The following is a 54,127-nucleotide window of genomic DNA, read 5'->3' as shown; positions in this document are numbered from 1 at the left end:
TGCTGGACGCCAGCGCCACGGTGTAGCCGCCCGTGTCCCGCTGCACGCCCTTGGGCTTGCCGGTGGTGCCGCTGGTGTACAGGGTGTAGCTGGGCTGCGTGGCGTCCACCCAGATGCAGGGCACCTGTGCATCCATGTGCCGCGCGCGCAGTGCCGCCCAGTCGTGGTCGCGGCCCGCGCGCATGGCGGCGGGCGCGAGGCCCCGGTCCACCAACAGCACGGCCGCGGGCTTGTGGGCCGACAGTTCGATGGCCTCGTCCAGCAGCGGCTTGTAGGGCACCACCTTGCCGCCGCGCGAGCCCGCATCGGCGCTCACGATCACCGTGGGCTCGGCGTCCTCGATGCGCGAAGCCAGCGACGACGACGCGAACCCGCCGAACACCACCGAATGGATGGCCCCGATGCGCGCGCACGCCAGCATGGCGAACGCCGCCTCGGCAATCATGGGCATGTAGATCAGCACGCGGTCGCCCTGGCGCACGCCCAGCGTCTGCAGGCTGGCGGCCATGCGCTGCACTTCCTGGTGCAGCTCGGCGTAGGTGTAGGCGCGCTCGGTATTGGTTTCGGTGGAGATGGCCACGAGCGCGTTTTGCAGCGGGCGCTCGGCCAGGTGGCGGTCCACCGCGTTGTGGCACAGGTTGGTGGTGCCGCCCACGAACCACTTGGCGAACGGCGGGTTGCTCCAGTCGCAGATCTGCTGCGGCGGCTGCTGCCAGTCGATCAGGCGAGCCTGCTCGGCCCAGAAGGCGTCGCGCTCGTCGATGGAGCGGCGGTAGAAGTCGGCATAGTCGGCGGCCATGGTGCTGTCTCCTTGGAATCCTCCGCGCCGACGTGGCGCGGGTCGGTGGTTATCCAAAATTCATAATTATTCATGCCGCGCTTGCGGGAAGCTGACGCGGTCGCAGACGCGGTCCTTGACGCGGCGCTCGCCGCACCCTCTACGCCCCACCTTTGCGCTTCACTATTCATAGCTGTTTGCGCTTGGTGGGTGTGCCTGAGAGGCCTATTTGACCAAGGCCAGCATCTCCTTGAATGCCGGGTGCTCGCAGCTGCGCAGCCACTCGAAGGCCACCATCTCGGTGGTTACCAGCTCGGCGCCGGCGCCGGCCAGTCGGTCGAAGGCGGCGTCGCGGTTGCGCTCCGTGCGCGAGCTGCAGGCGTCCGTCACCACCCATACCTCGAACTCATCCTCCAGCAGATCGAGCGCCGTCTGTAGCAGGCAGACATGGGCCTCGCAGCCGGCCACCACGATGCTGGCGCGCTCCGGCGCCTGGGGCTCGCGGCCCTTTTGCAGATGCTTGGGCAGGCTGCGCGCATTGCCGCCCTGGGGCTTGGCGGGCGGGCGCAGCCACTCGCCCAGGCCCTCCTCGGTGGCGCTGAAGTGCATCTTGGACAAGGTGCGCTGGCACAGCGCGCGCAACGCGGCGTCGTTGGGTCCCAGGCGCGAAGGATTCTGCTCCGTGCCCCACACCGGCACGTCCATCAGCCTGGCAATCTGCGCCAGCCTGCGCGCGTTGGCCAGTACGGCTTCTGCCTCGAAGATGGCGGGCATCAGGCGTTCCTGGTAATCCACGAGAACGAGTTGGGATTCGGAGGCGTCAAGCAGCATGGCGGTCATCGTTGTTCAGTCGGGCGGTCATTGTCGCAGGCGCTACGGGTAGCAGCGGGGCAACAGCGCGCAAGTTCCTCGTGCGCCGCGTGTCCCGATTCGGGCACAGGGGACGCCCCCTCGCAGCCGGTCCCGCACTGTGGCGCGTCCTCGCGCAGGCGTGTTCAACGTTGCCTCAGGCGCAGCAACTGCCCGTCCGGGCTGTCGGTGAGCAAGTACAACCAACCGTCCGGCCCCTGGCGCACGTCGCGGATGCGCGCGCCCAGGCCATCCAGCAGGTACTCGTCGCGCACCACCTGCGCGCCCTGCAGCTCCAGCCGGTGCAGCCGTGCGAACCTGAGAGAACCCACGAACAGGCTCCCCTTCCAAGCCGTGCCGTACCGGTCGCTGGTGAGAAAGGCCATCCCCGACGGCGCGATCGACGGCACCCAGTAATGCAGCGGCTGCTCCATGCCGGCCTTGGCCGTGCCCTCGCCGATCTTGCCGCCGCCATAGTTTTCGCCATAGGTGATCACCGGCCAGCCGTAGTTGCGGCCTGCTTCGGGGCGGTTGATCTCGTCGCCCCCTTGCGCGCCGTGCTCATGGATCCACAGCCGGCCGTCTGGCCCCCAGGCCGCTCCCTGGGGGTTGCGGTGGCCCCAGCTCCAGATCTCCGGCAGCGCGCCCGCGCGGCCCGCCAGCGGGTTGCCGGGCGCCGCGCCGCCCGTGGGCGCTATGCGCACGACCTTGCCCAGGTGGTTGTCCAGGCGCTGGGCGTCCTCCTTGCGGCCGTAGCGCTCGCCCAGCGTGAGAAACAGATGGCCGTCCGGCGCCTGCACGATGCGGCAGCCGAAGTGCAACTGGCTCGCCACCTTGGGACGTTGGCTGAAGAGCACTTTCACGTCCTGCAGCGCCGCCGCGTCCGGCGCCAGCGTGGCGCTGGCCAGGGCCGTGCTGTTGCCGCCGCCCTTCGGCGCGGGTTCGGTGTAGCAAAAGAAGATGCGCCGGTTGCGCGCGAAGTCCGCATCGGTGATCACATCCAGCAGGCCGCCCTGCCCGCCCGCTGCCACTTGCGGCAACCCGGCCAGCGGCGGCCCCAGGCGCCCGTCGGCCTCTACCACGCGCAGGCGGCCGGGCCGCTCGGTGACGAGGAAGCGCCCGCCCGGCAAGAAGGCCAGGCCCCACGGATGGCTCAGGCCCGAAGCCACTACCTCCGCCGACGCCTCACCGCGCGCGGGCACGGGGGGGACGGGTGCGACCTCCTGGGAAAGCGCCTCGCCGCCCGCCAGCATGGCGGCGCCGGTTAATGCTATGTTAATAATAGCTGTTAGCGCTCTTCCAGTATGGCTTGCAGGCACTTTTGGCACAGAGTTCATGGGAAAGATTCCTGGGATCAACCGTGGGTGCTGTCATGGTGCTGCGCCAGCGGGGCTGTATGCGGCACGCGGGGCTACGCGGAGGGCCATGGCGCCGCGTTGACACCGTGGCATGTGCATTGTGCGCGGCCGGGCCGCACAGGCAACCCCATCATTCAGCGAACCCGCACGCGGCGGCCCGCGCAGCCGGCAGCGAAGCGCCGGCCACTGTCCAGGCAAGAGCGGGGCCTTGGCCTACAGCCCGCTCGGCATGCTGCCTGACCACGCCATGCGCCGCCTGCCTAGCTGCGTGCGCCCCCAGCGCCCGCACGATGAGGCCACGCGATGCCCGCGTTGCCAACGAAAGGAAAAACCATGTCGATTTCCCTCCTGCTGCTCATCATCCTGGTGCTGATCCTGATCGGCGTGCTGCCGACCTGGGGGTACAGCCGTTCCTGGGGCTACGGTCCGGGCGGTGGTGTCGGGCTGGTGGTGGTGATCGTGCTCATCCTGCTGCTGATGGGGCGCATATAAAAAACGGGGCCTGCGCCCCGCTGTGGCGAGGGCCGCCGTGGGCGCGGCCGTTGTCACGAGGTCTGGCCGCCGCCTGCGGCGCCGCTGGCGGCCGATTGGCTGCGCCGGTCGGGCTCCGAAGGACTGGAGATGTCGCGGATCGCCGTGCCGGACTGGCGCTCGTCCACGTTGGTGGCCACGTCGCCCAGCGACACGATACCCACCAGCCGCTGGTCACGGTCCACCACGGGCAGCCGGCGCACCTGCATGTCGCGCATGGAAGCGATGGCTTCGTCCACGGGCTGGTCCTCGTAGCAGTAGTACACCTCGCGGGACATGACCTCGTTCAGGCGCGAGTGGGTGCGCTCTTCGGCCAGGCCGCGCAGCACCATGTCGCGGTCCGTCACCATGCCCACCAGGCGCTCGCCATCGCACACCGGCAAGGCTCCCACATTCAATTCGCGCATGGCCTGCGCGGCGGTGGTCAGGGTGTCGTCGGGTGCCATGGTGCGGATCCCGCGGGTCATCACATCAGAAACGTTCTGCATAGCTCACTCCATTCATGAAAGACAAGGGTCAGGCGCGATCGCGCAGGACTTGGACACCCGTGGCCTCGGCGCAGTGGTTGCAGCAGAAGATGCGCTCTCCCGCCTGCACGCCGTGGCCGATGATGGGCACCTCGCAGTGCCCGCACCGCGGTGCCAGGCGCGAAATAGCGCACTCAAAGCTGTCGAAGGTGTGCGGCTTGCCGTCCAGAATCACATCGAACGTGCGGTCGTAGGTATTGCCGCAGGTTTCGCACTGCTTGGCCATGGGAAGTCCTTTCTTGCAACGGGTTGGCCTTCAGTGTGGAAAACGCGCAGGCGCCGGGCTGTAGGACCAGCCGCCGTACCGGGGAAGGCGCGCCTGCGCAATGCGTGGCTGGGCGGTACTGCCGACCTGGGCGGGATGCGGCGCCCAAGCGATGAGGGTCCCGGCCCATTACTGCCCTTGTCCTACAGCCGGGCATTTTTCCCAGGCGCAGAGTGGATCGATGCGAATTCCCGAGGATGGCGCCCCTGCCGGGCAGCCCTTGCTCCTGCTGAATACACCGCGGCGGCGCCGTCCACCGCGGAGTCCGCGTGCCGGGGCGGGCCGTCCGCGCCCGCCGTCACACACCATGATCCCTGGATGAGGAGCCCCGTATGAGCAGTCCTCCCATCTTCGAACAACTGCAAGCCAAAGCCTCGCAATGGTGCTCGGAATATGGGCGCTACAAGGAGGAATGCCGCGTGTTCGCGGAGCACATGCGCGTGGAGTACATCGAATACCTGGGTGCGCGGTCGGCGGACATTGAGTTCCACGTGCTGAATGAAAACCTGGAGCGCATGAAGGACGAGGGAACCACCCTCTCGCCCCGCTTGCAGCCGGGAGACGATGGCTTCATCTACTTCGGTCTCACGATCGTCTTCAAGATGAACCACGGATGCCTGGATGAGCATGTGCGTATCGGTGTGCAGCGCGTGCGCAACCAATGGCGCGTGCGCTGGAACCAGACGGAGATGGCGTATGGAGACCCGCCGCACCTCGCCTTCTTTCAGAAGGTGACCGCGCTCATCGAAGCCAAGTTCTCCACACCCTTTCACAAGCAGCGGGGTGCGCTGGGGTTCATTCCCGTGGTCAGCAACGACCACCTGGCCCTGCTGCCGCCCGCAGAGCTGCGCATTGCAGCGGAGGCCGACGCGCCCACCGCAGAAAGTGGCGGCCAGCCCGCCAAGGGGTAAGCGCCACCACGGCCTCAGCGCAACCGATTCCGACCTCTCCGTCGGAATCTTCTTACCTGTGCATGCAAATCCAGCGGCCTAGAGTGAATTGGCAGCGATTCACTGTCGCCGCTTGTTCATTTCCCCCTTCACGCAGGAGCTTACGCATGCCCAGCCCTACCTCCCAACGTCCCGCCAGCCGAGATCAGCGCGCCGGCACCCCGCCCCAGGCCAGCAGCCAGGATGGACGGGAATTTACCTGCATGGACCTCGAGCGCCGGCGCGAGACGGCCTCGCAAGGCGGGCGCGCGGCCCATGCCTCGGGCAATGCACACGAATTCACCTCCGCCGAGGCACGCGCAGCAGGCGCCAAGAGCCATGGGGGCACCCACGCTTCCCGCGGCGCCGGCCAGAGCAGCCCTCGCCGCAGCAGCGACCGCTGACGCGCACTGGCCAGCAGGGCCGGGCCCGCCATCGCGCGTGCCCGGCCCTGTGGTTTTTAGCCCGTCATTTCAGCTACTTTTTATGCAGGAGCCAACGCCATGGAAACCGCCGCCCGTCACTGCCACATCGCGCCGCTTTGCCCCGATCCCGAGCTTCCCCACTGGAAATCACTGGGCTGAGCAGCAGTCCTCTCTCTTTCTGAACCGTCCACGGAGCCTTCTCATGAATACACCGGCCAGCCAGACACCCTCCTCGCCCACCGCCGACGAGACCCAGCAACAACAGCGGGACATACAGCAGCAGCAAGACCAAAAAGACGCCGCCAAGTCCTCAGGCGACCCCCAGCAATCACAGAAGGCGGCACCCGGCCCGGGCCGCGAGGAGCCCGCTCCACCCATGCCGGACCAGCATCTGCAAAAGCCCGGGCATGAACATGCCATGGAGCTCCAGCCCCGTTTCGACGCGCCCCACTACAAGGGCAGCGGCAAACTGCAGGGCATGGCGGCCCTGATCACGGGGGGCGACTCCGGCATTGGCCGCGCGGTCGCGCTGCTGTTTGCCCGCGAGGGTGCCGACGTCGCCATCGTCTACCTGAGCGCCGACCAGGACGCACAGGAGACCGCCCGCCTGGTGCAGGCGGAAGGCCGTCAATGTGTGGTCATTCGGGGTGACGTGAAAGACGCGGCGTTTTGCCGCGACGCGGTGAAGCAGGCCGTGGCCCAGCTCGGCAAGCTGAACATCCTGGTGAACAACGCCGCATTCCAGGAACACGCGGAATCGCTGACGGACATCACCGAGGAACGGCTGGACGAAACCTTCCGCACGAATATCTACGGCTACTTCCACATGGCCACGGCCGCGCTGCCGCACTTGTCGCGCGGCGACGCGATCATTAACACCGGCTCCGTCACCGGCCTGCGGGGCAGCAAGAAGCTGCTGGACTATTCGGCCACCAAGGGGGCCATCCATGCCTTCACCAAAGCCCTGGCACACAACCTGGCGGAAAAGGGCATCCGCGTGAATGCGGTGGCCCCGGGGCCGGTATGGACGCCGCTGAACCCGGCGGACCAATCGTCCAAGGACATCGTTCACTTCGGCGAGAAGACGCACCTGGGCCGGCCGGCACAGCCCGAGGAGATTTCTCCGGCCTACGTGTTCCTGGCAGCGCCATGCTGCTCCAGCTACATCACCGGGATCGTGCTGCCCATTACCGGCAACGCGGGGGACGGCGCCTGATGCGTCTGATGCGCATGCGCTGTGTCCCCAGTCATCGCAGGGCACCTACCCGCCGATAGGACCGGTCCTACCGACCCGCATGCACCGCAACCGAAGAATGAATCACGCACATCAGGTTTTGTGCGCCCTTCACACCACCACTTCAGGAGAAATCGATGCCCAACAACAACCCGCAAGGCCACAACCAGTACACGGAGAACGCGAACCAGCGCAAGAGCCAGAGCCGCCAGGGTGGCGCCACGGCCAGCGGTCAGAACTCCACGCGATCGCAAGGCGATTCGAATGTGAAAAGCGGTTCATCCAACCGCAGTTCAAAGCAGCGCTGAGCGTTTTCAGCCCCCTCTTCCACCCCCCTTTTTTTCAGGAGTACGCAATGGCATACCGAGACAACGACGAACGCAATTACCGCCAAGACCGCAGCCGTGACGATCATGACAATCGCATGGGCCGCGGCGGGCGCGAATCCCAGCAAGGCGGCGGCTACCGCAGCGGGGACGACCGGGAGCGCTATTCCTCCTATGGCCAGGAAGGCGGCGGCTCCCAGCGCTCCCAGCGCGAGTGGGCCGGCGACTACCAGGGCATGCAACAGCAGCGCCCTTATGAGGAAAACTACCGCGACCGCTACGAGGCGGGTTATGACAGCGACTTCCGCGCAGGGTCGCGATCAGGCCAGGGCTACCAGGGCGGTGCCGGCTATGGCGGCGACTTTGGCGCAGGCGGGCAGCAGCAGGGTATGTACGGGGGCAACAACCCGATGCAGGGCTCGTACGGCCGCGGCTACCGCGGCGCTCAAGGCTATGGCGCCCAGGGGGGTATGGGCCAGAGCGGCTACGGTGGGTACGGTTCGCAGGGGTACGGCTCCCAAGGCCAGGGTTATGAAGGCCATCGCGACGCGGACTTTGGTTCGCAGTACTCCGGCACCGGCGGAGAGCAGCGCGGGCGCTTTCAGAACGACCCCGACTACCACCAGTGGCGCCAGGACCAATTGCGCCAGTTGGATGACGACTACGACTCCTGGCGCAAGGAGCGCTATGAGAAGTTTGCCGATGACTTCAACACCTGGCGCACCTCGCGCGGCGGCGCCGGGCAAAAGAGCAGCGGAAGCAACAGCGCTACCTCATCCAGCCAGGGCACGTCGGGCAAGAACAAAGAACAGGGTTGATCCTCGCTGATCCCCTGGTCCGCAAGGCCCCCGCATGCGGGGGCCTTTTTCTGTATGCCGCAGCGTGCCCTAGCCTGCCGCTGGTTTCCGTGGGACCAGCGATGCCGCCTCGCGCTGGCCCACGTCTTTCAGGAAGGCCCACACCGCCTGCATGCGCGCCAAGTGCTTGGACTCGGCCGGCATGCTCATCCAGAAGGTGCGTGTGAACTCGGCCTCGTGGGGCAGCACGCGCGCAAGTACGGGGTCACGGTCGGCCAGGAATGCGGGCAGCACGGCCAGGCCCGCGCCGGCGCGCACGGCCTCGTACTGCGCGGTGATGCTGGTGCTGCGCAGCGCAAAACGCTCGGGCGGGTAGAGTTGGTCGATGAACTGCAGCTCTTTTGTGAACAGCAGATCGTCCACGTAGCTGATGAAGGCGTGGTGGCGCAGGTCTTCACGCTTGGCCACCAGCGGTCTGCGCGCCAGGTACTCGCGCTGGCCGTAGAGACGCAGGGTGTAGTCGGCGAGTTTGGTGACGATCACCGAGCCGCGCTTGGGCCGCTCCAGGGAGATCACGATGTCCGCCTCGCGCCGGCTCAGGTGCAGCATGCGCGGCAGGGCCAGCAGGTCGATGGACAAGTGCGGGTGCTTCTGTGTGAGCCGCGCCAGATGCGGCGCCAGCACCACCGTGCCAAAACCCTCGGTGGCACCCACGCGCACCAGTCCCGAGGGGCCCGCGCCCGGGGAGTTGGCGGGCGATGCGCGCTCCACCCCCAGCACGGCGGCCTCCATGGCCTCGACGGCGGGCAGCAGGTGGCGGCCGGTTTCCGTCAGCCGATGTCCCGCTGCCTCGCGGGCGAACAGCGGCGCACCCATCTGTTTTTCCAGCGCCTGGATGCGCCGCGCCACTGTCGTGTGTTCCACGCCCGTGCGGCGCGCGGCCCCTGCCAGCGTGCCGGTGCGCGCCAGCTCCAGGAAGTAGCGCAAATTGTCCCAATCCATACGGCTCCTCTGCGGTGATGTGCAAATTTGCAAAGCCAAGGTGCGTGATTGTCTATTGCCTACGCAATTTCGCACAACTACGATGCAGCCATGCCAAGTCGGCACCTTGCCGTGCCGGCTTCATTGCAGACCACCCCAGGACCCCAGGAGACAACCATGGACGCATCCACCTCCCAGGCCGTGAAGGCCCCCACAGTCAAGCTGCTGATCGGCGGCCAGTTCGTCGAATCCAAGACCACCCAGTGGCGCGACGTGGTCAATCCCGCCACGCAGCAAGTGCTGGCGCGCGTGCCCTTCGCCACGCCCGACGAGATCAACGCCGCCGTGGCCTCCGCCAAGGAAGCCTTCAAGACCTGGAAGAAGACCCCCATCGGCACGCGCGCACGCATCTTCCTGAAGCTGCAGCAGCTCATTCGCGAGAACATGAAGGAACTGGCCGCCCTGCTGACGGCCGAGCAAGGCAAGACCTTGCCCGACGCCGAAGGCGACGTGTTCCGCGGCCTGGAAGTGGTGGAGCACGCGGCCAACATCGGCACGCTACAGCTGGGCGAGCTGGCCAACAACGTGGCCAACGGCGTGGACACCTATTCCATCATGCAGCCGCTGGGCGTGTGCGCCGGCATCACGCCCTTCAACTTCCCCGCCATGATCCCGCTGTGGATGTTCCCCATGGCCATCGCCACGGGCAACACCTTCGTGCTCAAGCCCTCCGAGCAAGACCCCATGGTCACCATGCGCCTGTGCGAACTGGCGCTGGAGGCCGGCATCCCCGCCGGCGTGCTGAACGTGGTGCATGGCGGTGAAGACGCCGTGAACGCCATCTGCGACCACCCCGACATCAAGGCCATCAGCTTCGTGGGCTCCACCAAGGTGGGCACCCATGTGTACAACCGCGCCAGCCTCAACGGCAAGCGTGTGCAATGCATGATGGGTGCGAAGAACCACGCCATCGTCATGCCTGACGCCAACAAGGAGCAGACGCTGAACGCCCTGGCCGGCGCCGCCTTCGGTGCGGCCGGCCAGCGCTGCATGGCCCTGTCGGTCGCCGTGCTGGTGGGCGAGGCGCGCAACTGGATCCCCGATCTGGTCGAGAAGGCCAAGACGCTGAAGGTGTCCGCCGGCACCGAGCCCGGCACCGACGTGGGCCCGCTGGTGAGCTGCGCCGCGCTGTCGCGCGTCGAGGGCCTGATCGAGCGCGGCATTGCCGACGGTGCCACGCTGGAACTGGACGGCCGCAAGCCCCAGGTGGCGGGCTACGACAAGGGCAACTTCGTCGGCCCCACGATCTTCAGCGGCGTGAAGCCCGGCATGAGCGTGTACGACCAGGAAATCTTCGGCCCCGTGCTGTGCCTGGCCGGCGCCGAGGACATCGACGAGGCCATCGAGTTCATCAACGCCAACCCCAACGGCAACGGCACGGCCATCTTCACGCAGTCCGGCGCTGCCGCGCGCAAGTTCCAGGAAGACATCGACGTGGGCCAGGTGGGCATCAACGTGCCGATCCCCGTGCCCGTGCCGCTGTTCTCGTTCACCGGCAGCCGCGCCTCCAAGCTGGGCGACCTGGGCCCCTACGGCAAGCAGGTGGTGCTGTTCTACACGCAGACCAAGACCGTCACGGCGCGCTGGTTTGACGACAGCACCACCAGCCACGGCGTGAACACCACCATCAGCCTGAAGTAAGCGGCGCCGCGCGGTGCGCGCATGGTGAAATCACAGGCATGACCCGATGCGTGAAACCCCATGCCGCCCGCCTGCGCACCCTGGCCGCTGCGTGCGCCCTGTTGGCTGCCACCCAGGCACAGGCGCAGGCCGGCGCTGCCTGCCGCCCCGGCGGCACGGTGGATGAGACCAACGCCTGCGCCGTGCAGCGCTACCAGGAGGCGGACACCGCCACTCAGATTCTGTATGGCGATGTGATGCGTGCCCTGTCGGCCCATGAACGCCCTACCCTGCGCCAGGACCAGGCCGCCTGGCAGCGCACGCGCGCCGCGCAGTGCAAGCAGGCGCAGCGCGCGGCGGAGTCCCGCCCCGAATGGCCGCGCCTGTACCACGACTGCCTGACGGTCCATACCCAGGCGCGGCGCGACGCCCTGATGCACTGGCTGCACCATGGCGAGGCGCCGCAGCCCACGACGAACAAGCCATAAGACACATAAGAGAAGGAGACACCGCCATGGACTTTGAACTCAGCGAAGACCAGCGCGCTTTTGCCGACACCGCGCGCCAGTTCGCCCAGGCGGAGCTGGCGCCCCACGCCGCCGAGTGGGATGCGCAGGGCATCTTCCCCCGCGAGGCTATTTGCCGTGCGGGCGAGCTGGGTTTTTGCGGCCTGTACGCGCCCGAGAGCGCCGGTGGCCTGGCCCTGCCGCGCCTGGACGCCACGCTGGTGTTCGAGGAACTGGCGGCCGTGGACCCCAGCACCACCGCCTTCATCACCATCCACAACATGGCCACCTGGATGCTGGGCACCTGGGCCACGGATGCCGTGCGCGCCGAATGGGGCGAGGCACTCACCAGCGGGCAAAAGCTCGCCAGCTACTGCCTGACCGAGCCCGGCGCGGGGTCCGACGCCGCCTCCATCAAGACGCGCGCGGAACTGGTCGGCAACGAGTACGTCATCAACGGCAGCAAGGCCTTCATCAGCGGTGCGGGCAGCACCGACGTGCTGGTGCTCATGGCACGCACCGGCGACGCGCAATCCGGCGCGGGCGGCATCAGCGCCTTTGCCGTGCCCGCGAACCTGCCCGGCATCCACTACGGCAAGAAGGAAGAAAAGATGGGCTGGAACAGCCAGCCCACGCGCCAGATCAGCTTTGACAACGTGCGCATCCCCGCCAACCACCTGCTGGGCCAGGAGGGCGAAGGCTTCAAGATCGCCATGAAGGGGCTGGACGGCGGGCGCATCAACATCGCCACCTGCTCGGTCGGCGCCGCGCAAGGCGCACTGCAGCACGCCCAGCGCTACATGCAAGACCGCAAGCAGTTCGGCAAGCCGATCGCCAGCTTCCAGGCGCTGCAGTTCAAGCTGGCCGACATGGCCACCGAGCTGGTGGCTGCGCGCCAGATGGTGCGGCTGGCCGCCAGCAAACTCGACGCAGGCGCGCGCGATGCCTCCACCTACTGCGCCATGGCCAAACGCTTTGCCACCGACGTGGGCTTTACCGTGGTGAACGAGGCGCTGCAGCTGCACGGCGGCTACGGCTACATCCGCGAATACCCGCTGGAGCGCCTGCTGCGCGACGCGCGCGTGCACCAGATCCTGGAAGGCACCAACGAGATCATGCGCGTCATCATCGGCCGGCGCATGCTGGACGGCGACGCGCCGGAGGTGATCCGTTGAAATTCAAAAACCATAGCTGCTCGCGCTGTATGGATAAGCGCTAGAGGCCTATTTGACTCCAAAACCACCATGCCTGCTCGCCCCCTGTCCGACGAAGCGCTGCACCTGATCGCCGCCGTGCGCGACGCGCTGGGCGAGCGGCTGAACGCGCAGGTGGAGGTAGAGGAGCGCACGCTCTTTGGCTGCCACGCCTTCATGGTGGACGGCAAGCTCTGCCTGGGCGTGAAGGGCGAAGAGCTGTTGGTGCGCCTGCCGCCGCAGCAGCACGACGCAACCGCTGAAACCCCCGGCGTGCGCGAACTGGACCCGCGCGGCGGCATGGCCGGCTACTTCTGGCTGGAGCCCGCTGCCTACGCCACGCGCGCCCAGTGGGAGCACTGGATCGACACCGCCCTCGCCTTCAACCCGCTTGCCAAGGCCTCGCCTCGGCGGGCGAAGGCGGCCACAAGCCGCAGCAAGGGCACGCGATCATGATTGAAGGCATTTTGGCCTGTAGCGCCCGTCCATAAAGCGCTAGTTGCTATCAAAATAATAGTTCCCATCACACACCACAGGAGACAACCACCATGCAAATCGCATTCATCGGGCTGGGCAACATGGGCGCCCCCATGGCCATCAACCTGCACAAGGCCGGCCACAGCGTGAAGGCCTTCGACCTGAGCGCTGACGCGCTTGCCAAGGTCCGGGCCGAGGGCCTGCAGGTCGCCACCAGCGCGCAAGACGCCGTGCAGGGCGCTGAGGCCGTCGTTACCATGCTGCCCGCCAGCCAGCACGTGGAAGGCCTGTTCCTGGGCAACGGCAACCTGCTGGCCAGCATCGCCAAGGGCACGCTGGTGATCGACAGCTCCACCATCGCCGCCGCCACCAGCCAGAAGGTGGCCAAGGCGGCCGAGGCCGCCGGCATCGACTTCATCGACGCCCCCGTCTCCGGTGGCACCGGCGGCGCCATCGCCGGCACCCTCACCTTCATGGTGGGCGGCACCGACGCGCAACTGCAGCGCGCACGCCCCCTGCTGGAAAAAATGGGCGCCAACATCTTCCACGCCGGCGCCGTGGGCGCGGGCCAGACGGCCAAGATCTGCAACAACATGCTGCTGGGCATCCTGATGGTGGGCACCAGCGAAGCCATCGCGCTGGGCGTCGCCAACGGCCTGGACCCCAAGGTGCTGAGCGAAATCATGCGCCGCAGCTCCGGCGGCAACTGGGCACTGGAAAAGTACAACCCCTTCCCCGGCGTGCACGAGAACGCCCCCGCCAGCAAGGGCTACGCGGGAGGCTTCGGCACCGACCTGATGCTGAAAGATTTGGGCCTGGCCCAGGAAAACGCCATCGCCACCAAGGCCAGCACCCCGCTGGGCGGCATGGCGCGCGCAATCTACGCGGCGCACAGCATTGCGGGGCACGGGGGGGAGGATTTCTCCAGCGTGATCAAGATGGTGCAGAAGAAGGGCTGAAGCAGGCTTTCCGGCATGCCTTCTGCAAAAAGGCGCTGTGACTTGCGTTGCAGCGCCTTTTTTTATTCTGAGCAGAATGCCTTGCTATGGCCTCTTTCGACCCTAAGCAGTCTTCACGGGTGGGCGCTGCTGTGACTGCTTTGTGTCGTTGCCAGATGGTCAATCGCGACGCTTCGGATGCTGGTGGCGATGATGGATGTCTGGGTAATGCGTGTGGCTGTGGGTCATAGCCACATGCTGGTGTGGGTGGGAATGAGGCTCGACACCATCCCAGGCGAAATCGTGGCTGTGTTGATGGTGCTCGTCATGCCGATGACGGTGGCTGTGCTCTAAAGGCTCATGCGTGTGCACATGCTCATGGCGCTCACGAATGTGCAACCATGTGCCAATCGCCATCAAGGCAGCAGCCAACCAGAACAGCAGCCCCGGCATGCTGGGCCAGATAGCGAAGGAAATGGCGACACCAAAGAGCGGGGCGATCGAGAAGTACGCGCCAGTTCGTGCGGTGCCCAACCCTCTCAGGGCCACGACAAACAGGGTCAGGCTGAGGCCGTAGCCCAGGAAGCCGACAGCCATGCAGGCACCCAAGGTGCTTACCCCAGGCAAGCTGTCACCACTGAGCAGGGCAAAGCTTGTGTTGCTGATGCCGGCAATCAAGCCTTTGATGGCTGCCACCAGCATCGCGTCGTTGGTGGACACTTTGCGTGTGAGGTTGTTGTCGATCGCCCAGCACAGGCAGGCTGCCACGATAAGCAGCGCTCCCATCGAAAAACTGGCGGCCCCTGGCGCCCAAGACAGCAGCAAGCCACCGCCCATGATCGTGAGCATGCCCAGCACGATTTGCCGGTCTGCGTTTTCCTTGAAGACAAACCAAGCAATCACTGCGGTAAACACGCCCTCGATGTTCAGTAAAAGCGAGGCGGCTGCGCCACTGGTCTGGGTCAGCCCGAGCAGCAAGAACACGGGGCCAAGCACACCGCCAAAAGCCACAGCGCCTAGCAGCCATGGCCATTCCGCCTTTGGAATGCGCAGGGAAGCGCGCTCATCTGCGGCGCTGGGACGCATGCGACGCAGTCCGAGCAGCAAGCTCAAGCCAACACCGCTGCCCAGGTACAGCAACCCAGCCAGCAGCAGTGGGCCCACATCGCCGACCAAGAGCTTGGCAAATGGGGTGCTCGCGCCAAAGAGCGCAGCGGCAGCCAGTGCGGGGGCAGCATTACGGATGGACATGCTTCAGCAGATTGATTGTTCGGACATGAAGTGCGCGGGTGGTGGCGGGATTGCGAGCAGATCAGAGGTATCTGGTGATTTCTTTGAACTCAGAGAAATCGTGTCCTTGCCCGTGCTGGTGGTCGCCACGCATCGCATGCTCCAGGCAGTGGTCAATGTGGTCTTGAATCAGCGTTTTTTTGGCCTGTTGGATAGCTTTTTCAACTGCTTGCAACTGCTGGGCGACATCTACGCAAGAACGACCGTCCTCCAGCATGGCGATCACGCTGCCCAGGTGACCATTCGCTCGCTTGAGTCGGTTGATCAACGCAGGATGACTGGCGTGAATGTGGGGTTCTGACATGCAATGCCCTTTAGGTTTATCCCCCTGGGGGGGATGCTAGAATTTCCAAATTATGCGCCAGTCAAAGGGCAGGCGCTGGCCCTCGAGCCTGCTTTGCCTGCTTCGGCGTGGCTTTGGTCAAAACCGTGCACTTGTTCAAACAAAAGTTGCTGCATCTGTGTGTGCTGTCCTTGATGACCGCATGCTTGCTGCTGTCCAGCTTGGGCATGTTTCAGTCGCACGGCATCGCATTGCTGGATGCCGCAGGGCATGAACCTCATGGGGAAATCCATGCCTCGCACGGCCACGCGCATGACGAGGATGCTCCAGAGGAAATCGCAGTGCTACAAGAGGCTGATGTGGTGCACTCACATGCAGCAGACAACGGCCAGCATGGACACAACCCGCTGGATCACAGCCACGAGACCGCCAACCTTCCGCCTCTGGTTGCCCAGCCGACAGGACACTTGCGCCACAGACTGGCACTCATGCCCCCCGAGGGGTTCTTCAGCCACGAACCCCAGCGTCTTGAGCGGCCTCCAATGCCCAACTTTTACCTCTAAAAGGTAGCCCGCATTCCACATGCGGGTTGGTTAGGTCTATTTGGAGTTTTCATGCTTCGTGAATATTCGTTTTTGCAGACGAGAGGGCTGAGCGTGCCTTTGCGTCTTTGCTTGCTGCTGCTTGCCATGTTGGCCGTGATGCCGATGGATGTACTGGCACATGCTGTCACCGAGGGTGACAAGGGCTATATCCAAGAGATTTCGGGCGTCAACCTGATTCCCTACACATACCTGGGTGCCAAGCACATGGTGACCGGTTATGACCACATCTTGTTCTTGTTCGGGGTGATCTTCTACCTCTACCGGCTCAAGGACATTGGCCTGTATGTGAGCCTGTTTGCCATCGGGCACTCCACCACGATGCTCATCGGGGTGTACTTTGACATCGGCATCAGCAGCTACGCGATTGACGCCATCATTGGTCTGTCTGTTGTCTACAAGGCTCTCGACAACATGGGCGCCTTCGAGCGCTGGCTGGGGTTTCAGCCCAATCCCCGCATCGCGACATTCGTCTTTGGCCTGTGCCATGGCTTTGGCCTGGCCACCAAGATCCAGGAATATGAAATGAGCCGTGACGGGCTTGTTCCCAATCTGTTGGCATTCAACGTCGGTGTGGAGCTGGGCCAGTTGCTGGCCCTTGGCGCCATTCTGATTGCCATGGGCTACTGGCGCCGCAGTGCCAGCTTTGGCCGGTATGCCTATACCGCCAACGTCGCCATGATGACCGCAGGTTTTGTGCTGTTTGGCATGCAACTGACCGGTCTGTTTGTCTCCACCGCCAGCTGAGTTGAATGCCATGAATACACGTCATATCCCCACTTCCGTCGAACTGCCCAGCAGCCAACAACTGCTCAAATCCACTTTCACAGCGATTGCCACTGCGGCCGTGCTGCTGGTGACCGTGGTGTTGCCCTCCGAGTATGCGATTGATCCCACCGGGATTGGGCGCGCACTGGGCCTGACTGAAATGGGTGAAATCAAGACCCAGTTGGCTGCGGAAGCAGAAGCAGACCGTGCAGCAACGCCTGCCGCGCCTGCCGTGCCTGCTGCCAGTGCTGCGCAGGCGAATGGCAAGTCTGCTGCCACGACCGCAGTGGCTGGCCTTGTAGGCGCCACGTCAGCACAAGCATCGGCACCCGCACAACCTGCCCCTGCACAGGTCGCGGCACCGCAATGGAAGGATGAGGTCACCTTTGTCCTCAAACCCGGCGAAGGGGTCGAGTACAAGCTGCGCATGAAAGGCGATGCCAAGGCCCAGTTTGCCTGGGCTGTCCAGGGCGGTGTGGTCAATTACGACACCCATGGCGATGCTTTTGGCAAAAGCATCAGCTATGAGAAAGGGCGTGCGGTTCCTGCTCAGACGGGAGAGCTGACAGCGGCGTTCACAGGCAACCACGGCTGGTTCTGGCGCAACCGTGGCCAGGCGGACGTCACGATGACCTTGAAGGTCGCAGGCGACTACGAAAAGTTGTCGCGCCAGTAATCAGGCACTAAAGCTGAACCATGTACCGCGTTCTGCGCCATGCAGAGCGCGGTCTTTGTGAATTGGTAAAACCATGTTGATTCAAATCGTCGCGGGCACTTTGCTGGCCGGTGTGGCTAGTGTGTGGCTGGCTTGGGTGCTGAGCAAAAGCTTTCTGTCCCGGTATCCGCAACACATGCTGAGCCTGGCCGCCGGAGCGCTGCTGGCCACAGCGTTCATCAATTTGATGCCTGAGGCCTTCGAGAGCGAATACTCTGTCCACTCCCTGTTCTTGATCTTCTTCGCGGGATTGCTGGTTGTCATCGTGCTGGACAAAGCCGAAGTCTGGCACCACGCGCACGAGCACGGCCAAGCTGGAGAACAGTGCGGGCATCAGCATGCTCACCATGCGCACGGCCCAACCGGAAGCTGGTCTGTGCTCTTTGGTGATGGCGTGCATGCATTTGCCGACGGCATTTTGATTGCCTCCGCATTCTTGGCTGACTGGAAGCTGGGTGTGGCCGCGACATTTGCAGTGCTGCTGCACGAAGTGCCACACCACATGGGAGATTTGGCCGTGGTGGGCAGTGGCAGCAACCAGCCAAGGAAAGCCGTGCTGAAGGTGTCTTTGGCTGGCTCTATGACCGTGGTCGGGGGGCTGGTGGGCTATCTCATCGTGGGTCAGTTGGGCGAATGGCTGCCATTGTTCCTCGTGTTTGCCGCCAGCAGTTTTGCCTATGTGGCGCTGGCAGACTTGATCCCGCAACTCAATAAACCCATGGGATTGCGCCAAACCATTGTCCAGATGGTGTGGCTGTTAGTTGGATCCTTGCTGGTCACTGCGGCTGTGGCAGTTGTTGGGGGGCACGCACACTGATTGATTTCCCGATGGATTGCTTCGCAGGTCGTTAGCCGTGCGTGACCAACGGGTGCACGACCAGGCCGATAGCAGCTGCTGCAACCACGATGACAGGTTCCGGGAGTTTTTTGAAGCGCCACAGGATAGCTGCGGTGGCAATGGCCAGCGCAGCAGTGATCCAGTCGGAAATGGAGCGCTGGCCGATGACGATCACCGCCCCTGCGATGGAGCCGATCGCGGCGGCCGTGACGCCGTCCACGAAGGCGACAACGTCAGGGCGCTTGCCGTATTTCTTGAAGTACGGCGCAGGGATCACCGTGAACAGGTAGCAAGGTACGAAGGTAGCTGCTGCCGCAGCTACAGCACCCCAGAAGCCAGTGACCAGGTAGCCGATGAAGCCGGTAGTGATCACTACCGGGCCCGGGGTGATCATGGCAACGGCCACTGCATCCACGAACTGCTGCTCTGTCAGCCAGCCGTATTCCTTGACGACGCCGCCGTAGAGGAAGGGAACGATCGCTAGGCCACTGCCGAAGACAAAGCTGCCTGCATACGCAAAATAAAGGCTGATCTGCTTGAGCTTGGTCCAGTCGATGGTGCTGAGTGCGAACATCCCGGCCAGAGGCAATCCAACGCTGTTGAGGCCACTTTTATGCGCCAGCCAGGAGGGCGGCGCCCGCCAGAGCCAGACCAACACACCTGCACCGAAGAAGAGCCATACCACTTCCGACTTGGTGATCACTGTGACGGCTGCGCTGACCAGAAAGATAGGCCACAGCAGTTTGTCCCTGCCGACGCTCTTGCTCGTCAACTTGTAGGCGCTCATGGCGATGATGCCGATCACCGCGGCGCCCACACCATAAAACACTGATTGCATCCAGCCGATACCGCCGTATGCCACGTAGGCAGCACCAAGCGCCACGACCATCACGAAGGATGGCAGGACAAAAGCGATCCCTACGAGGGAAGCACCCAGGAATCGATAATGGACATAGCCCAGGTAGATAGCGAGCTGGGCTGCCAGTGGCCCAGGCATGAGTTGGGCAAGTGCTAGGCCTTCTTTGTAGTCACCGTCGGTAATCCACCGGCGTCTTTCCACCAAATCGCGGTACATGTAGCCTGCCAAAGCCACCGGACCGCCAAAACCCCAAGTTCCCAAAGCCAGCATGTAGCGCACGAGCTGCCAGAGTGTGTAGCCAGGAGTGATTGTCGTGCTGATGCCGGCCACTGCCTTTGCGTTGAGGTCGTTCATGTGGATCTCCGTGGTGCTGGAGGCGTTAGGGCTTGCGTGGGCCGGAAAAGTGCGCATGCAGCGAATCCAAAACCCCGCTGATGTCCGCAAGTAGTGAGTCGTCGTCGGACCAACGCTTGCGCGCTCCGGCCAGTACAGCTTCAAAGCCAGCAGCTTCGGCGGTGGATGTGCCGCCCACATCGAGTGCATGCACCATCGCGCCCAGCTGAGACAGCCCTCGGTCACTGTCGAGGCCAAAGCTCGTCACCAAAACCTCGAACGTCACCTGGTCGCCGACATGAGAGAAGGTCGCACCATCGAAGTCGAAGCCCAGCGCATCCGATGGACAGTCGGCCGGGCTATCCAGCCATTGAAAGCGTGCATGTGGATCAATGAAGCGCTGAATCAGCCAAGCGCTCGCCACACGGTCCACCCAGAGGTTGCGGCGTGTAGCCCAAAGGCGACCCTGGAACTGCATACGATCGCGCCTCGCAATGCGTCCAGTTGATGCCTGTGGCTCGCCAGGAGACTGAATGGCGTCAATAGCGTTGGAGAAGTCCTGCCATTGGACTACGGCGCGTGCTGAGGTCTCACCAGGAAAGAAATCGATCTTGCGGATGGCTTCATAGGCGCGCGCGTGCCGACGCTGCAAGCGATTAAGCTCCGCGGTGCTCAGGCGCGAGAGCGTCTTGCGCGCTTCGGCCAGATCCGCCAACCATGCTGTGTAGTCGTCTGTGCGGTCGAACAAAGCCTGATAGGCAGCTTGTTCTGCCATATCGTGGGCTTTGACATGGAGCAGCCAGGCTTGTCCTCCTTCCTGCAAAGCCTCGTCCGCTAGGGCTTGCAGCTGCGAGGCCTGTTTCGCCGCCGCTGGCAGCAGGTAGGCTCCATCGCGCAGGGCAGCACAGCCCAACGCCTTCACGGCACGCCAGATTCGCATGCGTGGCGTAGCGCTAGAGGATGGGAGGCTGACGACCAAAGCCAGCCAATAGTCCGAAATGAGAGTCATGGCTGAAGCATAGGATGCTGTCATGACTCCTGCAATGCTGTAGCTATCCCTACAAACTTGATGCTCCAGACCTCACCAAGTAAGCCACTACTCAGGTGCACTTTTGCCGTAAAAAGATAGCTCCGCGCAACACTAGAAGCCGAATCCGGTCATTGGAGTAATGGATGTGACTGTCGGCTCTTGGCCGTCACCGGTCCTTGGCTAAATCAAGCCTCTTCATGTACACAGCGTCAAGACATCTCACAAATGCCCGGCGTATCGGGTTACTTAAAAGCACCATTCAGGGCAGATATTCATCCACCAGTCTCTGAACCGCATTGGCCTAAAGTTCATCACGCCACCGCTTCAGTGCCTCTCTGTCGCGCTGCGCCTCTTTCCAGGCTTCGAAGGCGGCCGCGGCGTCGATGTATTGGGGCAACGGCAGGGCTGATTTCCTGCATTTCGGTATTTTTCCTGTTTTTCTTTTTATGCCGAAACTCTTTATAAAACGATCGGTTAGATAGAAATTCAACCCATCGCCATCCACTCTTGCACGCAATGGCGGGCCAGCGCCGTCACCCAGCAGGGCTCCCCCGGTACGAAGGCAATCCCGTACCGCGGGCTGACCAGAAACCCGGAGCGGTCGAATGCCCGGTCATCGCTCGATTGCACAAACGCGGCCAGGTCACGGAACGGCACGGCCACGGTGCCCAGGTGCAGCGCCTCCGCGCGGGCGGTCACCTCTTCCAGGCGGCCACTGTCCTGAAAGCGGTAGACCGCGTCGCCATAGTCCAGCGCGGTCAGGCCAACGTTGTTGCGCGACTCGCTGCGTGGCTGGCCGTGGGCGCTGATGATGTCGCCGCGCGTGGCGGTGAGGGGCACGCCATTCACGCTTTCGTAGGGTTGCAGGTGCATGGTCGATTCTGTGGCGGCCCGGCGGCGCGCGGCAACCGGGGGCGTGTATCGAACCGTGAGGCGCAACACGCGCGTATATTGCCCCGTGTTGCCGTTGGCGGGCCGTAAGCACCCCGCAATGGTTCAGCATGAAAATGCCACCCAGCGCCCGTCTGAAAAGCGCGGGCAGCTATCAAAATCGAAGTTCTTTCACCCACCCTCCTCCTTTGACTGCGATGACAGCCTCCACCGACTTCGCCCCCATGCCCGATGCCGCCGGCTTCTTTGGCCCCTACGGCGGGCAGCTTGTGCCGCCGCACCTGAAAGCCGCCATGGACGACATCGCCGCGGCCTATGCCGAGATCACGCAGCGCAAGGACTTTCAGGACGAGCTGGCACAGCTGTTTGCCGATTACGTGGGCCGGCCCAGCCCGATCTTTCATGCCAAGCGGCTTTCGGGCCTGCTGGGCGGCGCGCAGATCCACCTCAAGCGCGAGGACCTGAACCACACCGGCGCGCACAAGATCAACCACTGCCTGGGCGAGGCGCTGCTGGCCAAGTTCATGGGCAAGAAAAAGGTAATCGCCGAGACGGGCGCCGGCCAGCACGGTGTGGCGCTGGCCACGGCCTGTGCGCTGGTGGGCATCCCGTGCGAGATCCACATGGGCCAGGTGGACATCGAGAAGGAGCACCCCAACGTCACCAAGATGCGCATCCTGGGCTGCAAGCTGGTGGCGGTGACGCGCGGCGCGGCCACGCTGAAGGAGGCGGTGGACAGCGCCTTCGAAGAGTACCTGACCAACCCCACCGACTACCTCTACGCCATCGGCTCGGTGGTGGGCCCGCACCCGTTCCCGATGATGGTGCGCGACTTCCAGAGCATCATCGGCCGCGAGGCGCGCGAGCAGTTCCAGGCCAGGCACGGCCGCCTGCCCGACTACGTGACCGCCTGCGTGGGCGGCGGCAGCAATGCCATGGGCATGTTCACCGCCTTCCTGGGCGATACCGATGTGAAGCTGGTGGGCGTGGAACCCTCGGGCGAAGGCACCGACAAGCCCGGCCGGCACGCGGCCACGCTGAGCATGGGCCAGCCCGGTGAGATCCACGGCATGAAGTGCTATGTGCTGGAGGATGCGCCGGGCGTGCCTGCCGCCGTGCACAGCATTGCCTCGGGCCTGGACTACCCCGGCGTGGGCCCGCAGCACAGCTATCTGAAGGACATTGGCCGCGTGCAGTACGAAGCCGTGACCGACAAGGAATGTCTGGACGCGTTCATGCAGCTGTCGCGCGTGGAAGGAATCATCCCCGCGCTGGAGAGCGCCCATGCCGTGGCCTGGGCCATCCGCGTGGCGCCCACGCTGCCCCAGGACCAGCACATCCTGGTCAACCTGTCGGGCCGCGGCGACAAGGATGCGGATTACGTCGCCAAGGTGCTGGGGCTTTGACGGGCGGGCGCGGCGCGTGTTCTGCCATCATGCCGCCCTTGATTCACTGAACTGAGAGAACCTGACCATGGCACTGCCACCCAACAAGCAACGCAGCCGCCGCCTTCGCAAGAAGATGCGCGTGGCCGAGTTTCAGGAATTCGGCTTCGAGTACGAGCTGAAGGTCAAGCAGGAGCTGACGCCCGAGCAAGAGGAGGCGCTGATGGACCGCTTCGTGCGGGACCTGCTGGTGCCCCGCAATCTGGCGGCCGCCGGCTGGGTGCGCGAAGGCTTCGTGACGGCCTTCGTGCGTGGCTCCGCCACCGAGGACGACCGCCAAGCCACGCAGGCCTGGCTGGCTGCACAGCCCGAGGTGGCCGAGGCCACGGTGAGCGAGCTGAAGGACGCCTGGTACGTGCAAGACTGAGCCGCGCACCACAGGGTAGCCGCGCAGCGCTGGGCTGGCGTCAGCCAGTAGGTTTTAAGCCTTTTTGGCCTCTAGCCTTTGACCAAAAAGCGCCAGCAGCTATCAAAACAGAAGCGAAACAGCCGCCAACCCCCACGGGGGTGGCGGCTGTTGCCGTTGATGCGGTGCGTTTGTGCGAACGGGGCGGTTGGCTCAGTACACCGTGATCCCTGCGGCCCTGATGACCTGGGCCGCACGGGGCGGCCCCTGCCCTGTGGCGGGCGGCCGCCACGGGGACGTTTGCACTCAGACAGCGCCGCGCGCCTCCACGTAAAGCGCGTAGATCGAATGGCTGCTGGCCATGAACAGGCGGTTGTTCTTGGCACCCCCAAAACACAGGTTGGCACAACGCTCAGGCAGCCGGATGTGACCAATGGCTTTGCCTTCGGGGTTGAAGACCATCACGCCATCCAGGTCCGCCGGGTTGGCGCCCACGGCGCCGTTGCTGCCCCATCCGCACCAGAGGTTGCCGAACTCGTCGCACTTGATGCCGTCCAGGGCACCCGGGCCGCCCGCGTCGATGTGCAGACGCTTGCCGGACAGCCGCCCGCCCGGGCCCACGTCGTAGGCCCACACCACGCGATGCGGCTGGTGGCGGCCCTCGACGATGTAGAGCACCTTCTCATCGGGCGAAAAGCACAGGCCAGCCGCTATGAACTTGAGGGCATAGCCGATGACCACGTTGTAGCGGCGCACGGCGCCGCCCTCGGGGATGTCTTCCAGCGCCACCTTGTGCGCCTGCGGCACCTTGTCCACCAGCACCTGGCCGCCGGCCAGCCGGGTGCCAGCAGGCAGGCCGCCATCGTTGGCCACGATGGCGACGTTGTCGGCCGGGTGCATGGCGATGCAAAGCGGAGCTTGTGTACTCATACCAATGTCTTTTCCAGTTTCCATGGCGCTACGGCCCGCCCGCGGGCGGCGGAGCTGACGCCTGCAACCGGTTTGCCGTGCAAGGGCTACCCGGCAACGGGGCGGCATCTCCGTTAGCGGAAGGCGTGCGGCCGCTCAGGGGTCATTCCGCCTTTATGCCTGCGGCCTTGATCACCTGCGCCCACTTGGCCACCTCGGCCTTCTGGAATGTGGCCAGTTCGGCGGGCGTCATGGTGGATGGCACCATGCCGAAGGCTTTGAGGCGCGCCTGGACTTCCGGGGTGGCGACGATCTTCATGATCTCGGCGTGCAGTCGGTCCACGATGGGCTTGGGTGTGCCGGCGGGCGCGAACACGGCCTGCCAGGAGCCCATGTCGAAGCCTTTTTCTCCGGCTTCGGCAATGGTGGGCACGTCGGGCAGCGACTCCACGCGTTTGGAGCTGGTCACGGCGATGGGGCGCAGCTTGCCCGACTGGATGTGCGGGCCTACGACCAGCGCGGTGTCGAACATCATGTCCACTTGGCCACCGATCACGTCCTGGACCGCAGGGCCGCTGCCCTTGTACGGCACATGCGTGAACTTCACGCCCGTCTGATAGGCCAGCAGCTCCAGCGCCATGTGGTTGGAGGTGCCGCTGCCGGGCGACGCCGAGGACAGGCCGCCCGCCGCGACCTTGGCCTTGCTGGCGGCGAGCACTTCCGCAAGCGTCTTGTACGGGCTGGCGGCGGGCACCACCAGCACCAGCGGACCAGAGCCCAGCATGGCAATCGGCGTGAAGGACTTGACGGGGTCGTAGTCCAGCTTGGGGTACAGACTCACGTTGATGGCGTGCGAGCTGATGGTGCCGCCAAGGATGGTGTAGCCGTCGGCGGGCGCGCGCGCGGCGATGGCCGATCCCACGCTGCCGCCCGCGCCGCCCTTGTTGTCAATGACCACGGGTGTGCCCAGGGCCTGGCCCAGAGGCTGGGCTACCACGCGAGCCAGCGTGTCGGTATTACCGCCGGGTGGAAAGGGCACCAGGTAGGTGATGGCCTTGCCCGCGGGCCAATTGCCCTGCGCTGCTGCAGGCAAGGGGGTCAATGCGCTGCCCAGCAGCAAGGCGCTGGCGGCGGCGAGGGAGCTTTTGATCAAGGTGCGGCGTTGCATGGGGGATGTCTCCTGGTTGGATGGAAAGGACTCAGAAACGTGGCTGGCGGCCGGTGAAGCCGGGGTCGTACTTGCGCATCTGCCCGAGGTCGTCGCGGTTACGGATGCCGCAGTGCAGGTAGTTGTCGTGCAGGCGGGCCAGCGCCTCGCGATCCAGCGTGACGCCCAGGCCCGCCGTCGTAGGCACGCGCAGGCTGCCCTGCTCGAATTGCAGGCGGCCGCCTTCGACGACCTCCTCGTCCTGCCACGGGTAGTGCGTGTCGCAGGCATAGGTGAGCTGCGGCACGCTGGCACACAGGTGCGTCATGGCGACGAGGCTGATGCCCAGGTGGGAGTTGCTGTGCATGGACAGACCCAGGTCGAAGGTCTTGCACAGCGTGGCCAGCCGTTGCGTGGCACGCAGACCGCCCCAGTAGTGGTGGTCGCTGAGCACGATCTTCACGGGGCAGCCCAGGTCGACGTTGCGGCGGAATTCGGCAAAGTCGGTGACCACCATGTTGGTGGCCAGCGGCACATCGCCTTCGCGTTCCATCGCGCGCGCCACGGCAGCCATGCCCTCTAGGCCAGGGGCCGGGTCTTCGTAATACTCCAGCACGCCGCGCAGTTGTTGCACCACCTTCAGGCTGGTCTGTACCGTCCAGTTGGCGTTGGGGTCGATGCGCAACGGCATACCCGGAAAGGCCTGGGCCAGCGCGAGGATGCCGGCCGCCTCCTGGTCGGGCGGCAAGGCGCCGGCCTTGAGCTTGATGCTTTGGAAGCCGTACTGGGCGATCATGCGCCGCGCCTGGGCGACGAGTTGCGCGGGCGTGAGTGCCTCGCCCCAGGCATCCGGCGTATAGGGCTGGTCGATGTGTTCGGCGTATTTGTAGAACAGGTAGGCCGAGAAGGGAACGCTGTCGCGCGCCGCGCCGGCCAGCAGATCCACGACCGGGGCCTGGGCCAACTGGCCTTGCAGGTCCATCATCGCCACTTCAAACGCGCTGATGACCTTGGCCACGGTCTTGGATACATGCGTGCCCGGTGCCAGCGACACCTGCTGCCCCAGGAATTCCGAGGCCGTTTGTGCGGGCGGTGCGACCAGGGCCGCCACGCGCTGCTCCATTGCGTTGAGCGCCCAGGGGGATAGACCCACCAGGGCGGGCGCCGCCTTGGCCAAAGCGTCCAGCATGGGCTGGTCGCCATAGCTCTCGTTGATGCCCACCAGACCCGAGGCGGTCTCGATCTCGATGATGGAGCGCAGGGCCCAGGGCTCGTGGATGCCGGCCGCATTGAGCAGCGGCGGATCGCGGAAGGCAATGGGTGTGATGCGGATATGGCGGATCGCGTGGGAGGTGCTCATCTTCGTGCGTTGAGAGGGGCATCCGTGCCGGCATTTCATGGTGCGGCTCGGCTAAGACATATGTTGTCTTATAACGTGCAACGAATTATGATCACATCCATGAACACGCCCTCCACGGGATTACCCGAATCCATCGCGTCCGCAGCCCAGCACGCCTCTTCACTGCGCGGCAGAGCGGGCCGCAGCGCAGGGCGCAGCCTGGCAAAGGTGCTGTTCGATGAATTTGAAAGCAAGATTCGCCAAGGCCTGCTGCGCGAAGGCGACAAGCTGCCCACGGAATCGGAGCTGGTGCAGGGCTACGATGTGAGTCGCACGGTTGTGCGCGAGGCGCTGTCCAAGCTGCAGGCCGCCGGCATGGTGGAGACCCGACACGGCATCGGCACCTTCGTACTGCCACCCCGCAGCGGCGGCATGTTCTTCCTGGACCCCTCCGAGTTGGCCGAGTCCGTGGACGTGCTGGCCGTGCTGGAGCTGCGCATCAGCCTGGAGACCGAGTCGGCTGGGCTGGCCGCGCAACGCCGTACCGAGGGGCAATTGCAGGCCATGCGTGCCGCACTGGATGACTTTGCGCAGAGCACGCAACTGGGCGAAGACACGGTAGCCCACGACTTTCGCTTTCACCTGCAGATTGCCCAGGCCACCGGTAACCGCTATTTTGCGGACATCATGAACCACCTGGGCACCACGCTGATTCCGCGCACCCGCGTGGGCACCGCGCGCAGCTCCCCGCCGAATGACGGCTACCTGCAGCGCGTGAACCGAGAGCACGAAGAGATCTACATGGCGATTGCGCGCAAGGATGCGGAATCCGCCCGCGCGGCCATGCGCGTGCACCTGACCAACAGCCGCGAACGGCTGCGCCAGGCTCAGGAAGCGGCCGCCGCAGCGTCCGCCCTGCCCGCCTGAGCCCCACAAGCCATCCACTGAAAAATTTGCGCTGAAACGTTTGTTGTTCGTTCAATGATGTTGTACGATGACGTATAACTTAACCTGCATAACCTCAGGAGACATCGCATGACTTTGACCCGCCGCCTTGCCCTCGCCTGCGCCGCGCTGGCCTGCAGCACCACCATGGTTCACGCCGCAGACAACTGGCCCAGCCGTCCGCTCAAGATCGTCGTGCCCTACCCGCCGGGCGGCAGTTCGGACATCATTGCCCGCTCGATCAGCCAGCAGTTGTCCGAGTCGCTCAAGCAGCCGGTGATCGTCGAGAACAAGCCCGGTGCGAACGGCAATCTGGGCGCCGATATCGTGGCCAAGTCGTCGCCTGACGGCTACACGCTGCTGTTGTGCGATCTGGGCGCGCTGGCCATCAGCCCGTCGATCTATACCAAGCTGCCCTTCGATCCGTCCAAGGATCTGCGCGGCGCTGCCATGCTGGCGTATTCGCCCCACTTGTTGGTGGTGCACCCCTCCGTCAAGGCCAACAACCTGAAGGAACTGGTGGAGCTGTCCAAAACCAGCGACCTGAACTTCGCCGTCACGGCCACCGGCAGCGCACCGCACCTGGCGGGTGTGGAGTTGGCCCGCGCCACGGGCGCCAAGTGGGTCTACGTGCCCTACAAGGGCGGCGTGCAGTCGGTGCAGGACACGGTGGCCGGCCAGACGCAGGTGCTGATGAACGGCATGCTGGCCACCTATCCCCATGTGCAAAGCGGCAAGCTCAAGTTGCTGGGTGTGTCCAAGCGCGAGCGCATGCCGCTCATCGGCAGCTCTCCCACCATCGCCGAGCAGGGCGTGGCGGGCTTCGAAACCGGCTCGTGGCAAGGCGTGATGCTGCCCGCAGGAACACCGCCGGCCATCACCAAGCGCATTGGCGAGGCCCTGGTGGCCGCCATCCGTACGCCCGATGTGCGCTCACGCCTCACGGGCCAGGGCGCCGAAGTGGTGACCATGTCCCCGTCGGAAGTGGACAGCTTCTTTGCCAGCGAGCGCGCCCGTTGGGCCAAGGTCGTGCAGCAAGAGAAGCTGCAGCTGGACTGACCGCGCCCAGATTTCCCCTCTTTAACTTAACCCCACGTCGCCAACCTGCCGCGCAGCGGCTTTGAAAGAAAGACTGAGATGACTCCCCAAGACCTGAAGAACGTGATGAGTTCCGGCCTGCTGTCGTTCCCCATCACCGACTTCCATGACAACGGCGACTTCAATGCCAAGGGCTATGCCGAGCGCCTGGAGTGGCTCGCTCCGTTCGGCGCCAGCGCATTGTTTGCTGCGGGCGGCACGGGCGAGTACTTCTCGCTCACGGCCAGCGAATATCCGCAGATCATCCAGACGGCGGTAAACACCTGCCGCGGCAAGGTGCCCATCATTGCCGGTGCGGGCGGCCCCACGCGCTTTGCCATCGAATGCGCGCAGGCCGCCGAGAAGGCCGGCGCGCACGGCATCCTGCTCATGCCCCACTACATGACAGAAGCCAGCCAAGAAGGCCTGGCAGCCCACGTGGAAGCCGTGTGCAAGAGCGTGAACTTCGGCGTGATCATCTACAACCGCGGCATCACCCGCTACACGCCGGAAACCGTTGCCCGCCTGTGCGAGCGCAACCCGAACCTGGTCGGCTTCAAGGATGGCGTGGGCGACATCGAGGGCATGGCCTCCATGTTCCTGGCCATGGGCGACCGCCTGGCCTACCTGGGCGGCCTGCCCACGGCCGAGGTCTATGCCGCCGCCTACAAGGCGCTGGGCACGCCGGTGTATTCGTCCGCCGTGTTCAACTTCATCCCGAAAACAGCCATGCGTTTCTACGAAGCGGTGAAGAACGACGACCAGGCCACGCAGCACCAGTTGCTCAAGGACTTCTTCATGCCTTACCTGAAGATCCGCAACCGCAGCGCCGGCTACGCGGTGAGCATCATCAAAGCCGGCGCCAAGATCGTCGGCCACCCCGCCGGCCCCGTGCGTGCGCCGCTGGCCGACCTGCAGGCTGAAGAGATCGAGATGCTGGCCGAACTGATCCGCAAGGTCGAGCCTGTCTGATGCCTTTTGGCCCCGCCCAGCGTTGGCGGGGCCGCTCATCCCGGCACATAAAGATCCAAGGAGCACCCCATGAAAAAAGTCCTCGTGGCCCTCGCGGCCAGCGTGGCCCTGTCTGCCGTGGCCGCCTGGCCGGAAAAGAGTGTGAACATCGTCGTACCGTTCCCGCCCGGCGGCTCCACCGACACCATTGCCCGCGCCATGGCCCAGCACATGGGCGAGAAACTGGGCCAGGCATTCGTGGTGGACAACCGCCCGGGCGCCACCGGCACCATTGGCGCCACGGCAGTCAAGCGCGCCGCGCCCGACGGCTACACGCTGCTCGTGGCCTCGCTCGGCCCCTACGTGATCGCGCCGCATCTGGTGAAGAACGTGCCCTATGACGCAGTCAAGGACTTCGACTACCTGTCCCTGCCCGTGCAAGCGCCCAATGTGCTCGTCGCCTCGCCCGCGCAGAAGGCACGTACGCTGGCCGAGGTGGTGGCTGCGCTCAATGCGCAACCTGGCAAGATCAGCTTTGCCAGCTCTGGCAATGGCTCGTCGGACCACCTCTCGGCCGAGCTGTTCTGGCAGCAAAGCGGCACCACGGGCGTGCACGTGCCCTACAAGGGTGGCGCACCGGCCATCAACGATCTGCTGGGCGGACAGGTGGATTTCTCGTTCCAGAACGTGAACGCGGTGCTGCCGCACATCCGTGCCGGTAAGTTGACGGCCATCGCCGTCACGGGCGACAAGCGCTCCCCCGTTCTGCCCGACGTGCCCACGCTGGCCGAGGCCGGTGTGAAAGGGGCCGAGATCTATTCCTGGCAAGGAATGGCCGCGCCCAAGGGCTTGCCCGCGGATGTGAAGAAGAAGCTGGCCGACGCCGCCATCCAGGCCATCAATGAGCCGACGCTGAAGAAGCGCCTAACGGACCAGGGCATGGAGATCGTTGCCAACACCCCCGAGGAGTTCACGGCCTTCCAGGCGCGCGAATATGCGCGCTGGAAGACGCTCATCGAAGCCCGCAAAATCAGCATCGACTGATTGCCGCGCCCTCTCGACGTCCGCGCCGCAGTTGCCGGTGCGGGCGCCCCTTGCATCTGACGCCCTCATGACACATCGCCCTCCCCGCATCCTCCAGTACGGCCGCATGCCATTGCCCGCACTGGACCACGAACTGGCCGCCCAGTTCGACGTGACCGTGCTCAGCGAGCAGCCAGACCGGGCCGGCTTCCTGGCCGCACACGGCGCAGATTTCGAATGCGTGGTGACTTCCGCCGCCATGGGGCTGCCGGGCGACGTGGTGCGCGCCCTGCCCCGCCTGCGGTTCGTCAGCAGCTTTGGCGTGGGCTTTGACGCACTGGACCAGGCTGCGCTGCTGGAGTGCGGCGCACGCGTGGGCTATACGCCCGGTGTGCTGGACGACTGCGTGGCCGACATGGCCTTCGCCCTGCTGCTGGACGCGGCGCGCAGCTTGTCCGCGGCCGACCGCTTCGTGCGCCGCGGTGACTGGAGCCGCCAGCGCTTTGGCGTGCACACGCGCGCCAGCGGCAAGCGCCTGGGCATCTTCGGCATGGGGCGCATCGGCGCTGCCGTGGCGCGCCGGGCCGCGGGCTTTGACATGGAGGTGGGCTACCACAACCGCCGGCCGGTGGAGGACTCGCCCCATCAGTACCTGCCATCGCTGATGGAACTGGCGCGCTGGGCGGACTTCCTCGTCATCACCGCTGCGGGCGGAGACAGCACGCGCCACCTGGTGAATGCCGAGGTGCTGGACGCGCTGGGCCCGCAGGGGTTCCTGGTCAACGTAGCGCGCGGCAGCGTGGTGGACGAGGCCGCGCTGGTCGCTGCCCTGCAGCAGCAGCGGATTGCCGGCGCCGGTCTGGACGTGTTCGAGGATGAGCCCCACCCGCTGCCAGCACTGCTCGCATTGGACAACGTCGTCCTGGCCCCCCACATCGCCAGCGGCACCCAGGAGACCCGCCGTGCCATGGCCGACCTGGTGCTGCAAAACCTGCACAGCTGCCTTGCCACGGGCGTGCCGGTGCAGGAAGTGCCCTGGTCGGCGGCTGCGGCCCGGCAGGCGCACTCCGCCTGACATCCGGGCCGTTTCCATTTCCGTTTTTCTGTTCCCTGAACCATGTCACAGACTCCCACCATCACCGAGATCGAAGTCATCCCCGTCGCCGGGCGCGACGGCATGTTGATGAACCTCAGCGGCGCGCACGCGCCCTTCTTCACACGCAACGTGGTGCTGATTCATGACAGCGCGGGTCGCACCGGCGTGGGGGAAGTCCCCGGTGGCGAAGGCATCCGCCGGGCGCTGGAGGACAGTCGCGGCGTGCTCATCGGCCGCCCCATTGGTGAGCGCCTGCAGTTGCTGCAGCAGGTGCAAAAGACCCTGGAAGGGCGTGACCCTGGTGGGCGCGGCCTGCAAACCTTCGACCTGCGCGTTGGCGTGCATGCCGTGACGGCCATCGAATCCGCACTGCTGGACCTGCAGGGCCAGCACCTGGGCGTGCCCGTGGCGGCGCTCCTGGGTGAAGGCCAGCAGCGCGAGCGCGTGGAGATGCTGGGCTATCTGTTCTTCGTGGGGCCGTCGCACAAGACCGGTAAGCCCTACGTGCAGGCGGGAGAGGACCGTTCAGGCACCGACGATTGGCACCAGGTACGCCACATGGAGGCCATGACGCCGGACGCCATCGTGCGCCAGGCCGAAGCCGCGCACGCGCGCTACGGCTTCAACGACTTCAAGCTCAAGGGCGGCGTGCTGGCCGGCGAGCAGGAGATCGAAGCCGTCACTGCACTGGCTCAACGTTTTCCGCAGGCGCGCGTCACGCTGGACCCCAACGGCGGCTGGCTGCTCAAGGACGCCATCCGCCTGATGCGTGACATGCGCGGCGTGCTGGCCTATGCCGAAGACCCTTGCGGCGCCGAAGGGGGTTTCTCGGGCCGCGAGGTCATGGCCGAATTCCGCCGTGCCACCGGCCTGCCCACGGCCACCAACATGGTCGCCACCGACTGGCGCCAGATGGTGCACGCCCTGTCGCTGCAGTCCGTGGACATCCCGCTGGCCGACCCGCACTTCTGGACCATGGCCGGCTCGGTGCGCGTGGGCCAGACCTGCCGCGACTGGGGCCTGACCTGGGGCTCGCACTCCAACAACCACTTCGACATCTCGCTGGCCATGTTCACCCACGTGGCGGCCGCCGTCCCGGGCAAGGTCACGGCCATCGACACGCACTGGATCTGGCAGGACGGGCAATTCCTCACCCAGAACCCACTGCAGATCCGCGGCGGCTTCGTCGACGTGCCCAAGACCCCAGGCCTGGGCGTGACGGTGGACCGCGCCGCACTGCAGCGCGCGCATGCGCTGTACCAGGAGCATGGCCTGGGCGCACGCGACGACGCCATCGGGATGCAAAGCCTGATTCCGGGCTGGCAGTTCGACCCCAAGCGGCCCTGCATGGTGCGCTGAATGCCGTCATGCACCCCTGCCTAGAATGGCCGGACGCACCGCGCGCTGGGTCGCGCGGTATTCCGCCACGACAGGAAAGGAGCGCCATGATGGAAGCACAGCAACTGCACCGCGGCCGCCTCATCGACCATATCCAGCTGGTGGTGCGCGACCTGCCCGCCAGCCTGCGGTTCTATGAGGCGGTGCTGGGCGCGCTGCAAATCCCCCTGGGGGGCCAGACCGACAGCTACTTCTGGGCCGACGAGCTGTTCGTCTCCACGGCCAGCAGTCCCGCCGCCAATGGCCACCTCACTGGGCGGCACCACCTCGCCTTCCAGGCGAAAGACCGCGAGATGGTGGATGCCTTCCACCGCGCAGCGCTGGCGCATGGCGGGCGCAACAACGGCGCCCCGGGCGAGCGGTCCTACCACCCGGGCTACTACGCCGCCTTTGCGCTGGACCCGGACGGCAACAACATCGAGGCGGTATTCCATGGCGCACACCAGCGCAGCGCGTCCTCCGTCCTGATCACGTTCTGAGCACGCGGGCGGGCGACAATCGCGCTCTACGCGCGCCCTTGATTGCCTGCATGACCACATCGCTTCCCTGGCTGGAACCCGACGATCCTTTTCCACCCACCGACGGTGCCTGGGGCGCGGACTCTCCCGCGCCCGGCCTGCTGGCCGCGGGCGGCACGCTGGGAGTGCCCCGCCTGGTGCAGGCCTATGCGCAGGGTGTCTTTCCGTGGTTCAGCACTGGCCAGCCCATCCTGTGGTGGAGCCCGGACCCGCGCATGGTGCTGCATGTGCAGGAATTCCGTCTGCACCGCTCGCTGCGCCGCGTGCTGCAGCGCTTTCGCGCCACGCCCGGTTGCGAGGTGCGCATCGACAGCGACTTTTCCGCCGTGATCCACGCCTGCGCCAACAAGCCGCGGGCCGGGCAGTCCGGCACCTGGATCGTGCCCTCCATGGTTGCCGCGTATGAGGCGCTGCATGCTGCTGGCCATGCCCATAGCGTGGAAACCTGGGTGAACGGGCAACTGGTGGGGGGGCTTTATTGCGTGGCGCTAGGACGGGCCGTGTTTGGCGAATCGATGTTCGCGCACGCGACCGATGCTTCCAAGATCGCCCTGGCGGCGCTGGTATGCCTGTGCCGGCGCGAGGGGGTCCCGTTGATCGACTGCCAACAGAACACGGGTCATCTGGCCTCGCTGGGCGCCCGGGAGATGGAACGTTCGCAGTTCCTGAATCACGTGGCGCGAGCGCGGCAAGACCCTGCCTGCACCTGGAAATTCGAGCCCGTATACTGGACCGAGCTTTTGCCCAACCCCTCAGCGGCGTGACCCAACTCAACGATCTTCCGCTGCAAAGCCTGCAGTTCTACGCCACGGCACCCTACCCGTGCAGCTACCTGCCCGAGCGGCAGGCGCGCTCGCAGGTGGCGACGCCCAGTCACCTGATTCAGAACGATGTGTATTCGGGCCTCGTGGCGCGGGGCTTTCGGCGCAGCGGCATGTTCACCTACCGCCCCTACTGCGACGGCTGCCAGGCCTGCACCCCGCTGCGCGTGGTGGTTGATCCATTCAAGCCCGACCGCAGCCAGCGCCGTGCCTGGAAGCGCCACGCCGGCCTGCAGGCGCGGGTGCTGCGCCTGTGCTACCTGCCCGAGCATTACCAGCTATACCTGCGCTACCAGAACGCACGCCACGCCGGGGGCGGCATGGACCAGGACAGCATCGACCAGTACACCCAGTTCCTGCTGCAAAGCCGGGTCAATTCGCGGCTGGTGGAGTTCCGTGAGACCGGGGCCGACGGCCAGCCGGGGACACTGAAGATGGTGTCCATCCTGGACGTGCTGGAGGACGGCCTCTCCGCCGTGTACACCTTTTACGAGCCCGAGCCGGGCGCAAGCTACGGCACGTACAACGTGCTGTGGCAGGTGCAGCAGGCGCGCACGCTGGGCCTGCCGTATGTCTACCTGGGTTACTGGATCGAGCAGAGCCCGAAGATGAACTACAAGGCGCGCTTCATGCCGCATGAGCTGCGCATCGACGGCCGCTGGCAGCGTTCCAAAAGTTGATGGACCTTGCAGGTCATATCGACCTCCAGGGCCCATCCATCAAGCGCAAGCAGCTTCTTTTTTAATAGCAATCAGCGCCCGGACCGTGCGCCGTCCACGCTCCATGCCCCGGCACCGAAGGCGGCGAATGCCAGCAGGCCGCCCGTCACGGCAACGTTCTTGAAGAACAACAGCTGCTGCATCATCTGCTGGCCCGCCGGCAGAGCCCAGTAGGCGTGGAAGAAGAAACTGGCCGCCAGCGTGAACACGGCCAGCGCCAGCGCAGCGATGCGTGTTCCGAATCCGAAGAGCAGTGCCAGGCCGCCCAGTAGTTCAATCAACAGACCGACGGCAACGGCCACGGTGGGCATGGGCATGCCCACGGACGTGGCGTAGCCCACGGTGCCGGCAAAGCCGCTGATCTTGCCGAACCCCGCAGGGATGAACAACAGGGCGATGAGGATGCGGCCCACCAGGGCCAGAGGGTTTTGCAGGGTAGCAAACATGGCGGAACTCCTAGGGTTGAAGTGGATGGGCAGACTTCACGCGGCGAGATCAAAAACCAGAACTTCGGCATCGCTTCCCCCGGACAGGGTCACGCTGCTTTCGTTATCCAGCAGGGCCGCGTCGCCCCCGCTCAGATGCTGTCCGTTGACCTGCAGCGTACCGCGGATCAGGTGAACGTAGGCTTTGCGCCCTGCGGCAATGGGCAGTTGCGCCGCCTCAGCACCGTCGAACAGGCCCGCGTACAGCGTGGCGTCGGCATGGATCGTGACCGAGCCTTGCGCGCCGTCGGGCGAGGCCACGCGACGCAACTGGCCGCGCTTGTCGGCATCGGAAAAGCGCTTTTGCTCATAGCTCGGCGCGATGCCGCGCACATTGGGCTCAATCCAGATCTGCAGAAAGTGCGTCTGCTGGCCCTCGGCGTGGTTGAACTCGCTGTGCATCACGCCCGTGCCGGCGCTCATGCGCTGCACGTCGCCGGGCGGAATGCCTTTGACGTTGCCCATGCTGTCCTGGTGCGCCAGTTCGCCAGACAGCACGTAGCTGATGATCTCCATGTCGCGGTGGCCATGGGTGCCGAAGCCCGTGCCCGGCGCGATGCGGTCCTCGTTGATGACGCGCAGGTTGCCCCAGCCCATGTGGCGCGGGTCGTAGTAGCCCGCGAACGAGAAGCTGTGGTACGAATTGAGCCAGCCGTGGTCTGCGTGGCCGCGATCTTGCGATTTGCGAAGGGTCAGCATGGGGTCGCTCCTGGAAATGCGTTGCGTTGGAGAGAACTGTAGGTGGCGCAGCGCCCTTGCAGGGACAGCGGGCTTGAAGGCATCATTCAAACTCATTGAATGAAGAGGCCGTCGATCATGCAAAACACCCGCGATGCCCTGACCCCCGAAAACTTGGCCATGCTGCAGAGCATTGCGGAGACGGGCAGCTTTGCCGCAGCGGCACGCCAGCTCGGCGTGGTGCCCAGCGCACTGACCTACCGTGTGCGCCAGATCGAGGATGCGCTGGACGTGCTGCTGTTCGACCGCAGCGCCCGCCACGCACGGCCCACCGATGCGGGCATGGAGCTGCTGCGCGAAGGCAAGCGCTTGCTGGAGGACGTGGACGCCATCGCCAACCGCGTGCGCCGCGTGGCCACGGGCTGGGAGCCGCAGCTCACGCTGTCGGTGGACGGCGTCATCTCGCCCACCACCATGCTGGAGCTGGTGGAGGCGTTCTACGCCCTCGGTCCACCCACGCGCGTGAAGTGGCGCGACGGCATCCTCGGCGGCACGGCCGAAGCGCTGACGTCGGGCCAAGCAGACCTGGCCATCGGCGTGGCCGTGGGTGCCTCCAACGTCGCCGGGCTGCAATCCGCCCCGCTGGGCGAGGTGCGCTTCATCTTCGTCGTGGCGCCCCACCACCCACTGGCCAAGGTGCCCGAGCCCATCAGCGACACCACGCTGCGCGAACACCGCGCGATCGCCGTGGCCGACTCGGCACGGCGCAGCAACGTGACCATGGGCATCCTCGCGGGGCAGGACGTCCTCACCGTGGACAACATGCGTGCCAAGATCCACGCACAGTTGCGCGGCCTGGGCGGGGGCTTTCTGCCCGAGCCCATGGTGCGTCCGTACCTCGAAGCCGGCCATCTGGTCGAGCGGCAGGTGGCGCGCCCCGCGCGCAACGTGCGCCTGAGCTACCAATGGGGTGGCCCCGGGCACGCTGCGCCGGGCCGCGCGCTGCAGTGGTGGCTGTCGCAACTGCAAAGTGACGCCACACGCCGTGCGCTGCTGGAAAACCACCACCAGTTCTGAATGCGTGGGCCGCGCGGCGCGTGTAGAGTCAACACTAGCGCTGCGCTAATTACCAGCACTGCACCAGCCCATTTCCGACGTCATCGAAGGCCTGCCATGACCCGCTTTTCCTCCCGCTCCAGCGATCGACTGAAACAAGGCCAGCAGGTCGCGCCCCTGGGCGCCGCGCGGCGCTTTGCCGTGGTGGGTGCCGGCATGGCCGGCGTGGCCTGCGCCCGCACCCTGGCCCAGGCGGGCCACATGGTCACCGTCTTCGAGAAGGCGCCGCAGCCCGGCGGGCGCACGGCGGCGCTGGCGTCGCCCTTTGGCAGTTTTGATTCGGGCGCGCAGTACTTCACGGTACGCGACGCACGCTTTCAGCGGGCGCTCGACACCGTTTCCGGCCTGTGCCGCGCCTGGAGTGCCACCACCATCCGCGTGCTAGACGCCGCCGGGCGCGTCGCCACCGCCGCGCCACCGCCCGGTGAAGCGCACTGGGTGGCGGCCCCCGCCATGGATGCGCTGGTCCAGGCCTGGGCCGCACCACTGGCGCGCGAAGGCCACCTGCACACGCGCACGGCCGTCACGCACATCGAGCGCGACGCGATGCGACCCACGGCCTGGCAGCTGCGCACCGAGACGCTGGATGGGGGATCGCAGGTGTATGCGGGTTTCGATGGCGTGGTACTGGCCCAGCCCGCACCGCTGTCGCGGGCGCTGCTGCAGCAGTCCGGCATTTCCACGCCGTGGGACGATGCCCTGGCCGGCGTGGACATCGCGCCCTGCTGGACCTTGATGCTGGCCTTTGCGCAAGCCGTGCGCCCCGGGCTGACCACGCTCGGCCCGCAGTGGAACGCTGCACGCAGTACGCACCACCGCATTGCCTGGCTGGCCCGTGAGTCCAGCAAGCCCGGCCGGACACAGATCGAGCGCTGGACGGTGCAGGCCAGTCCCGCCTGGTCGCTGGAGCACCTGAACGACGAGGCCCCCCGCGTGCAAGCCAAGCTCATCAAGGCGTTTGCCGAAGTCACCGGCATACGCGCCACGCCCACGCATGCCGAGATGCGGCGCTGGCGCCACGCGCAGACGCAAAAGCCCTTGGGCCAGAGCTTCCTGTGGGACGCATCCCTGGGCCTGGGCGTTTGCGGGGATTGGTGCCTGGGGCACCGGCTGGAAGACGCTTTCGTCTCGGGCCTGGAGCTCGCGCTCACCGCTGCATGACGGCGGCCGCGGGCTACGTCGGCCGCTTTGCCCCCTCCCCGACCGGCCCGCTGCACGCGGGCTCGCTCGTCGCCGCCTTGGCCAGCTGGCTGGACGCGCGCGCGGCCCTTGGAGGACGCGGCGGGCGCTGGCTGGTGCGCATCGAAGACGTGGACCCGCCGCGCTGCGTGCCCGGCGCCGACGAGCGCATTCTGGCGCAGTTGGCCCGCTGCGGCCTGCTGCCCGATGAGCAGCCGCTGTACCAATCCACCCGCGGCCACCGCTACCAGCAGGCGCTGGACGGGCTGCTCCACGCCGGCCTGGCCTACCCATGCGCATGCACGCGCCGCGACATCGAAGCCGCCTTGCAGGCGCAAGGCCTAGTGCATGAACGCCATGTGGAACGCCCCTACCCTGGCACCTGCCGCCACGGCCTGGGTGGACGCACGCCGCGCGCCTGGCGCTTCCATACCCAGAGGTATCAATCAAAAATCCCTCCAGCGCCCATCCAGCAAGCGCAAACAGCTATTTATTCAATAGCAAGTTCCGGCGTCTCCTGGACCGATCGGCGCCTGGGCCCGCAGTTTCAGGATGTGGCGCGGCAAGTGGGCGACTTCGTGCTGCGGCGTGCAGATGGCCTGTGGGCCTACCAGCTTGCGGTAGTGGTCGACGACGCCGACCAGGGCGTCACCCATGTGGTACGCGGCGAAGACCTGGCCGACAACACGCCGCGCCAGATCCTGCTGCAGTCCGCACTGGGCGTGCCCACGCCGCAGTACCTGCATACGCCCCTGGTACGTGCGGCGGATGGCGAGAAGCTCTCCAAACAACATGGCGCTCCCCCCATCGACGACAGCCAGCCGCTGCAGGCTTTGACAAACGCAGCCCAGGTACTGGGATTGCCGTCACCTACAGGCATAGCAGGCATCGCCGATGCGCTCGCATTCTGGGTCAAGGCATGGCCTGGAACCTACAATTCGCCGCTGTGACTCAAACGCTTTCTTCGCAAGACCCGCAGGCCCCCGCGGCCCCCCCCATGCCCGGTGCCGCAGGCAGCGCCCCGGCAGACGTCGCCCATCCCAAGGGCATCAAAAGCTATGTGCGCCGCGCCGGCCGCACCACCACCGGCCAGGCCAAGGCGCTGGAAGAGCTGGGCCCGCGCTACGTGCTGGACTATGCGCCCGCCCTGCTGGACGCCACTGCGGCCTTCGGCCGCAGCGCGCCGCTGGTGCTGGAGATTGGCTTCGGCATGGGCGAGGCCACGGCACACATCGCGCGCGTGCGCCCGCAAGACAACTTTCTGTGCTGCGAGGTGCATGAACCCGGTGTGGGCGCGCTGCTCAAGCGCATCGGCGAGCAGGACATCCACAACATCCGCATCCTGCAGCACGACGCCGTCGAGGTGCTGGAGCACATGCTGGCGCCCGGATCGCTCGACGGCGTGCATATCTTCTTTCCCGACCCCTGGCACAAGAAGCGCCACAACAAGCGCCGCCTGATCCAGCCGCCGCTGGTGGCGCAGCTGGCGGCACGCCTGAAGCCGGGGGGCTACATCCACTGTGCGACCGACTGGCAAGCGTATGCGGAGCAGATGCTGGAGGTGTTGTCGGCTGAACCCTTGCTGTCCAACACCGCCGAGGGCTATGCTCCGCAGCCGGACTACCGCCCCCTGACCAAGTTCGAGAACCGCGGCATGCGGCTCGGCCATGGCGTGTGGGACCTGGTGTTCACGCGCCGCTGAGCGTCTATTCCCGTTTCCCGATGAAGCCCATCCTCCAGAACCTGGCCGAAATGACCGCCCACCGGGACCACCTGCGCCTGGAGGTCTCGGTGCTGTCCACGCTGCTCAAGCTGGGCCATATCGTGCAGGTGCGGGCGCTGGAGCTGTTCACGCAGGACGAAGTCCTGATGCTGCGCCCGCGCAGCTGGAGCCACGAAGGGCAGTTAGTCTCCAGTGAGTACGACGCTGCTTCAGATCCCCAGCGCATCCCGCTGGCGCAAGAGCCTGAACTGGCCCACTGCATCGCCACCCAGGGCGAGAGTGCCGCGCGTGCCTCCGAGCAGCGCCACACGCTCTGGCTGCCCATGTGGCTGAGCGGGCGCCCCACGGCGTGCCTGGAAATCACCCAGTCCCGCCGCTTCACGCGGCACCAGCGCGACGTGATCATGGGCGTGTTCCTGGTCTACCAAAACTACCAGAGCCTGCTGGATTACAGCGAGCGGGACGCGCTCACCGGGCTGCTGAACCGCAAGACCTTCGAGGAGCAGTTCTCACGACAGACCGGCACACCCGCCAGCCCAGGCGAGGGCGAAGACACCGTGCGCCAATGGCTGGCGGTGATCGACATCGACCATTTCAAGTCGGTCAATGACCGCTTTGGACACCTCTATGGGGATGAGGTGCTGATCCTGGTGGCCAACCGCCTGCGCACCCAGTTCCAGAGCCAGGACAGCATCTTCCGCTTCGGCGGAGAGGAGTTCGTGGTGCTGCTGCGTTCCCTCACGCTGGCGCAGGCGCGCCAGGCGCTGGAGCGGTTGCGCGCGGCCGTGCAGACGCATGTGTTCCCGCAGATCGGACACATCACCGTGAGCATCGGCTTCGCGGCCACGCAACAGGGCTCGCCGGTGGAGATCCTGGGGCGCGCGGACCAGGCGCTCTACTATGCCAAGGAACATGGACGCAACCAGGTCTGCTTCTATGAAGATCTGGTCAACAGTGGCGCCTTGCAGATCAAGGTGGCGCACGACGAAGTGGAGCTGTTCTAGCCCATTTGCCGGCAGACGGCGCTGTGCCTGCCGTCTTTTGCCTAGCCCCCTGGGTCCGGTGTAACCGCGGCGCAGGCCGCCGCCGCCCGCGCGGGTACAACCATGTCCGCACGTGCACCGGGCCCCCGTCTGGGGGGCCCAGGCCGTCGTCAGATGCGCTCGCCCACCCAGCCCTGCACGGCTGCCAGCGCCTGCGGCAGCGCCGCCGCGTTGGTGCCGCCGGCCATAGCCATGTCGGGTTTTCCGCCCCCTTTGCCACCCACCTGGGCCGCCACGAAGTTGACCAGATCCCCGGCCTTGACACGGCCGATGCTGTCGGCCGTCACGCCAGCCGCCAGCTGCACCTTGTCGCCATCGACGGCCGCCAGCACGATGGCCGCCGTCTTGAGCTTGTCCTTGAGCTTGTCCATGGTCTCGCGCAGGGTCTTGGCGTCCGCGCCTTCCAGCCGGGCCGCCAGCACCTTGATGCCCTTGACGTCCACGGCCTGGCCGGCCAGCTCATCGCCCTGGCTGGAAGCCAGCTTGCCCTTGAGTGCAGCCAGTTCCTTCTCGAGCGTCTTGATCTGATCGAGCGCACCGCCAATGCGGGCGGTCAGCTCCGCGGGGGGCGCCTTCAGGGCGGCTGCAGCCTGGTCCACCGTGGACTCCAGCGACTGCAGGTAGGCCAGCGCGTTCTCGCCGGTCACCGCCTCGATGCGGCGCACGCCTGCGGCCACGCCGCCCTCAGCCACCACCTTGAACAGGCCGATGTCGCCCGTGCGGCGCACGTGCGTGCCGCCGCACAGCTCGCGGCTGGTGCCGATGTCCAGCACACGCACAGTCTCGCCGTACTTCTCGCCGAACAACATCATGGCGCCCGTTTTCTGCGCGCTTTCGATATCCATCAGGCGCGCGTTAGTGTCGGTATTGGCCAGCACCTCGGCATTCACCAGGCGTTCGATCTCGCGAATCTGCGCGGCCGTCAGCGGCGCGTTGTGCGCGAAGTCAAAGCGCGTGCGCTCGGCGTTCACCAGGCTGCCCTTTTGCTGCACATGGTCGCCCAGCACCTCGCGCAACGCCTTGTGCATGAGGTGGGTGACCGAGTGGTTGCGCATGGTGGCCGCGCGCAGTTGCAGGTCCACCTGCGCCTGCACCGTGTCGCCCACATTCAGCGTGCCGGCTTCCAGCGTGCCGTGGTGGCCGTAGACGTCGGCCTTGATTTTCTGCGTGTCGGCCACGCTGAAGCACGCCGAGCCAGCGCCGATGGTGCCTTGGTCGCCCACCTGGCCGCCGCTTTCGGCATAGAACGGCGTGCGGTCCAGCACCACCACGCCGCTCTGACCCGCGTGCAGGGCCGCAGTGCTGGTGCCGTCCACGTACAGCGCGACGATCTTGGCACTTTCGGCCAGTTGCTCGTAGCCCGTGAACTGGTTGGCCGCGCCGGTGTATTCCAGCGCGCGGTCCATCTTGAACTTGCCTGCGGCGCGGGCAGTGCTCTTCTGGTGCTCCATGGCGGTGGCAAAGCCCGCTTCGTCCACATTGACGCCCCGTTCGCGGCACACGTCGTTCGTCAGGTCCAGCGGGAAGCCATAGGTGTCGTGCAGCTTGAACGCCACGTCGCCCGGCAGCGTCTTGGCACCGCCAGCCAAAGCGCTGTCCAGAATCTCCATGCCGTGCGCCAGGGTCTCGAAGAAGCGTTCCTCTTCCACCCGCAGCACATCCGTGATGCGCGCCTGTTGCTCGCGGATCTTGGGGTACGCATCGCCCATCTGCTGCACCAGGTCTTGCACCAGCTTGTGGAAGAACGGCGTCTTGCGACCCAGCTTGTAGCCGTGGCGAATGGCGCGGCGCACGATGCGGCGCTGCACGTAGCCGCGGCCCTCGTTGCTGGGGATGACACCGTCGGCGACCAGGAAGGCGGTGGCGCGGATGTGGTCGGCGATGACCTTGAGCGACGGGTTGGTCAGGTCGCTTGTGCCTGTTTCGCGCGCCGCGGCCTTGATCAGCGCGTCGAACAGGTCGATCTCGTAGTTGCTGTGCACGTGCTGCAGGATGGCGGCCAGGCGCTCCAGGCCCATGCCGGTGTCCACGCAGGGTGCGGGCAGCGGCTTGACGTTGCCTTGCTCGTCCATGTCGAACTGCATGAACACGTTGTTCCAGATTTCGATGAAGCGGTCGCCGTCCTCATCCGGGCTGCCCGGGGGGCCGCCGGCAATGTGCTCGCCGTGGTCGTAGAAGATTTCCGAGCACGGGCCACAGGGGCCGGTGTCGGCCATCATCCAGAAGTTGTCGCTCTTGTAGCGGCCGCCCTTGTTGTCGCCGATGCGGATCACACGCTCGGGCGGCAGGCCGATTTCTTTGGTCCAGATGTCGTAGGCCTCGTCGTCCTCGGCGTAGACCGTGGCCAGCAAGCGCTCGGGAGGCAGCTTGTAGACCTCGGTCAGCAGCTCCCAGGCCCACTTGAGCGACTCGCGCTTGAAGTAGTCGCCAAAGCTCCAGTTGCCCAGCATCTCGAAAAACGTGTGGTGGCGCGCGGTGTAGCCCACGTTCTCCAGATCGTTGTGCTTGCCGCCGGCGCGCAGGCAGGTCTGCACCGATGTGGCGCGCACATAGGGGCGCTTGTCCGTACCCAGGAACACATCCTTGAACTGCACCATGCCCGAGTTGGTGAACATCAGCGTGGGGTCGTTGCCCGGCACCAGCGGACTGGACGCCACCACGGTATGCCCCTTGGCGGCGAAGAAGTCCAGGAAGGTCTTGCGAATGTCTGCAACGGAGAAAGTGGGTGTGCTCATGGTGTGTATGGGGTTCGTGGGCGGGTATGGCAGCGCAAGGCATCCCGTCGTGACCAACCTGCCATTATAGATTTCACCCTTGCGTGCACACGGCGCTATCCTGCCCCTTTGCCCTGCCCGCCGCGGCCTTCCAGGAGCCACCCCATGGACATGAAGACATCACCCCTTTCCCTGCTCAAGGATCCGAGCCTGCTCAAGACCGACGCCCTACTGGGAGGCCAGTGGTTCGCAGGCGGCGCACGCTTTGCCGTGCACGACCCGGCCACCGGCCTGAAGTTGGCCGATGTGGCCAACCTGGGGGCCAAGGAAGCCGAGCTGGCTATCGCCGCCGCCAACGAAGCGTGGCCCGCATGGAAGGCCAAGACCGCCAAGGAGCGCAGCACCATCCTGCGCCAGTGGTTTGACCTGCTCATGCAGCACCAGGACGACCTGGGCCGGCTCATGACGGCGGAGCAAGGCAAGCCCTTGCCCGAGGCCAAGGGCGAGGTGGCCTATGGCGCCAGCTTCGTCGAGTGGTTTGCCGAGGAGGCCAAGCGCGTGAACGGCGAGACCCTGCCGCAGTTCGACAACAACCGCCGCCTGTTGGTGCTCAAGCAGCCCATCGGCGTGTGCGCGGCCATCACGCCGTGGAACTTCCCCTTGGCGATGATCACGCGCAAGGTGGCGCCGGCGCTCGCGGCGGGCTGTCCGGTGGTCATCAAGCCGGCCGAGCTCACCCCCCTCACCGCCCTCGCCGCGGCCGAGCTGGCGTTGCGCGCGGGCATTCCCGCAGGCGTGCTGAGCGTGCTGACGGCCGATGCGGAGAACTCCATCGCCATCGGCAAGGTGCTGTGCGCAAGCGACGTCGTGCGCCACCTGTCGTTCACCGGCTCGACGGAGGTCGGGCGCATCCTCATGGCCCAGTGCGCGCCCACGGTGAAGAAGCTGAGCCTGGAGCTGGGCGGCAATGCGCCGTTCATCGTGTTCGACGATGCCGACCTCGATTCCGCCGTGGAAGGCGCCTTTGCCAGCAAATACCGCAATGCCGGGCAGACCTGCGTGTGCACCAACCGCTTCTACGTGCAGGCGGGGGTGTACGACGCCTTCGTCGCCAAGTTTGCCGCCCGCGTAAAAACCGCGAAGGTCGGCAATGGCTTCGAGGACGGCGTGAACCAGGGCCCGTTGATCGAATCCGCCGCGGTGGACAAGGTGCAGCGCCACCTGGACGACGCCGTCGCCAAGGGCGCCAGCGTCGTGACGGGCGGAAAGCACCTGGCGGAACTGGGCGCGGGCCAGTTCTTTGAACCCACGGTGCTGGCCAACGCCACCGCTGGAATGCTGTGCGCGCGCGAGGAAACCTTCGGCCCGCTGGCGCCGGTCTTCAGGTTCGAGACCGAGCAGGAAGCCATCGCTGCCGCCAACGCCACCGAGTTCGGCCTGGCCAGCTACTTCTACAGCCGCGACGTGGGCCGCATCTTCCGAGTGGGCGAGGCGCTGGAATATGGCATGGTGGGTGTGAACGTCGGCATTCTGGCGACCGAGCATGTGCCCTTCGGCGGCGTTAAGCAGTCGGGCCTGGGGCGCGAGGGATCCCACTACGGCATGGACGACTATGTGGAGATCAAATACCTCTGCGTGGGCGATATCCAGAAGTAGAGAGCACTTTGCTTCTTTTTTCGTAGCTGCCAGCGCTTGCTCCTATTGCCCGATGGCCAGAAATGCCCACGAACCTATGTACCGGCAGGACAGGCTGGTCGTCGGCCGGCGCAGATCGCACGGTTGCGCGGAAAGCACGCGGCAGTGCGCTAGAATCCACCGACTTTGCGGGCGTCGTTCAATGGTAGGACCTGAGCTTCCCAAGCTCAAGACGTGGGTTCGATTCCCATCGCCCGCTCCAGCATTCCGGCAAGGCATGCTGCAACGCGGCCTTCCGGCTGCTCTCCCCTCCCCCACTTTCCCACACGCTAATCCGTCAGCGGGCGCAGTTTCAGCCGGCTGTCAAACAGCCGCGCCTCTCCGCTGAGGGGATCGGTAAAGGCAAGCGTGCGCGCCAACAGTTGCAGCGGGTTGGAATAGTCCCCTTCCGGCGGGTCGTTCACCTCCGGGTAGAACGCATCGCCGCGCAGCGGCAGGCCCAGCGCGGCCATGTGCACGCGCAACTGGTGGCGCTTTCCGGTGATGGGCTCCAGCCGGTAGCGCGCCCAGGGTGACGCAACCTCCAACACGTCGATGTGCGTGCGCGCGTTGGGCGTGCCGGGCACCTCGTGCATGCGGAAAAAATGGCCGCTTTCCTCCAGCCGGCTTTCATGGATGCACGGCAGCGGCAGGTCGGCACGCCACGGTGCAACGGCCTCATAGACCTTGTGCACCCGTCTGTCGCGAAAGAGGGCCTGGTAGGTGCCGCGCGTTGCCCGCTGCACGGAAAACAGCACCAGGCCTGCCGTGTCGCGGTCGATGCGGTGCACAGGGGACAACTCGCTCAGGCCCAGCCGGCGCTTCAAGCGCACCAGCAGGGTCTGCTGCAGATAGCGGCCCGCGGGCACCACGGGCAGGAAGTGGGGCTTGTCTGCCACGAGGATATGCGCATCCTGGTAGAGCACGGTTTCGTGGAACGGCAACTCGGGCTCGGGCGGCAGTTCGCGATAGTAGTAGTAGCGTACGCCCGGCGTGAACGCGCTGCGCTCCGTGGCGGCCGCGCCGAACTCGTCCACCACTTCGCTCGCGCGCAGGCGGCGCAGCCAGTCCTCGCGCGACACGGCGGGCAGGCGCTGTGCGAGGAAGTCCACCAGAAGCCCCTGCCCCGCCGAGGGCAGAACCACGCAACTGGGGTTGACGCCGTCGCGCATGGGCAGGACCCGGGGATCGTGGCTGTTGTGCATGGGGCCGCGATTGTAGGGGCCCAGGTTCCCACTCTATGCACCAATACTATTGTTTTGATAGCTATCAGCGCTTGATGGTAAAGCGCTAGATGCTATTTTGTCTTGGGTTACAAACCGACGATCACGAAGCGCGATCCACGCCGTCCAACGCCTCGTCGATGGCTTGCTTGATCCGTGCGAGCGTGTGCAGGTCGCCCTCCGATCCTTCCACGGGCGCCCAGCGTATGGCGTCCATATGGGCTATCGCGTGTTGCGAGATGGCTGCCACGCTGACCTGGACCGGCGTGCCGGCAGCGGCGGGTGTGGCCTCAGGAATAGGAATGCGGATCAGGAAGCCGCGATAACCCTCTTCCAGGACCTGGGGCAGCGCAGGCGTTGCATCCATCGCGGTGGGCTCCGGTGTCATGCGACCGCGGGCTTGCTCTCGCCCGATGCGATGGCCGCCAAGCCGCGCACCGCGGCATCGCGCGAGGTCCAGTGGTCATGCGGTAGGGGCAGCGTGCGTCCATCCACCTGGGCATGGGCGTAAAAGTAGCGGCGGCCATCCGGCGCCAGGCACAGCATGCCGGAATAGGTCACGCTGTCGGCCACGCCGAAGATCGTTTCCTGGGTGAGTGCGTCGGTCGTTTGCATGAGGGGCGCCTTGGTGTAAGTGAATGCAATGGCACCATTCTTGAAGCAACAGCTGTGGTTCAACGTAGGCCAAAGGCGCATGCACGCCCCCGGCGGCGTCCTATGGGTGGGCTGTAGGACAAGCCCGGTAATCGCCGTACGCACGGCCCAGCGCGAGGATGTTCGCACTAGCATGGCTTCAAACACCACTCCGCGCCCTGCGGCAAGGCACACCCGTTTGGCCAGCTTGCGGCGCCTTCGCCATGCCCCCTGAAAACACGCCCCCCGCCGCCTCCCTCCCCCACCGTTCCACGCGCCAGCGCGTGCTGCGCTGGACGCTGGGCACGATAGGCGCAGTGGTGGCGGCCCTGGTGCTGTTCATCGTGGTGCTGGTGAACTGGGACTGGAACCGCGCCAAGCCCTGGGTGAACGACAAGGTGAGCGAGGCCACGGGGCGCACTTTCTCCATTGATGGCGATCTGTCGGCTGAGTGGCACTGGCCCCAACCGCTGGAAGAAGGCTGGCGCCGTTGGGTACCCGGTGTGACCGTGCGTGCCCAGCAGCTCTCCCTGAGCAATCCGGAGGGCTTTGAGGTGCCGGAAGCACCGGGCAAAGGCACGGACCAACTGCCCGCCCTTCCCCCGCGCCCCGAGCCAGCCGCACCCGCAGGTGATGCCGACGCGCGCACGGCGGCAGCAGCGCCTGCGTCTGCGGGTTCGGCGGCGTCCGACGCCGCGCGCGCCGTCGCGCTGGAGGTGGGGGATACCCAAGCGAATGCTCCGGCACGCCCACCCACAGGCATGGGCACCATCGCCAGCGCCAGCGCCACATTGCGCCTGCTGCCGCTGCTGTCCCGCACGCTGCTGCTGGACACGGTCGTACTGACGGCGCCCGACATCGTGCTGGCACGCCGGCAGGACGGGCGCAACAACTGGACCTTCACGCGCTCCCATGCCCGAGAGAGCACTGCCGAGGACAACCCTTGGGATCTGCGCTTGAACCAGCTCGTCGTGCGCGGCGGCTGGTTGGGCTATGCCGATGGCCTGAAGGATTTGGCGCTGCGTGCCCGCATCGACACCCTGCCCACTGGTGCACCGGAGGCCGAAGGCAAGTACGGCATGAAGATCGCGCTGCAGGGCACCTACCGCAAGGCGCGCATCACCGGAGAAGGACTGGCAGGACCGGTGCTGTCGCTGCGCCAGCAGGCCGCGCGCTATCCGCTGCGCTTTTCCGCGCGCTCGGGCAGCGTGCAGACGCGGGTGGAAGGCGTGCTCAACAATCCCGCCAAGCTTTCGGGCATGGATCTGCAGGTGTTCGTGAAGGCGCCCAGCATGGCGGACCTGTATGAACTGACCGGCCTGGTGCTGCCCAACACGCCGCCGTTCCAGGTCGAGGGGCGCCTGCTCGGCAACCTGGCACCGGCCAAAGCGGTGTGGGAATACCGCGACTTCAACGGCACCGTGGGCAGCAGCGACCTGCACGGCAGCCTGACCTACACAGGCGGCGAGCCCCGTCCCAAGCTGCAGGGCCATATGACGTCCAAGCAACTGCGCCTGGCGGATCTGGGCCCGGTCCTGGGCGCGCCCAGCGGCGTGCGCGCGCAGGAGAAAGGCACCTCACGCCGCCCCGGCAAGGTGTTGCCCGATGCCCGCTTCGCCACCGACCGCTGGGGCGCCATGGACCTGGACCTGGCATTTGCCGGGCAGAAGGTGGTGCGCCCCGACAGCCTGCCACTGGACAACCTGAGCGTGCGCGCGGTGCTGGAAGACCGCCAGCTGCGCCTGACACCGCTGCGCTTTGGCGTGGCCCACGGCCGCATCGACTCCAACGTGCTGCTGGACAGCCGCACCGATCCGCTGCAGGTGCAGTTGCAGGGCTCGGTCCAGGGCCTGCAGCTGTCGGCCCTCTTTCCCAAGGTGGAGCGCATGCAAAAGAGCCTGGGGCGGCTGGACGGCGCTCTGGCGCTGACCGGCCAGGGGCAGTCGGTGGCGCGCATGCTGAGCACCAGCGGGGGCGAAATGCGGCTGTACATCCGCGACGGCACGCTGAGCAAGGAATTGCTGGATCTGGCGGCGCTCAACCTGGGCAGCGTCATCGTTTCCAAACTGTTCGGCGACGACAAGGAGGTCAAGCTGCGCTGCGCCGTGGCCAACCTGGACGTACAAGGTGGCGTGGCCAGCACGCGCACCGTCAAGCTCAACACCGAGGAGGCCATCGTCGAAGCCAAGGGCACGGTGGACCTCGGCGACGAACTGCTCAACCTGCGCATCACGCCCGATTCGCTGAAGTGGAAATTCTTCTCACTGCGCACGCCGTTGTATGTGCGCGGCACCTTCGCAGATCCGCAGGTGGGGGTAGAACCCGGGCCGCTGCTGCTGCGCGCGGGGGCGGCGGTGGCTGCCGCCCTCACGGCGCCCGCGGCGCTGGCGCTGCTGCCGATTACCGTGCCCGCCGCCGAGGACGACGCGCACTGCGCTGCACTTTTGGCAAAGGCCGGCGCGGCACCGGCATCTGCGCCGGCCAAGCCCGCCTCGCGCGCTCAACGTTAAAGCAGCCCACAAGGCTCGCCAACACAGCGCCAACAGCTATTGTTTTAATAGTTTTCTGGGTGTGCGGCCTGGGGCACGCACTGGTCGTGCTCACTGCACGGCCGGAACCGTGAGTTGCACACACAGACCGCGGCCTTCTTGCGGCAACAGCTCCAGCCAGCCCGCCAACGCCGCCGCACGCGAGCGCATGCTGTCAATGCCGCGTCCCAGACTGTGGCACGTGGGCTCGCCGCTCGGCAGCCCTGCGCCGTTGTCTGCCACCTGCAACTGCCATGCCCTGCCCTGCATCGTTTGAACGGAGTGCAGGCGGATCACGAGCGCCGTGGCGTCCGCATGCTGCAGCACATTGCTCACGGCTTCCTGGACGATGGCGGCTATCTCCCGCGCCACCTTTCCTCCTGGCAGGGCCAGTTCATCGTGTGGCGCAATCTCCCAGTGCAGCGCGATGCCGCGCCGGTCCAGCGCAGGCTGGATGCGGTGGCGCAGCCGCGCGAGCCGGTCCGCCAGGGAATCGTCCTCGCCGTCCATCGAATCCACCAACAGGCGCAGGTCGAGCAGGCACAACTCCAGCGACTGCATCAGCGTCCCGTGTTCGGGATCCCGCTCGTCCACCAGGGCGATGGCGTTGACAAGTTGGGACCCCACCTGGTCGTGGAGGTTGCGTGCAATGCGTTCGCGCTCGCGCTTCACGTCAGGGCTGGGCCGGATGCTGCGCCGTGGGCGCCACTGCAGTGCGCGCGGCAACTGCACGATCAGCAAGATGCCCAGCACTACCAGAGCCCCCAGGCCCAGGAGCTTCCAGCGCAACTGCGCCTGCAGACTCAGTTGCTCCGCAGAGGCCAGCAGCAGGGTATCAACGGACATGGCAAGCAACCAGACAGCAACGCAGGCGATTGCAAAGGCCGGCGGACGGGTGCGAAACATGGAAATCTCCCTGATCCCTGCAGCAGGTGCGACGGACGTTTGTGCGCCCAGGCGGCTCTTCTTTCAGAACAGCCCGCGCAGTGACGCGAAGCGCACGGCCTGCGCCCGCGTGCGCACCTGCAGCTTGCGGTAGATGTTCTTGATGTGCGTGTTCACGGTCAGGCTGCTGATGAACAGCCGGTTGCCGATCTCGGCGCTGGTGTAACCGCTGGCCACCATGCGCAGCACTTCTTTCTCGCGCTGGGACAGGCGCTCGGTTTCCTGCTCCACGCGCCGCTGGGCGTGCGGGGCGGCGGCGCCGCTCGGGTCAAACCGCTGCAGCAGGCGGCGCGCAAGGTTGGGGGTGATGGAAGCACCGCCGTTGGCTACCTGCAGTACCGCCTGCGGATAGCTGCCGAACCATGAGTTCTTGACGAGATAGCCCGTGGCACCCAGCTCGAAGGCGTGCAGCACCTGCTCATCGTTCTGCATGATGGAGATGACGATGGCCTCGGCCGTGGGGCGCACCGACTTCATGTAGTCGATCAGCATGAAGCCCTCGCCATCGCCGAGGTTCAGGTCCACGAGCATCACATCGAACTCATGCTGCTTGATGGCCTTGCGGCCCTCGCGCACGCTGGTGGCCTGCGCCACCAGCAGCGTACGCTGGTCGCTCATCAACTCTTGCGCGATGACGCGCCGCATGTGCGCATCGTCATCCACCAGCAAAACGCGCACAGGCTTTTCTAGCTGCCCCGCCAGAAAGTCCGGCCAGATGGAGGGCGGATTCTGGTGCATGGCGAATTGGCCTGGGGTGACAGACGCCCCCCGCGGAGCGGCCATTGCACCAGGAGGATCGTTGACGGGCAGCATAAAGAAGTCTCCAGACGGGGGCGCCTGTTGGCGGCCCCTCAGCGTTTGCACACCGTAACCACGGAAAGATCATCCCAACGCTTTGGGTGCTTTCCTCACAGGAAAACAAATTACACCGAAACATCCGGAGATATTCGTAATTTCTTCGTGAGTTACCTGACTCACATTTTGAAACTAACGCAGATAAGGGATAAACCTCGCTCAAACACATTAATGGGAAATTTTCCCTGCGAAAGAATATGCAGGCGTGCCAGCCGTTTTTTGCAGTCCCGCCCGGTCCGGCCCTCACTGGTAATAAACACATCCCATCCGCAGCGATTCGGTTGTTACCGAATGACACTACCTGAGAAACACCCCTGCGCCGATCCTTTTCAGCGCCTCTCTTGGCCCTCTTTCCTCTCTGACGCATGCATTTGCAGTGCTGTCAGAGCGCCCCCTTCTTCGGCTACCCGCGATGGGAGATGGATGCCGGAGGCCCCCCTGCGGAAACTGGAGCCAGACAAAAAGACGGGCGGCCTCCGGCATTCCTCCTCGGGTCGGGTGCGGTCTTTCTTCTTGTCGATGTAGCCGTGACACCGGTCATAACCCAAGCCACCGGAGGGCGCGGTCTTTTTGACACGTTATAGGAGAGACAGTCATGAAAGTTCTTGCATTTTTTGCGTTGAGTGCCGTCGCGACTGCTGCCATGGCAGTGCAACCGCCCAGCACCATCACCCTGAATGGGCCGTCCGTGCAAATGACCAACTCGGTCGGCACCGCCATCTCCAATACGTCCGGCGCACACAACGAGGCATTGCAAAACATTGCCTCCAACGCCGGCCCCGTGCAGGTCTTTGCTGGGGGCTCGTCTACACAGACCGCCAATTTGGGCCTGGGTGCCGTGACCAACGAAGCCAAGGGTGACGACGCCCTTGCCCGCCAGAACCTCGCCAGCAACAACGGCAAGGTGGAAATCCGCGCTGCGTCCAACCAGACGGTGAACAGCCTGGGTGCCGTGCTGAGCAACCTGGCTGACGGCAGCGATGCGCACGCCACCCAGAACGTCGCCTCCAACTACGGGCATGTGGTGGTAGCGGCAGCTTCCACCCAGACGGCCAACTTCATCGGTGGCAGCGCAGTCAACCAGGCCAAGGGCTCGCACTCGTTCGCGGTGCAGAACATCTCCTCCAATGACGCTTGCGCCGAGGATCCCTGCCCCGGCGGCAACTGCTATCGCCCCAACTGGTGAGTCCGCGAGCGCCAGGCCTACTGAAGGCCTGGCGCTTTTTGTGCAGGTTGCTTGAGGAGATTCGCCATGCTCAGTCGCGCAACACGCTTCCTGGCGCCCGCCACGGCAGCCCTGGCCTTGTGCGCCGCGGCACCCGCCTGGGCCGCGCCGGGAGAAGACCCGGTGGTGCTGGACAAGAAGGTCAATGTGCAGATGCAGCCGTTGCCTTCTGCGCCGCGCTCCGGCTACATCAACCACGACACCGGCCTGCCCGCCTGGCAACAGGCGCGCCTGACTCGTTACGTGGCCAAGGCGTTCTCTGGCGACACCACGGGCATCGTGACCGAAAAGGACGTCGTCAACGCGGTGAACACGCAAGGCTCCAAGGTCGTGTGCTCGCAATCCGTGGGCAGCAACTTCGGCACCGCGGCCTCGGGTGGCACCGGCAAGCCCGGCGCCGACCAGGTGGTGGTGCTGCGAGGGGATCTGGTCAATATCTGCTGGTGACGGCCATCAGCGTGCGGGCGCGGCCGGGCATGCGCCGCGCGCCTGCTCGGCCGCGCCAGAGGGTTGGATAACGCGAAGACGAGAGGGCTTTGCCATGAACACCGCAACCACACTTCCCCGCGGTCCCGGCCGCAACGGCGCCCCACGCCGTGGCGCTGCCTGGCTGATGCTGGCGGGCGCTCTACTGCTCAGCGCCTGCACAACGCCGCTAGACCCCCGCAAGGACGCATCGCTGCAGCAGGCGGCTTATACGACGGACCGCCCCGTCGTGCGCCCGACGCGCTCGGTCTCCAGCTTCTCGGATTCGCTGATGTGCATGGACCACATGCTGCGCGCCGCGCAGGTGCCCACCACGCTCATCACCAGCAAGCAGGTCATCGACTATTCCAGCCGCGTGCCCGTTGCTGCCAAGGACATGATCATCACCTCTCTGTCGCAGATGTCGCGGCTGTCCAACGCCTTCCGCTACGTGGACTATGAGGTGGACATCGTGCGCCAGGATACGGTGCAGAACCTCACCAC

General features: G+C 65.5%; 56 protein-coding genes, 1 tRNA gene and 3 pseudogenes (2 of these 60 cut by a window edge). 37 read left to right on the top strand and 23 right to left on the bottom strand.

Going from position 1 to position 54,127, the window contains the following annotated elements; translation table 11 throughout:
- From DTPSY_RS09165 to DTPSY_RS09155, 3 genes are all read right to left on the bottom strand, one after another.
- A protein-coding gene (locus DTPSY_RS09165) for a propionate--CoA ligase (RefSeq protein ID WP_011805259.1) crosses the window boundary here: on the bottom strand, positions 1-799 show its start. The gene continues 1,097 nt to the left of window position 1, outside the view; only the first 799 of its 1,896 coding nucleotides appear in the window; its start codon is at positions 797-799; the stop codon falls past the left edge of the window.
- Positions 800-1,003: 204 nt separating this feature from the next.
- Complete coding sequence (locus tag DTPSY_RS09160; protein WP_041839017.1) at positions 1,004-1,609, bottom strand: isochorismatase family protein; 606 nt, start codon at positions 1,607-1,609, stop codon at positions 1,004-1,006.
- A 164-nt stretch (positions 1,610-1,773) separates the two neighbouring features.
- Positions 1,774-2,880 carry a PQQ-dependent sugar dehydrogenase gene (locus DTPSY_RS09155; protein WP_041838836.1) on the bottom strand — a complete coding sequence of 369 codons (1,107 nt, stop codon included), beginning with the start codon at positions 2,878-2,880 and terminating at the stop codon, positions 1,774-1,776.
- A gap of 438 nt (positions 2,881-3,318) precedes the next feature.
- Here DTPSY_RS09155 and DTPSY_RS18050 point away from each other — a divergent pair, with 438 nt between their 5' ends.
- Positions 3,319-3,477 carry a DUF3309 family protein gene (locus tag DTPSY_RS18050; RefSeq protein WP_011805256.1) on the top strand — a complete coding sequence of 53 codons (159 nt, stop codon included), beginning with the start codon at positions 3,319-3,321 and terminating at the stop codon, positions 3,475-3,477.
- Between the two features lie 53 nt (positions 3,478-3,530).
- Here the strand turns inward: DTPSY_RS18050 and DTPSY_RS09150 are convergent, their stop codons facing one another.
- Together DTPSY_RS09150 and DTPSY_RS09145 are read right to left on the bottom strand one after the other, a co-directional pair.
- Complete coding sequence (locus DTPSY_RS09150) at positions 3,531-4,004, bottom strand: CBS domain-containing protein (RefSeq protein ID WP_015913348.1); 474 nt, start codon at positions 4,002-4,004, stop codon at positions 3,531-3,533.
- 28 nt (positions 4,005-4,032) lie between these two features.
- Positions 4,033-4,269 (bottom strand): hypothetical protein, encoded by a 237-nt coding sequence (locus DTPSY_RS09145; protein WP_015913347.1) that lies wholly within the window; start codon positions 4,267-4,269, stop codon positions 4,033-4,035.
- Between the two features lie 371 nt (positions 4,270-4,640).
- Between DTPSY_RS09145 and DTPSY_RS09140 the strand changes: the two genes are divergently transcribed.
- The 5 genes from DTPSY_RS09140 (at position 4,641) to DTPSY_RS17800 (ending at position 8,040) form a co-directional block, all read left to right on the top strand.
- Positions 4,641-5,219, top strand: a complete 579-nt coding sequence (locus DTPSY_RS09140) for a hypothetical protein (RefSeq protein WP_015913346.1) — start codon at positions 4,641-4,643, stop codon at positions 5,217-5,219.
- A gap of 146 nt (positions 5,220-5,365) precedes the next feature.
- Entirely contained in the window at positions 5,366-5,641 is a 276-nt protein-coding gene (locus DTPSY_RS09135) for a hypothetical protein (RefSeq protein WP_015913345.1), read from the top strand.
- A 223-nt stretch (positions 5,642-5,864) separates the two neighbouring features.
- On the top strand, positions 5,865-6,878 hold the full coding sequence (locus DTPSY_RS09130; protein WP_015913344.1) for an SDR family oxidoreductase: 1,014 nt from the start codon (positions 5,865-5,867) through the stop codon (positions 6,876-6,878).
- 155 nt (positions 6,879-7,033) lie between these two features.
- Positions 7,034-7,204 (top strand): hypothetical protein, encoded by a 171-nt coding sequence (locus DTPSY_RS18545; RefSeq protein ID WP_015913343.1) that lies wholly within the window; start codon positions 7,034-7,036, stop codon positions 7,202-7,204.
- A gap of 47 nt (positions 7,205-7,251) precedes the next feature.
- Positions 7,252-8,040, top strand: coding sequence for a hypothetical protein (locus tag DTPSY_RS17800; protein WP_015913342.1), 789 nt, complete (start codon positions 7,252-7,254; stop codon positions 8,038-8,040).
- A gap of 69 nt (positions 8,041-8,109) precedes the next feature.
- Here DTPSY_RS17800 and DTPSY_RS09120 read toward each other — a convergent pair whose 3' ends face one another.
- Positions 8,110-9,021: a LysR family transcriptional regulator gene (locus DTPSY_RS09120; protein ID WP_015913341.1), complete on the bottom strand. Its 912-nt coding sequence runs from the start codon at positions 9,019-9,021 to the stop codon at positions 8,110-8,112.
- Between the two features lie 156 nt (positions 9,022-9,177).
- On the opposite strand from DTPSY_RS09120, the gene DTPSY_RS09115 reads away from it, so the two are divergent.
- From DTPSY_RS09115 to mmsB, 5 genes and pseudogenes are all read left to right on the top strand, one after another.
- Positions 9,178-10,701, top strand: coding sequence for a CoA-acylating methylmalonate-semialdehyde dehydrogenase (locus tag DTPSY_RS09115; protein WP_015913340.1), 1,524 nt, complete (start codon positions 9,178-9,180; stop codon positions 10,699-10,701).
- A 38-nt stretch (positions 10,702-10,739) separates the two neighbouring features.
- Positions 10,740-11,168: a lysozyme inhibitor LprI family protein gene (locus DTPSY_RS09110; protein WP_015913339.1), complete on the top strand. Its 429-nt coding sequence runs from the start codon at positions 10,740-10,742 to the stop codon at positions 11,166-11,168.
- Positions 11,169-11,194: 26 nt separating this feature from the next.
- Positions 11,195-12,361 (top strand): acyl-CoA dehydrogenase family protein, encoded by a 1,167-nt coding sequence (locus DTPSY_RS09105; RefSeq protein ID WP_015913338.1) that lies wholly within the window; start codon positions 11,195-11,197, stop codon positions 12,359-12,361.
- A gap of 69 nt (positions 12,362-12,430) precedes the next feature.
- Positions 12,431-12,835: a TfoX/Sxy family protein gene (locus tag DTPSY_RS09100; protein WP_015913337.1), complete on the top strand. Its 405-nt coding sequence runs from the start codon at positions 12,431-12,433 to the stop codon at positions 12,833-12,835.
- 71 nt (positions 12,836-12,906) lie between these two features.
- Positions 12,907-13,815: pseudogene (gene mmsB, locus DTPSY_RS09095) on the top strand (3-hydroxyisobutyrate dehydrogenase); the annotation flags it as partial.
- Between the two features lie 159 nt (positions 13,816-13,974).
- Here the strand turns inward: mmsB and DTPSY_RS09090 are convergent.
- Both DTPSY_RS09090 and DTPSY_RS18045 read right to left on the bottom strand, forming a co-directional pair.
- Entirely contained in the window at positions 13,975-15,045 is a 1,071-nt protein-coding gene (locus DTPSY_RS09090; protein WP_015913335.1) for a DMT family transporter, read from the bottom strand.
- Positions 15,046-15,106: 61 nt separating this feature from the next.
- Positions 15,107-15,301: a metal-sensing transcriptional repressor gene (locus DTPSY_RS18045; protein WP_434060551.1), complete on the bottom strand. Its 195-nt coding sequence runs from the start codon at positions 15,299-15,301 to the stop codon at positions 15,107-15,109.
- A 194-nt stretch (positions 15,302-15,495) separates the two neighbouring features.
- Between DTPSY_RS18045 and DTPSY_RS09080 the strand changes: the two genes are divergently transcribed.
- The 4 genes from DTPSY_RS09080 to DTPSY_RS09065 all read left to right on the top strand — a co-directional run bounded on the left by DTPSY_RS09080 (position 15,496) and on the right by DTPSY_RS09065 (position 18,269).
- Complete coding sequence (locus DTPSY_RS09080; RefSeq protein WP_148215371.1) at positions 15,496-15,930, top strand: hypothetical protein; 435 nt, start codon at positions 15,496-15,498, stop codon at positions 15,928-15,930.
- Between the two features lie 51 nt (positions 15,931-15,981).
- Positions 15,982-16,716 (top strand): HupE/UreJ family protein, encoded by a 735-nt coding sequence (locus DTPSY_RS09075; RefSeq protein WP_015913333.1) that lies wholly within the window; start codon positions 15,982-15,984, stop codon positions 16,714-16,716.
- A 10-nt stretch (positions 16,717-16,726) separates the two neighbouring features.
- Positions 16,727-17,413, top strand: coding sequence for a hypothetical protein (locus DTPSY_RS09070; RefSeq protein ID WP_015913332.1), 687 nt, complete (start codon positions 16,727-16,729; stop codon positions 17,411-17,413).
- 73 nt (positions 17,414-17,486) lie between these two features.
- Positions 17,487-18,269 (top strand): ZIP family metal transporter, encoded by a 783-nt coding sequence (locus DTPSY_RS09065; RefSeq protein ID WP_015913331.1) that lies wholly within the window; start codon positions 17,487-17,489, stop codon positions 18,267-18,269.
- A gap of 31 nt (positions 18,270-18,300) precedes the next feature.
- Here the strand turns inward: DTPSY_RS09065 and DTPSY_RS09060 are convergent, their stop codons facing one another.
- The 3 genes from DTPSY_RS09060 to DTPSY_RS09050 all read right to left on the bottom strand — a co-directional run bounded on the left by DTPSY_RS09060 (position 18,301) and on the right by DTPSY_RS09050 (position 21,385).
- On the bottom strand, positions 18,301-19,503 hold the full coding sequence (locus tag DTPSY_RS09060) for a chromate transporter (RefSeq protein WP_015913330.1): 1,203 nt from the start codon (positions 19,501-19,503) through the stop codon (positions 18,301-18,303).
- 25 nt (positions 19,504-19,528) lie between these two features.
- Positions 19,529-20,491, bottom strand: a complete 963-nt coding sequence (locus DTPSY_RS09055; protein ID WP_015913329.1) for a chromate resistance protein ChrB domain-containing protein — start codon at positions 20,489-20,491, stop codon at positions 19,529-19,531.
- A gap of 507 nt (positions 20,492-20,998) precedes the next feature.
- Positions 20,999-21,385, bottom strand: coding sequence for a hypothetical protein (locus tag DTPSY_RS09050; protein ID WP_015913328.1), 387 nt, complete (start codon positions 21,383-21,385; stop codon positions 20,999-21,001).
- Positions 21,386-21,600: 215 nt separating this feature from the next.
- Here DTPSY_RS09050 and trpB point away from each other — a divergent pair, with 215 nt between their 5' ends.
- Entirely contained in the window at positions 21,601-22,809 is a 1,209-nt protein-coding gene (gene trpB, locus DTPSY_RS09045; RefSeq protein WP_015913327.1) for a tryptophan synthase subunit beta, read from the top strand.
- Between the two features lie 67 nt (positions 22,810-22,876).
- A complete protein-coding gene (locus DTPSY_RS09040; protein ID WP_011805244.1) occupies positions 22,877-23,215 on the top strand; it encodes a YggL family protein in 339 nt (112 codons plus the stop codon).
- Positions 23,216-23,500: 285 nt separating this feature from the next.
- Here the strand turns inward: DTPSY_RS09040 and DTPSY_RS18605 are convergent.
- The 4 genes and pseudogenes from DTPSY_RS18605 to DTPSY_RS09025 form a co-directional block, all read right to left on the bottom strand.
- A pseudogene (locus tag DTPSY_RS18605) lies at positions 23,501-23,899 on the bottom strand (SMP-30/gluconolactonase/LRE family protein); the annotation flags it as partial.
- A gap of 9 nt (positions 23,900-23,908) precedes the next feature.
- Positions 23,909-24,094: pseudogene (garD, locus tag DTPSY_RS18815) on the bottom strand (galactarate dehydratase); the annotation flags it as partial.
- 172 nt (positions 24,095-24,266) lie between these two features.
- Complete coding sequence (locus DTPSY_RS09030) at positions 24,267-25,271, bottom strand: Bug family tripartite tricarboxylate transporter substrate binding protein (protein ID WP_015913325.1); 1,005 nt, start codon at positions 25,269-25,271, stop codon at positions 24,267-24,269.
- Between the two features lie 31 nt (positions 25,272-25,302).
- Positions 25,303-26,610, bottom strand: coding sequence for a glucarate dehydratase family protein (locus tag DTPSY_RS09025; protein WP_015913324.1), 1,308 nt, complete (start codon positions 26,608-26,610; stop codon positions 25,303-25,305).
- A gap of 99 nt (positions 26,611-26,709) precedes the next feature.
- On the opposite strand from DTPSY_RS09025, the gene DTPSY_RS09020 reads away from it, so the two are divergent.
- From DTPSY_RS09020 to DTPSY_RS08980, 9 genes are all read left to right on the top strand, one after another.
- Positions 26,710-27,516, top strand: coding sequence for a FadR/GntR family transcriptional regulator (locus DTPSY_RS09020; RefSeq protein ID WP_041839012.1), 807 nt, complete (start codon positions 26,710-26,712; stop codon positions 27,514-27,516).
- Positions 27,517-27,624: 108 nt separating this feature from the next.
- On the top strand, positions 27,625-28,593 hold the full coding sequence (locus tag DTPSY_RS09015; protein WP_015913322.1) for a Bug family tripartite tricarboxylate transporter substrate binding protein: 969 nt from the start codon (positions 27,625-27,627) through the stop codon (positions 28,591-28,593).
- A gap of 78 nt (positions 28,594-28,671) precedes the next feature.
- A complete protein-coding gene (gene kdgD / locus DTPSY_RS09010) occupies positions 28,672-29,583 on the top strand; it encodes a 5-dehydro-4-deoxyglucarate dehydratase (protein WP_011805237.1) in 912 nt (303 codons plus the stop codon).
- A 69-nt stretch (positions 29,584-29,652) separates the two neighbouring features.
- The gene (locus DTPSY_RS09005) at positions 29,653-30,606 is read left to right on the top strand and encodes a Bug family tripartite tricarboxylate transporter substrate binding protein (protein ID WP_015913321.1); all 954 of its coding nucleotides are present in this window, start codon (positions 29,653-29,655) and stop codon (positions 30,604-30,606) included.
- A 67-nt stretch (positions 30,607-30,673) separates the two neighbouring features.
- On the top strand, positions 30,674-31,660 hold the full coding sequence (locus tag DTPSY_RS09000) for a 2-hydroxyacid dehydrogenase (protein ID WP_015913320.1): 987 nt from the start codon (positions 30,674-30,676) through the stop codon (positions 31,658-31,660).
- Between the two features lie 42 nt (positions 31,661-31,702).
- Positions 31,703-33,040: an enolase C-terminal domain-like protein gene (locus tag DTPSY_RS08995; protein WP_015913319.1), complete on the top strand. Its 1,338-nt coding sequence runs from the start codon at positions 31,703-31,705 to the stop codon at positions 33,038-33,040.
- Positions 33,041-33,129: 89 nt separating this feature from the next.
- Positions 33,130-33,558: a VOC family protein gene (locus DTPSY_RS08990; RefSeq protein ID WP_015913318.1), complete on the top strand. Its 429-nt coding sequence runs from the start codon at positions 33,130-33,132 to the stop codon at positions 33,556-33,558.
- 50 nt (positions 33,559-33,608) lie between these two features.
- Complete coding sequence (aat, locus tag DTPSY_RS08985; protein ID WP_015913317.1) at positions 33,609-34,361, top strand: leucyl/phenylalanyl-tRNA--protein transferase; 753 nt, start codon at positions 33,609-33,611, stop codon at positions 34,359-34,361.
- Entirely contained in the window at positions 34,358-35,098 is a 741-nt protein-coding gene (locus tag DTPSY_RS08980) for an arginyltransferase (RefSeq protein WP_011805231.1), read from the top strand. The genes aat and DTPSY_RS08980 overlap by 4 nt, the downstream gene beginning before the upstream one ends.
- Before the next feature lie 71 nt (positions 35,099-35,169).
- Here DTPSY_RS08980 and DTPSY_RS08975 read toward each other — a convergent pair whose 3' ends face one another.
- On the bottom strand, positions 35,170-35,583 hold the full coding sequence (locus tag DTPSY_RS08975) for a DoxX family protein (protein WP_015913316.1): 414 nt from the start codon (positions 35,581-35,583) through the stop codon (positions 35,170-35,172).
- 36 nt (positions 35,584-35,619) lie between these two features.
- Entirely contained in the window at positions 35,620-36,321 is a 702-nt protein-coding gene (locus DTPSY_RS08970; protein ID WP_015913315.1) for a pirin family protein, read from the bottom strand.
- 117 nt (positions 36,322-36,438) lie between these two features.
- On the opposite strand from DTPSY_RS08970, the gene DTPSY_RS08965 reads away from it, so the two are divergent.
- The 5 genes from DTPSY_RS08965 to DTPSY_RS08945 all read left to right on the top strand — a co-directional run bounded on the left by DTPSY_RS08965 (position 36,439) and on the right by DTPSY_RS08945 (position 41,322).
- The gene (locus DTPSY_RS08965) at positions 36,439-37,377 is read left to right on the top strand and encodes a LysR family transcriptional regulator (protein WP_015913314.1); all 939 of its coding nucleotides are present in this window, start codon (positions 36,439-36,441) and stop codon (positions 37,375-37,377) included.
- A gap of 96 nt (positions 37,378-37,473) precedes the next feature.
- Complete coding sequence (locus DTPSY_RS08960) at positions 37,474-38,577, top strand: NAD(P)/FAD-dependent oxidoreductase (RefSeq protein ID WP_015913313.1); 1,104 nt, start codon at positions 37,474-37,476, stop codon at positions 38,575-38,577.
- A complete protein-coding gene (gluQRS, locus tag DTPSY_RS08955; protein WP_015913312.1) occupies positions 38,574-39,545 on the top strand; it encodes a tRNA glutamyl-Q(34) synthetase GluQRS in 972 nt (323 codons plus the stop codon). Before DTPSY_RS08960 ends, gluQRS begins: the two co-directional genes overlap by 4 nt.
- Positions 39,515-40,297: a tRNA (guanosine(46)-N7)-methyltransferase TrmB gene (gene trmB / locus DTPSY_RS08950; RefSeq protein WP_015913311.1), complete on the top strand. Its 783-nt coding sequence runs from the start codon at positions 39,515-39,517 to the stop codon at positions 40,295-40,297. The genes gluQRS and trmB overlap by 31 nt, the downstream gene beginning before the upstream one ends.
- A gap of 20 nt (positions 40,298-40,317) precedes the next feature.
- Positions 40,318-41,322: a GGDEF domain-containing protein gene (locus DTPSY_RS08945; RefSeq protein ID WP_015913310.1), complete on the top strand. Its 1,005-nt coding sequence runs from the start codon at positions 40,318-40,320 to the stop codon at positions 41,320-41,322.
- A 149-nt stretch (positions 41,323-41,471) separates the two neighbouring features.
- Here DTPSY_RS08945 and alaS read toward each other — a convergent pair whose 3' ends face one another.
- Complete coding sequence (gene alaS / locus DTPSY_RS08940; protein ID WP_015913309.1) at positions 41,472-44,096, bottom strand: alanine--tRNA ligase; 2,625 nt, start codon at positions 44,094-44,096, stop codon at positions 41,472-41,474.
- Positions 44,097-44,240: 144 nt separating this feature from the next.
- Here alaS and DTPSY_RS08935 point away from each other — a divergent pair, with 144 nt between their 5' ends.
- Entirely contained in the window at positions 44,241-45,731 is a 1,491-nt protein-coding gene (locus DTPSY_RS08935) for an NAD-dependent succinate-semialdehyde dehydrogenase (RefSeq protein WP_015913308.1), read from the top strand.
- A gap of 167 nt (positions 45,732-45,898) precedes the next feature.
- Positions 45,899-45,972, top strand: a tRNA-Gly gene (locus DTPSY_RS08930).
- 67 nt (positions 45,973-46,039) lie between these two features.
- Here DTPSY_RS08930 and DTPSY_RS08925 read toward each other — a convergent pair.
- From DTPSY_RS08925 to DTPSY_RS08915, 3 genes are all read right to left on the bottom strand, one after another.
- On the bottom strand, positions 46,040-46,954 hold the full coding sequence (locus tag DTPSY_RS08925) for a pseudouridine synthase (RefSeq protein ID WP_015913307.1): 915 nt from the start codon (positions 46,952-46,954) through the stop codon (positions 46,040-46,042).
- Between the two features lie 121 nt (positions 46,955-47,075).
- Positions 47,076-47,339: a hypothetical protein gene (locus tag DTPSY_RS08920; protein ID WP_015913306.1), complete on the bottom strand. Its 264-nt coding sequence runs from the start codon at positions 47,337-47,339 to the stop codon at positions 47,076-47,078.
- 17 nt (positions 47,340-47,356) lie between these two features.
- Complete coding sequence (locus tag DTPSY_RS08915; protein WP_041839010.1) at positions 47,357-47,587, bottom strand: hypothetical protein; 231 nt, start codon at positions 47,585-47,587, stop codon at positions 47,357-47,359.
- Positions 47,588-47,829: 242 nt separating this feature from the next.
- Here DTPSY_RS08915 and DTPSY_RS08910 point away from each other — a divergent pair, with 242 nt between their 5' ends.
- Entirely contained in the window at positions 47,830-50,115 is a 2,286-nt protein-coding gene (locus DTPSY_RS08910) for an AsmA family protein (RefSeq protein WP_015913304.1), read from the top strand.
- Positions 50,116-50,205: 90 nt separating this feature from the next.
- Here DTPSY_RS08910 and DTPSY_RS08905 read toward each other — a convergent pair whose 3' ends face one another.
- Both DTPSY_RS08905 and DTPSY_RS08900 read right to left on the bottom strand, forming a co-directional pair.
- On the bottom strand, positions 50,206-50,979 hold the full coding sequence (locus DTPSY_RS08905; RefSeq protein WP_238526589.1) for a sensor histidine kinase: 774 nt from the start codon (positions 50,977-50,979) through the stop codon (positions 50,206-50,208).
- A gap of 123 nt (positions 50,980-51,102) precedes the next feature.
- Complete coding sequence (locus tag DTPSY_RS08900; RefSeq protein WP_162844542.1) at positions 51,103-51,816, bottom strand: response regulator transcription factor; 714 nt, start codon at positions 51,814-51,816, stop codon at positions 51,103-51,105.
- Positions 51,817-52,528: 712 nt separating this feature from the next.
- Here DTPSY_RS08900 and DTPSY_RS08895 point away from each other — a divergent pair.
- The 3 genes from DTPSY_RS08895 to DTPSY_RS08885 all read left to right on the top strand — a co-directional run.
- Complete coding sequence (locus tag DTPSY_RS08895) at positions 52,529-53,119, top strand: hypothetical protein (protein ID WP_011805219.1); 591 nt, start codon at positions 52,529-52,531, stop codon at positions 53,117-53,119.
- 66 nt (positions 53,120-53,185) lie between these two features.
- A complete protein-coding gene (locus tag DTPSY_RS08890) occupies positions 53,186-53,605 on the top strand; it encodes a hypothetical protein (protein WP_011805218.1) in 420 nt (139 codons plus the stop codon).
- Positions 53,606-53,699: 94 nt separating this feature from the next.
- Positions 53,700-54,127: the 5' end (the start) of a DUF4384 domain-containing protein gene (locus tag DTPSY_RS08885; RefSeq protein ID WP_015913301.1), read on the top strand. 1,318 nt of this gene lie beyond the right edge of the window; 428 of the gene's 1,746 nt are visible here — the first part of the coding sequence; its start codon is at positions 53,700-53,702; its stop codon lies off the right edge, out of view.

Origin of the sequence: [Acidovorax] ebreus TPSY, from assembly GCF_000022305.1 — a bacterium.
Classification (GTDB): Bacteria; Pseudomonadota; Gammaproteobacteria; order Burkholderiales; family Burkholderiaceae_C; genus Diaphorobacter; species Diaphorobacter nitroreducens.
The sequence above is the reverse complement of the archived record's forward strand: the minus strand, read 5'-3'. Positions and strand labels throughout refer to the sequence as shown.

Bases quoted from the DNA above. Each gene is read 5' to 3' on its own strand.
- DTPSY_RS09160 (WP_041839017.1), bottom strand. From the start codon at position 1,609: ATGCTGCTTGACGCCTCCGAATCCCAACTCGTTCTCGTGGATTACCAG.
- DTPSY_RS09155 (WP_041838836.1), bottom strand. From the start codon at position 2,880: ATGCTGGCGGGCGGCGAGGCGCTTTCCCAGGAGGTCGCACCCGTCCCC.
- DTPSY_RS18050 (WP_011805256.1), top strand. From the start codon at position 3,319: ATGTCGATTTCCCTCCTGCTGCTCATCATCCTGGTGCTGATCCTGATC.
- DTPSY_RS09150 (WP_015913348.1), bottom strand. From the start codon at position 4,004: ATGCAGAACGTTTCTGATGTGATGACCCGCGGGATCCGCACCATGGCA.
- DTPSY_RS09145 (WP_015913347.1), bottom strand. From the start codon at position 4,269: ATGGCCAAGCAGTGCGAAACCTGCGGCAATACCTACGACCGCACGTTC.
- DTPSY_RS09140 (WP_015913346.1), top strand. From the start codon at position 4,641: ATGAGCAGTCCTCCCATCTTCGAACAACTGCAAGCCAAAGCCTCGCAA.
- DTPSY_RS09135 (WP_015913345.1), top strand. From the start codon at position 5,366: ATGCCCAGCCCTACCTCCCAACGTCCCGCCAGCCGAGATCAGCGCGCC.
- DTPSY_RS09130 (WP_015913344.1), top strand. From the start codon at position 5,865: ATGAATACACCGGCCAGCCAGACACCCTCCTCGCCCACCGCCGACGAG.
- DTPSY_RS18545 (WP_015913343.1), top strand. From the start codon at position 7,034: ATGCCCAACAACAACCCGCAAGGCCACAACCAGTACACGGAGAACGCG.
- DTPSY_RS17800 (WP_015913342.1), top strand. From the start codon at position 7,252: ATGGCATACCGAGACAACGACGAACGCAATTACCGCCAAGACCGCAGC.
- DTPSY_RS09120 (WP_015913341.1), bottom strand. From the start codon at position 9,021: ATGGATTGGGACAATTTGCGCTACTTCCTGGAGCTGGCGCGCACCGGC.
- DTPSY_RS09115 (WP_015913340.1), top strand. From the start codon at position 9,178: ATGGACGCATCCACCTCCCAGGCCGTGAAGGCCCCCACAGTCAAGCTG.
- DTPSY_RS09110 (WP_015913339.1), top strand. From the start codon at position 10,740: ATGACCCGATGCGTGAAACCCCATGCCGCCCGCCTGCGCACCCTGGCC.
- DTPSY_RS09105 (WP_015913338.1), top strand. From the start codon at position 11,195: ATGGACTTTGAACTCAGCGAAGACCAGCGCGCTTTTGCCGACACCGCG.
- DTPSY_RS09100 (WP_015913337.1), top strand. From the start codon at position 12,431: ATGCCTGCTCGCCCCCTGTCCGACGAAGCGCTGCACCTGATCGCCGCC.
- DTPSY_RS09090 (WP_015913335.1), bottom strand. From the start codon at position 15,045: ATGTCCATCCGTAATGCTGCCCCCGCACTGGCTGCCGCTGCGCTCTTT.
- DTPSY_RS18045 (WP_434060551.1), bottom strand. From the start codon at position 15,301: ATGCTGGAGGACGGTCGTTCTTGCGTAGATGTCGCCCAGCAGTTGCAA.
- DTPSY_RS09075 (WP_015913333.1), top strand. From the start codon at position 15,982: ATGCTTCGTGAATATTCGTTTTTGCAGACGAGAGGGCTGAGCGTGCCT.
- DTPSY_RS09070 (WP_015913332.1), top strand. From the start codon at position 16,727: ATGAATACACGTCATATCCCCACTTCCGTCGAACTGCCCAGCAGCCAA.
- DTPSY_RS09065 (WP_015913331.1), top strand. From the start codon at position 17,487: ATGTTGATTCAAATCGTCGCGGGCACTTTGCTGGCCGGTGTGGCTAGT.
- DTPSY_RS09060 (WP_015913330.1), bottom strand. From the start codon at position 19,503: ATGAACGACCTCAACGCAAAGGCAGTGGCCGGCATCAGCACGACAATC.
- DTPSY_RS09055 (WP_015913329.1), bottom strand. From the start codon at position 20,491: ATGACTCTCATTTCGGACTATTGGCTGGCTTTGGTCGTCAGCCTCCCA.
- DTPSY_RS09050 (WP_015913328.1), bottom strand. From the start codon at position 21,385: ATGCACCTGCAACCCTACGAAAGCGTGAATGGCGTGCCCCTCACCGCC.
- trpB (WP_015913327.1), top strand. From the start codon at position 21,601: ATGACAGCCTCCACCGACTTCGCCCCCATGCCCGATGCCGCCGGCTTC.
- DTPSY_RS09040 (WP_011805244.1), top strand. From the start codon at position 22,877: ATGGCACTGCCACCCAACAAGCAACGCAGCCGCCGCCTTCGCAAGAAG.
- DTPSY_RS09030 (WP_015913325.1), bottom strand. From the start codon at position 25,271: ATGCAACGCCGCACCTTGATCAAAAGCTCCCTCGCCGCCGCCAGCGCC.
- DTPSY_RS09025 (WP_015913324.1), bottom strand. From the start codon at position 26,610: ATGAGCACCTCCCACGCGATCCGCCATATCCGCATCACACCCATTGCC.
- DTPSY_RS09020 (WP_041839012.1), top strand. From the start codon at position 26,710: ATGAACACGCCCTCCACGGGATTACCCGAATCCATCGCGTCCGCAGCC.
- DTPSY_RS09015 (WP_015913322.1), top strand. From the start codon at position 27,625: ATGACTTTGACCCGCCGCCTTGCCCTCGCCTGCGCCGCGCTGGCCTGC.
- kdgD (WP_011805237.1), top strand. From the start codon at position 28,672: ATGACTCCCCAAGACCTGAAGAACGTGATGAGTTCCGGCCTGCTGTCG.
- DTPSY_RS09005 (WP_015913321.1), top strand. From the start codon at position 29,653: ATGAAAAAAGTCCTCGTGGCCCTCGCGGCCAGCGTGGCCCTGTCTGCC.
- DTPSY_RS09000 (WP_015913320.1), top strand. From the start codon at position 30,674: ATGACACATCGCCCTCCCCGCATCCTCCAGTACGGCCGCATGCCATTG.
- DTPSY_RS08995 (WP_015913319.1), top strand. From the start codon at position 31,703: ATGTCACAGACTCCCACCATCACCGAGATCGAAGTCATCCCCGTCGCC.
- DTPSY_RS08990 (WP_015913318.1), top strand. From the start codon at position 33,130: ATGGAAGCACAGCAACTGCACCGCGGCCGCCTCATCGACCATATCCAG.
- aat (WP_015913317.1), top strand. From the start codon at position 33,609: ATGACCACATCGCTTCCCTGGCTGGAACCCGACGATCCTTTTCCACCC.
- DTPSY_RS08975 (WP_015913316.1), bottom strand. From the start codon at position 35,583: ATGTTTGCTACCCTGCAAAACCCTCTGGCCCTGGTGGGCCGCATCCTC.
- DTPSY_RS08970 (WP_015913315.1), bottom strand. From the start codon at position 36,321: ATGCTGACCCTTCGCAAATCGCAAGATCGCGGCCACGCAGACCACGGC.
- DTPSY_RS08965 (WP_015913314.1), top strand. From the start codon at position 36,439: ATGCAAAACACCCGCGATGCCCTGACCCCCGAAAACTTGGCCATGCTG.
- DTPSY_RS08960 (WP_015913313.1), top strand. From the start codon at position 37,474: ATGACCCGCTTTTCCTCCCGCTCCAGCGATCGACTGAAACAAGGCCAG.
- gluQRS (WP_015913312.1), top strand. From the start codon at position 38,574: ATGACGGCGGCCGCGGGCTACGTCGGCCGCTTTGCCCCCTCCCCGACC.
- trmB (WP_015913311.1), top strand. From the start codon at position 39,515: ATGGCCTGGAACCTACAATTCGCCGCTGTGACTCAAACGCTTTCTTCG.
- DTPSY_RS08945 (WP_015913310.1), top strand. From the start codon at position 40,318: ATGAAGCCCATCCTCCAGAACCTGGCCGAAATGACCGCCCACCGGGAC.
- alaS (WP_015913309.1), bottom strand. From the start codon at position 44,096: ATGAGCACACCCACTTTCTCCGTTGCAGACATTCGCAAGACCTTCCTG.
- DTPSY_RS08935 (WP_015913308.1), top strand. From the start codon at position 44,241: ATGGACATGAAGACATCACCCCTTTCCCTGCTCAAGGATCCGAGCCTG.
- DTPSY_RS08925 (WP_015913307.1), bottom strand. From the start codon at position 46,954: ATGCACAACAGCCACGATCCCCGGGTCCTGCCCATGCGCGACGGCGTC.
- DTPSY_RS08920 (WP_015913306.1), bottom strand. From the start codon at position 47,339: ATGGATGCAACGCCTGCGCTGCCCCAGGTCCTGGAAGAGGGTTATCGC.
- DTPSY_RS08915 (WP_041839010.1), bottom strand. From the start codon at position 47,587: ATGCAAACGACCGACGCACTCACCCAGGAAACGATCTTCGGCGTGGCC.
- DTPSY_RS08910 (WP_015913304.1), top strand. From the start codon at position 47,830: ATGCCCCCTGAAAACACGCCCCCCGCCGCCTCCCTCCCCCACCGTTCC.
- DTPSY_RS08905 (WP_238526589.1), bottom strand. From the start codon at position 50,979: ATGTCCGTTGATACCCTGCTGCTGGCCTCTGCGGAGCAACTGAGTCTG.
- DTPSY_RS08900 (WP_162844542.1), bottom strand. From the start codon at position 51,816: ATGCACCAGAATCCGCCCTCCATCTGGCCGGACTTTCTGGCGGGGCAG.
- DTPSY_RS08895 (WP_011805219.1), top strand. From the start codon at position 52,529: ATGAAAGTTCTTGCATTTTTTGCGTTGAGTGCCGTCGCGACTGCTGCC.
- DTPSY_RS08890 (WP_011805218.1), top strand. From the start codon at position 53,186: ATGCTCAGTCGCGCAACACGCTTCCTGGCGCCCGCCACGGCAGCCCTG.